Annotated in this window: 52 protein-coding genes and 1 pseudogene (1 of these 53 cut by a window edge); 15 read left to right on the forward strand and 38 right to left on the reverse strand. The window is 67.8% G+C overall.

What is annotated here, in order from left to right; translation table 11 throughout:
* The 15 genes and pseudogenes from QPR87_RS15140 to QPR87_RS15210 all read right to left on the reverse strand — a co-directional run.
* Positions 1–596: pseudogene (locus QPR87_RS15140) on the reverse strand (ABC transporter permease); the annotation flags it as partial.
* Between the two features lie 74 nt (positions 597–670).
* Positions 671–1750 carry an ABC transporter substrate-binding protein gene (locus QPR87_RS15145; RefSeq protein ID WP_011748438.1) on the reverse strand — a complete coding sequence of 360 codons (1080 nt, stop codon included), beginning with the start codon at positions 1748–1750 and terminating at the stop codon, positions 671–673.
* Positions 1751–1848: 98 nt separating this feature from the next.
* On the reverse strand, positions 1849–2928 hold the full coding sequence (locus QPR87_RS15150) for an ABC transporter substrate-binding protein (protein ID WP_041530241.1): 1080 nt from the start codon (positions 2926–2928) through the stop codon (positions 1849–1851).
* 32 nt (positions 2929–2960) lie between these two features.
* On the reverse strand, positions 2961–4064 hold the full coding sequence (locus QPR87_RS15155; RefSeq protein WP_011748440.1) for an ABC transporter ATP-binding protein: 1104 nt from the start codon (positions 4062–4064) through the stop codon (positions 2961–2963).
* Between the two features lie 204 nt (positions 4065–4268).
* Complete coding sequence (locus QPR87_RS15160; protein WP_011748441.1) at positions 4269–4835, reverse strand: DUF421 domain-containing protein; 567 nt, start codon at positions 4833–4835, stop codon at positions 4269–4271.
* A gap of 102 nt (positions 4836–4937) precedes the next feature.
* Entirely contained in the window at positions 4938–5663 is a 726-nt protein-coding gene (locus QPR87_RS15165) for an SDR family oxidoreductase (RefSeq protein ID WP_285050114.1), read from the reverse strand.
* Positions 5664–5677: 14 nt separating this feature from the next.
* Positions 5678–7300 (reverse strand): FGGY-family carbohydrate kinase, encoded by a 1623-nt coding sequence (locus QPR87_RS15170; RefSeq protein WP_285050116.1) that lies wholly within the window; start codon positions 7298–7300, stop codon positions 5678–5680.
* Positions 7301–7328: 28 nt separating this feature from the next.
* Positions 7329–8060 (reverse strand): SDR family oxidoreductase, encoded by a 732-nt coding sequence (locus QPR87_RS15175; RefSeq protein ID WP_230999295.1) that lies wholly within the window; start codon positions 8058–8060, stop codon positions 7329–7331.
* Positions 8061–8096: 36 nt separating this feature from the next.
* Positions 8097–9074: an ABC transporter permease gene (locus QPR87_RS15180; protein ID WP_011748445.1), complete on the reverse strand. Its 978-nt coding sequence runs from the start codon at positions 9072–9074 to the stop codon at positions 8097–8099.
* Positions 9064–10566, reverse strand: a complete 1503-nt coding sequence (locus QPR87_RS15185) for a sugar ABC transporter ATP-binding protein (RefSeq protein ID WP_285050118.1) — start codon at positions 10564–10566, stop codon at positions 9064–9066. Before QPR87_RS15185 ends, QPR87_RS15180 begins: the two co-directional genes overlap by 11 nt.
* 70 nt (positions 10567–10636) lie before the next feature.
* Entirely contained in the window at positions 10637–11542 is a 906-nt protein-coding gene (locus QPR87_RS15190) for an ABC transporter substrate-binding protein (protein ID WP_230999296.1), read from the reverse strand.
* 99 nt (positions 11543–11641) lie between these two features.
* Positions 11642–12526: an AraC family transcriptional regulator gene (locus QPR87_RS15195; protein ID WP_011748448.1), complete on the reverse strand. Its 885-nt coding sequence runs from the start codon at positions 12524–12526 to the stop codon at positions 11642–11644.
* Positions 12527–12776: 250 nt separating this feature from the next.
* Entirely contained in the window at positions 12777–14234 is a 1458-nt protein-coding gene (gene xylB, locus QPR87_RS15200) for a xylulokinase (RefSeq protein ID WP_230999297.1), read from the reverse strand.
* Between the two features lie 4 nt (positions 14235–14238).
* Positions 14239–15276, reverse strand: a complete 1038-nt coding sequence (locus QPR87_RS15205; protein ID WP_011748450.1) for an NAD(P)-dependent alcohol dehydrogenase — start codon at positions 15274–15276, stop codon at positions 14239–14241.
* 203 nt (positions 15277–15479) lie between these two features.
* On the reverse strand, positions 15480–15944 hold the full coding sequence (locus QPR87_RS15210; RefSeq protein WP_011748451.1) for a GatB/YqeY domain-containing protein: 465 nt from the start codon (positions 15942–15944) through the stop codon (positions 15480–15482).
* Between the two features lie 168 nt (positions 15945–16112).
* On the opposite strand from QPR87_RS15210, the gene carA reads away from it, so the two are divergent.
* Both carA and QPR87_RS15220 read left to right on the forward strand, forming a co-directional pair.
* A complete protein-coding gene (carA, locus tag QPR87_RS15215; RefSeq protein ID WP_285050119.1) occupies positions 16113–17261 on the forward strand; it encodes a glutamine-hydrolyzing carbamoyl-phosphate synthase small subunit in 1149 nt (382 codons plus the stop codon).
* An 87-nt stretch (positions 17262–17348) separates the two neighbouring features.
* Positions 17349–19445, forward strand: coding sequence for a glycosyltransferase family 2 protein (locus tag QPR87_RS15220; protein ID WP_285050120.1), 2097 nt, complete (start codon positions 17349–17351; stop codon positions 19443–19445).
* 136 nt (positions 19446–19581) lie between these two features.
* Here QPR87_RS15220 and QPR87_RS15225 read toward each other — a convergent pair whose 3' ends face one another.
* Entirely contained in the window at positions 19582–22383 is a 2802-nt protein-coding gene (locus QPR87_RS15225; RefSeq protein ID WP_285050122.1) for a [protein-PII] uridylyltransferase family protein, read from the reverse strand.
* 225 nt (positions 22384–22608) lie between these two features.
* Here QPR87_RS15225 and QPR87_RS15230 point away from each other — a divergent pair, with 225 nt between their 5' ends.
* The 3 genes from QPR87_RS15230 to ilvN all read left to right on the forward strand — a co-directional run bounded on the left by QPR87_RS15230 (position 22609) and on the right by ilvN (position 25949).
* Entirely contained in the window at positions 22609–23454 is an 846-nt protein-coding gene (locus QPR87_RS15230; RefSeq protein ID WP_011748455.1) for an arginyltransferase, read from the forward strand.
* A gap of 165 nt (positions 23455–23619) precedes the next feature.
* Positions 23620–25374: an acetolactate synthase 3 large subunit gene (locus QPR87_RS15235; RefSeq protein ID WP_104491855.1), complete on the forward strand. Its 1755-nt coding sequence runs from the start codon at positions 23620–23622 to the stop codon at positions 25372–25374.
* Positions 25375–25388: 14 nt separating this feature from the next.
* Positions 25389–25949, forward strand: a complete 561-nt coding sequence (gene ilvN, locus QPR87_RS15240) for an acetolactate synthase small subunit (RefSeq protein WP_011748457.1) — start codon at positions 25389–25391, stop codon at positions 25947–25949.
* Between the two features lie 5 nt (positions 25950–25954).
* On the opposite strand, the gene QPR87_RS15245 is transcribed toward ilvN, so the two are convergent.
* Positions 25955–26296: a hypothetical protein gene (locus QPR87_RS15245; RefSeq protein WP_011748458.1), complete on the reverse strand. Its 342-nt coding sequence runs from the start codon at positions 26294–26296 to the stop codon at positions 25955–25957.
* A 251-nt stretch (positions 26297–26547) separates the two neighbouring features.
* Positions 26548–27300: a M48 family metalloprotease gene (locus QPR87_RS15250; RefSeq protein ID WP_285050126.1), complete on the reverse strand. Its 753-nt coding sequence runs from the start codon at positions 27298–27300 to the stop codon at positions 26548–26550.
* Positions 27301–27423: 123 nt separating this feature from the next.
* On the opposite strand from QPR87_RS15250, the gene QPR87_RS15255 reads away from it, so the two are divergent.
* Positions 27424–27675, forward strand: coding sequence for a DUF8831 family protein (locus tag QPR87_RS15255; RefSeq protein ID WP_011748460.1), 252 nt, complete (start codon positions 27424–27426; stop codon positions 27673–27675).
* Here the strand turns inward: QPR87_RS15255 and QPR87_RS15260 are convergent.
* The gene (locus QPR87_RS15260) at positions 27672–27920 is read right to left on the reverse strand and encodes a DUF167 domain-containing protein (protein ID WP_011748461.1); all 249 of its coding nucleotides are present in this window, start codon (positions 27918–27920) and stop codon (positions 27672–27674) included. The genes QPR87_RS15255 and QPR87_RS15260 overlap by 4 nt on opposite strands.
* Positions 27921–28025: 105 nt before the next feature.
* Between QPR87_RS15260 and QPR87_RS15265 the strand changes: the two genes are divergently transcribed.
* On the forward strand, positions 28026–28592 hold the full coding sequence (locus QPR87_RS15265) for a nitroreductase family protein (RefSeq protein ID WP_285050129.1): 567 nt from the start codon (positions 28026–28028) through the stop codon (positions 28590–28592).
* Positions 28592–29293: an EI24 domain-containing protein gene (locus QPR87_RS15270; protein WP_285050258.1), complete on the forward strand. Its 702-nt coding sequence runs from the start codon at positions 28592–28594 to the stop codon at positions 29291–29293. The genes QPR87_RS15265 and QPR87_RS15270 overlap by 1 nt, the downstream gene beginning before the upstream one ends.
* Here QPR87_RS15270 and QPR87_RS15275 read toward each other — a convergent pair.
* Complete coding sequence (locus tag QPR87_RS15275) at positions 29259–29519, reverse strand: DUF1467 family protein (RefSeq protein ID WP_011748464.1); 261 nt, start codon at positions 29517–29519, stop codon at positions 29259–29261. The two genes, QPR87_RS15270 and QPR87_RS15275, sit on opposite strands and share 35 nt — an antisense overlap.
* Entirely contained in the window at positions 29519–29923 is a 405-nt protein-coding gene (gene mce / locus QPR87_RS15280; RefSeq protein WP_011748465.1) for a methylmalonyl-CoA epimerase, read from the reverse strand. The genes QPR87_RS15275 and mce overlap by 1 nt, the downstream gene beginning before the upstream one ends.
* A 136-nt stretch (positions 29924–30059) precedes the next feature.
* On the opposite strand from mce, the gene QPR87_RS15285 reads away from it, so the two are divergent.
* Positions 30060–30788 carry a response regulator gene (locus QPR87_RS15285; RefSeq protein WP_285050132.1) on the forward strand — a complete coding sequence of 243 codons (729 nt, stop codon included), beginning with the start codon at positions 30060–30062 and terminating at the stop codon, positions 30786–30788.
* Positions 30789–30792: 4 nt separating this feature from the next.
* Here QPR87_RS15285 and QPR87_RS15290 read toward each other — a convergent pair whose 3' ends face one another.
* From QPR87_RS15290 to QPR87_RS15330, 9 genes are all read right to left on the reverse strand, one after another.
* On the reverse strand, positions 30793–31533 hold the full coding sequence (locus QPR87_RS15290) for a GNAT family N-acetyltransferase (RefSeq protein ID WP_285050133.1): 741 nt from the start codon (positions 31531–31533) through the stop codon (positions 30793–30795).
* A gap of 20 nt (positions 31534–31553) precedes the next feature.
* Complete coding sequence (locus QPR87_RS15295; protein ID WP_285050134.1) at positions 31554–32735, reverse strand: DUF1501 domain-containing protein; 1182 nt, start codon at positions 32733–32735, stop codon at positions 31554–31556.
* Positions 32736–32744: 9 nt separating this feature from the next.
* The gene (locus QPR87_RS15300; protein WP_285050136.1) at positions 32745–34112 is read right to left on the reverse strand and encodes a DUF1800 domain-containing protein; all 1368 of its coding nucleotides are present in this window, start codon (positions 34110–34112) and stop codon (positions 32745–32747) included.
* 126 nt (positions 34113–34238) lie between these two features.
* Positions 34239–36014 (reverse strand): aspartate--tRNA ligase, encoded by a 1776-nt coding sequence (gene aspS, locus QPR87_RS15305; RefSeq protein ID WP_285050138.1) that lies wholly within the window; start codon positions 36012–36014, stop codon positions 34239–34241.
* 60 nt (positions 36015–36074) lie between these two features.
* Positions 36075–36731: a CPBP family glutamic-type intramembrane protease gene (locus QPR87_RS15310; protein ID WP_104491791.1), complete on the reverse strand. Its 657-nt coding sequence runs from the start codon at positions 36729–36731 to the stop codon at positions 36075–36077.
* Positions 36707–37489 (reverse strand): glycoside hydrolase family 25 protein, encoded by a 783-nt coding sequence (locus tag QPR87_RS15315; RefSeq protein ID WP_011748472.1) that lies wholly within the window; start codon positions 37487–37489, stop codon positions 36707–36709. The genes QPR87_RS15310 and QPR87_RS15315 overlap by 25 nt, the downstream gene beginning before the upstream one ends.
* 216 nt (positions 37490–37705) lie before the next feature.
* On the reverse strand, positions 37706–38065 hold the full coding sequence (locus QPR87_RS15320) for a hypothetical protein (protein WP_158659268.1): 360 nt from the start codon (positions 38063–38065) through the stop codon (positions 37706–37708).
* 57 nt (positions 38066–38122) lie between these two features.
* Positions 38123–39502, reverse strand: a complete 1380-nt coding sequence (locus QPR87_RS15325; RefSeq protein ID WP_285050140.1) for an FAD-binding oxidoreductase — start codon at positions 39500–39502, stop codon at positions 38123–38125.
* Positions 39503–39567: 65 nt separating this feature from the next.
* Entirely contained in the window at positions 39568–40536 is a 969-nt protein-coding gene (locus QPR87_RS15330) for a DUF808 domain-containing protein (RefSeq protein ID WP_285050141.1), read from the reverse strand.
* Between the two features lie 155 nt (positions 40537–40691).
* Here QPR87_RS15330 and cobS point away from each other — a divergent pair, with 155 nt between their 5' ends.
* The 5 genes from cobS to QPR87_RS15355 all read left to right on the forward strand — a co-directional run bounded on the left by cobS (position 40692) and on the right by QPR87_RS15355 (position 47290).
* On the forward strand, positions 40692–41666 hold the full coding sequence (cobS, locus tag QPR87_RS15335; RefSeq protein ID WP_011748476.1) for a cobaltochelatase subunit CobS: 975 nt from the start codon (positions 40692–40694) through the stop codon (positions 41664–41666).
* 1 nt (position 41667) lies between these two features.
* Complete coding sequence (locus QPR87_RS15340; RefSeq protein ID WP_158659267.1) at positions 41668–42234, forward strand: hypothetical protein; 567 nt, start codon at positions 41668–41670, stop codon at positions 42232–42234.
* Complete coding sequence (gene cobT, locus QPR87_RS15345; RefSeq protein WP_011748478.1) at positions 42231–44093, forward strand: cobaltochelatase subunit CobT; 1863 nt, start codon at positions 42231–42233, stop codon at positions 44091–44093. Before QPR87_RS15340 ends, cobT begins: the two co-directional genes overlap by 4 nt.
* Before the next feature lie 98 nt (positions 44094–44191).
* Positions 44192–45445: an exopolysaccharide biosynthesis GT4 family glycosyltransferase EpsE gene (epsE, locus tag QPR87_RS15350; protein ID WP_285050144.1), complete on the forward strand. Its 1254-nt coding sequence runs from the start codon at positions 44192–44194 to the stop codon at positions 45443–45445.
* 27 nt (positions 45446–45472) lie between these two features.
* Positions 45473–47290, forward strand: coding sequence for an aminopeptidase P family protein (locus QPR87_RS15355; protein WP_285050146.1), 1818 nt, complete (start codon positions 45473–45475; stop codon positions 47288–47290).
* Positions 47291–47480: 190 nt separating this feature from the next.
* Here QPR87_RS15355 and QPR87_RS15360 read toward each other — a convergent pair whose 3' ends face one another.
* From QPR87_RS15360 to QPR87_RS15385, 6 genes are all read right to left on the reverse strand, one after another.
* Positions 47481–48527: a DUF475 domain-containing protein gene (locus tag QPR87_RS15360; protein WP_011748481.1), complete on the reverse strand. Its 1047-nt coding sequence runs from the start codon at positions 48525–48527 to the stop codon at positions 47481–47483.
* A gap of 115 nt (positions 48528–48642) precedes the next feature.
* Positions 48643–49869: a glycerate kinase type-2 family protein gene (locus QPR87_RS15365; protein WP_285050148.1), complete on the reverse strand. Its 1227-nt coding sequence runs from the start codon at positions 49867–49869 to the stop codon at positions 48643–48645.
* Positions 49869–50819, reverse strand: a complete 951-nt coding sequence (locus tag QPR87_RS15370) for a 2-hydroxyacid dehydrogenase (protein ID WP_285050150.1) — start codon at positions 50817–50819, stop codon at positions 49869–49871. The genes QPR87_RS15365 and QPR87_RS15370 overlap by 1 nt, the downstream gene beginning before the upstream one ends.
* Entirely contained in the window at positions 50819–51160 is a 342-nt protein-coding gene (locus tag QPR87_RS15375; protein WP_011748484.1) for a tRNA-binding protein, read from the reverse strand. Before QPR87_RS15375 ends, QPR87_RS15370 begins: the two co-directional genes overlap by 1 nt.
* Complete coding sequence (gene proC / locus QPR87_RS15380) at positions 51157–51960, reverse strand: pyrroline-5-carboxylate reductase (protein ID WP_230999310.1); 804 nt, start codon at positions 51958–51960, stop codon at positions 51157–51159. The genes QPR87_RS15375 and proC overlap by 4 nt, the downstream gene beginning before the upstream one ends.
* A 38-nt stretch (positions 51961–51998) precedes the next feature.
* Complete coding sequence (locus QPR87_RS15385; RefSeq protein ID WP_011748486.1) at positions 51999–52499, reverse strand: type III secretion system chaperone family protein; 501 nt, start codon at positions 52497–52499, stop codon at positions 51999–52001.
* Between the two features lie 225 nt (positions 52500–52724).
* Here QPR87_RS15385 and cobD point away from each other — a divergent pair, with 225 nt between their 5' ends.
* The gene (cobD, locus tag QPR87_RS15390; protein ID WP_285050152.1) at positions 52725–53687 is read left to right on the forward strand and encodes a threonine-phosphate decarboxylase CobD; all 963 of its coding nucleotides are present in this window, start codon (positions 52725–52727) and stop codon (positions 53685–53687) included.
* Here cobD and QPR87_RS15395 read toward each other — a convergent pair.
* Together QPR87_RS15395 and purE are read right to left on the reverse strand one after the other, a co-directional pair.
* Positions 53671–54714 (reverse strand): 5-(carboxyamino)imidazole ribonucleotide synthase, encoded by a 1044-nt coding sequence (locus tag QPR87_RS15395; RefSeq protein ID WP_011748488.1) that lies wholly within the window; start codon positions 54712–54714, stop codon positions 53671–53673. The genes cobD and QPR87_RS15395 overlap by 17 nt on opposite strands.
* Positions 54707–54838 carry the end of a 5-(carboxyamino)imidazole ribonucleotide mutase gene (gene purE / locus QPR87_RS15400; protein ID WP_104491765.1) on the reverse strand. Its footprint extends 366 nt past the window's final position, so 132 of the gene's 498 nt are visible here — the last part of the coding sequence; the start codon falls outside the window, past its right edge; it ends in the stop codon at positions 54707–54709. The genes QPR87_RS15395 and purE overlap by 8 nt, the downstream gene beginning before the upstream one ends.

Below are 54838 nucleotides of genomic sequence, written 5' to 3' on the forward strand. Positions count from 1 at the left end.
ATGTCGCCCTGGTCGTCGCGGGTGCGGTCCACCGCCGCGAGGTAGAAGTTGGCGGTATAGGGCGAGGCGGCCTCGCGCATCACCGACCACAGCCGGGGATTGCCCCACCGGGCGTCCATCTCCAGGATCGCCTCGCGATAGGGCGGCTCGATGCCGCCGCGCGCCTGCCGCCCGGCCGAGGTGAACAGCGACCGCGTGCCCGGCATGTCGTAGTTGATGCGGGTGCCGACCACGCCGATGGAGCGGGCCTGGGCGGCGGCGGTCAGGTCGGCGGCCAGTGCCGCCCAGGCCGCATCGTCGGGCTCGGTGCCGCGGGGGTTGTCGTGGAACCAGGCGCTGAGCTGCGGCATGTTGGCCGAGAAGCCCTCGTTCTTGACCGAGCGCTGCAGCATCTGCCCGATCGGCACCACGAAGGTGATCAGCACGAAAAGCAGAAGCGGAAGCACCAGGAAAAACGCACGACGACGCGCACGACGCGAACTCCGCGCAAGCGCAGATCTCAACGGACGACCGTCGGCGGTTCTCAGCGTTCCGCCTTCGTCGAGGCCGCCGGCCTCGGTCACGATCGCGGCATGGGGGTCAAGGGCTTTGGCCATCTCGGTCCTTTGTCGGGCAAGATCCTTGGTCGAAGCCGCGGCCCGAACCGGCGGGCCGCGGCGCGATGCGGCTGTCAGTTGGCCAGCCAGCCGTTGAAGCGCTCGGCCAGTTCGGCGGAATGGTCGGCCCAGAATTCCGGGTCGTCCATGACCGCGGTCTTCATGTATTCGGGATTGGTCGGCATATGCGGCCCCATCTCGGTCTTGCCGTCCTGATAGAGCCCGACCAGCGCCGCCGAGCTTTGCCGCGACGGGCCATAGGCGATGTATTTCGCCTGATTGGCCAGCTGTTCGGTGGCGGTGGCGAATTTCAGGTATTCCAGCGCCGCCTCGGGGTTGGGCGAGCCCTTGGGAATGGCGAACATGTCCATGTCCATGTATTGCCCGTCCCAGATGATCTCGAAGGGCTTGCCCTCGCCGACCATGGCGTCGAAGAAGCGGCCGTTATAGCCGGTCGCCATCACCACCTCGCCATCGGCCAGCAACTGCACCGGCTGGGCGCCGGCCTCCCACCAGACCACGTCGCGCTTGATGGTGTCGAGCTTGGCAAAGGCGCGGTCGACGCCCTCGGGCGTGCCCAGCACCTCATAGATCTGGTCGGGCGCCACGCCATCGGCGATCAGCGCCAGATACAGGGTGCGCTTGGGATTCTTGGGCAGGCCGCGCTTGCCGGGGAACTTGGCGGTGTCGAAGAAGTCCGCGGCGGTCGAGGGTTTCTCGCCCTCGAACTTCGTGGTGTCGAAGGCGATGACCGTGCCCCAGAAGATGTTCGCCACGGCACATTCATGCAACGCGCCGGGGATGAAGTCGTCGGTGGCGGGCGTGCCATCAGGTGCGGCCGGCAGGATGGCGGGGTCGATCTCGACCAGCGCGCCCTCGTCGCAAAGCCGGATCGCGTCCGAGACCTCGATGTCGAAGACGTCGCCGGTGATGTTGCCCGCCTCGACCTGCGCCTTCAGCGGCGTGGCCGGGTTGTCGGCGGCCAGCATGTTCACCTTGATGCCGGTCTGCTCGGCGAAGGGGATGTTATAGGCCTCGACCTGCGATCTTTCATAGGCTCCGCCCCAGGAGACGACGTTGACCTCCTTGTTCTGGGCATGGGCCGCCAGACCGAGGCTGCACAGGGCCGAGGTCAGGATCAATGTGGTTTTCATGTTCTACTCCCGTTGGTATGCGGCTCTTTGGCCGTTTCTTGGCCCGTCAGGGCTCTGCATGGCCCGCGGCGGGTCTGCCCCGCCGCGGGCCGGGCATGTCAGTTCGCCAGCCAGGCGTTGAAGCGTTCCTGCAACTCGGCGTCGTGATCGACCCAGAAGTCCAGGTTCGAGGCCAGCGCGTTCTCCAGGTTCTCGGCAAAGGTCGGCAGGTTCGGACCCATCGGCACGTCGGTGCCCTCGATATTGCCGACCAGGGCGGCGGCAGAGGTGCGCGGCGGGCCATAGCTGATGAACTCGGCGGCGCGGGCCTGCTGCTCGGGCGCGGTCGAGAAGGCGATGAACTCCTTGGCGGCCTCGGGGTTGGGCGCGCCTTTCGGCATGACCCAGCCCTCCATCTCGTAGATCTGGCCGTCCCAGACGATCTTGAAGGGCTTGCCCTCCTGCTGGGCGGCATTGAAGATCCGGCCGTTGAAGGCAAAGGCCATGCTCACCTCGCCATCGGCCAGAAGCTGCGGCGGCTGCGCGCCGGCTTCCCACCAGATCACGTCGTTCTTGATGGTGTCCAGCTTGGCGAATGCCTGGTCCACGCCCTCGGGCGTGCCCAGCACCTCGTAGACCTGGCCGGGCGCCACGCCATCGGCCATCAGCGCGAATTCCAGGTTGAACTTGGCGCCCTTGCGCATGGTGCGCTTGCCGGGGAACTTGGCCGTGTCGAAGAAATCCGCCGCGCCGGCGGGCTTGGCATCGGGGAACTTGCTGTCGTCATAGGCCAGGATCATCGAATAGACATCCGTGCCGACGAAGCATTCGGTGATCGCGCCCTCGATGAAGTCATCGGCGGCGGCGGTGCCGTCGGCGGCGGGGGTCAGGATCGCGGGGTCGATCTCTTCCAGCAGCCCCTCGTCGCAAAGCCGCACGGCATCGGCATATTCGACCGAAGCCACGTCGATCGAGACGTTGCCGGCCTCGACCTGGGCCTTGACCGGGGTGGCGGGGTTGTCGGCGTCCGAGACCTGGACCTTCATGCCGGTCTTGGCCTCGAAGGGCTTGGCATAGGCCTCGACATGGCTCATGCCATAGGCTCCGCCCCAGGACAGCAGGTTGACCTGCTTGTCCTGCGCCTGGGCGGCGGCCGCGACGGTGACCAGCGCAGAGGTCAGTATCAGCGTGCGTTTCATCATAACTCCCTGGTTCCTTGCTCGATGCACACTCAGACCGGATCGAGGGCGCGGGCGTCCTCGGGATGCCAGCCGATCCGTATCGTCTGGCCGGGCGACAGCTTCACCTGGCCAAGCGTATTGCGGTATTTCATGACGAAATCGTCCTGGCCGGCGACATGCAGCCGCGCCCGCAGGATGTCGCCCATATAGATCACGTCGCGCACCTGCGCCTCGATGGTATGGGCGCCGGCCGGCATCAGCTCGGGCTTGAACTCGACCCGCTCGGGCCGGATCGAGACCGTGGTGACCTGCCCGACTTCGCGGATGTTGACGGCGGTGGCGTCGATCAGCTCGCCATTGCCCAGCCGCACCAGCGTCTTGTCGCCCTGAAGCTGCTCGATGGTGCCGCGCAACGCATTGTTCTCTCCGATGAAGCCGGCAACGAAGCTGTTCTCGGGCTGCTCATAGAGCACCGGCGGCGGCGCAAGCTGCTGGATGCGGCCGTCGTTGAACACGGCGATTCGGTCCGACATGGTCAGCGCCTCGCCCTGGTCGTGGGTCACATAGACCACGGTGATGCCCAGCCGGTCGTGCAGCGCCTTGATCTCGAACTGCATATGCTCGCGCAGCTGCTTGTCGAGCGCGCCCAGCGGCTCATCCATCAGCACCAGTTTGGGGTCGAAGACCAGCGCGCGCGCCAGAGCGATACGCTGCTGCTGGCCGCCCGAAAGCTGGGCCGGGCGGCGATTCTTGAACTGGCCCATCTGCACCATGTCGAGCGCGCGGGTGACGCGCGTCTCGCGCTCGTCCTTGCCCATGCCGCGCACTTCCAGCGGAAAGGACAGGTTCTCGCCCACGCTCATATGCGGGAACAGCGCATAGTTCTGGAACACCATGCCGATGCCGCGCCGGTGGGGCGGCACGTCGTTGATGTTGCGGCCGTCCAGCCGGATCTCGCCATGGGTCGCCGTCTCGAACCCCGCCAGCATCATCAGGCAGGTGGTCTTGCCCGAGCCGGACGGGCCAAGCATGGTCAGAAATTCGCCCTTGCCGATGGTCAGGTTCAGGTCTTTGACGACAAGTGTCTGGCCGTCATAGCTTTTCTGGACATGATCGAAGACAACGAAAGCGTCGTTGCCGGGGTCTGCTGTCACGATGCGGGCTCCCTGTTTCTATTGGTTCTTCGTTCCGCCCGCCAACAGTAATCGGCGCTTGTCGAGGAATGCAACTCACTTGTCGCCGCAGCCGGCAGGACGCAGGCGACGAAGGCGGTGTCGCATTGCGTCACTGCCCTTTCGCCCGGCAGATTCCGGTTTCAGGTGAAGGTTCGTGCAGCCCGTCGTTGCCGAGGCCCGGGCTTACGGTTTGCCCATGCGGGCCAGCTCCCGCTGCGGGACGGCGGGCGGATGGTAAAGCCCGGCCGCGCCCTCCTGACCCCGCCTCAGCACCGAAAGCGAGCCGTTCGCCTCGAGGATGGCGAACTTGACCTCGGAAAGATCGGTCACGCCCCTTTCGCGCAGCTTCAGGTAAAGCTCGTTCATGCCGATGCCCTGCCGGCGCAGGCGGTCGCCATGCACCCGGCCTTCGGTGACGACGATGCGCGGCCGGCCCTCGAAAAGCCGGGTCAGCAGGTCCGAGGACAGAATCGCCTCGTCCACCAGCTTGTTGAAGCCCGCGACCAGGAAGATCGCGAACATGGCGGGCAGCAGCGGCACATCCGGGTAGAACAGCGAATCCCCCACCGCCGAGCCGATGGCGATGACCAGCAGGAACTCGACGATGGAAAGCTGCGCCACCGTGCGCCCGCCCAGCCAGCGCATCAGGGCCAGCGTATAGAAATAGATGATGACAGTGCGGAAAAAGACCTCCCAGGCGAAGCCCAGGTCCTGGTCGCCCAGGAAGATGCGGTGAAGTTCCTCAAGCATGGCGGCTGCCCCCTGCCCGCGCCGGCTTTGCGCCAAGGGACAAGCCGCGATCCGGGGCGCGGGTTCCCCGCCGCCCGGCCGAATCCCGGCGACAGGAAGGCCCTAGACAGCCAGGAAACCGCCATCCACCGGCAGCACCGCGCCCGTGACCATGCGGCTGTCCTCCGAGAGCAGCAGCGCGATGCCCTGCGCGACCTCCTCGGCCTCGGCAAAGCGGTCCAGCGGATGGCGCACCATCATCGGCTGGCTTTTCGCCGGGTCGCTCCAGGCTTCGGCAGCCAGTTCGGTCAGGGTGATGGTGGGCGCCACGGCATTCACGCGGATGCCGTGCGGGCCAAGCTCCTTGGCCAGCACGCGGGTCGCGCCCTCCAGCCCTGCCTTGGAGGCGGCATAGCACAGGTGATCCTGAAAGCCGCGGTGACCGGCGATCGAGGTGATGTTGACGATGGCGCCGCCGCCCCCCGCCGCCACGCGGCCGCGGGCGAATTCCTGGCAGCAGATCAGCGCCGCGCGCAGGTTGATGCCCAAGACCGCCTCATAGCCGGCCTCGGTCATGTCCAGCACGCTTTCCAGCACGTTTATGCCGGCACTGTTGACGAGATAGTCGGCGGTCCCGGCCTCGGCCATGGCGGCGCGGGCAGCAACCGGATCGGCCAGATCGACGCGGATGCCGCGCGCGCCGATCTCGGCCGCGAGGCTGTCGAGGTCGGACTGGGTGCGGCTCAGCGCCACGACCTCGGCGCCGCGGGTGGCCATGAGCCGGGCGCAGGCCCGGCCGATGCCCTTGCCCGCGCCGGTGATGATGACGGTCTTGCCCGAGAATTGCATGGTCCCTCGCATGTTCAGGTGGACGGCAAAGCCGCCATGGTGGCGCGGATCTGCCGCGCCGTGGATTGCAGCGCCAGGAAGGCGGCGTGGCGCGCGTCCTGCCGCGCGCGGGCGGCGGGATCGGGGGCGCAGCGCATCGCGATGCGCGACATGGCGGGCATCGCGGTATGCAGGTCGGGATAGACCCCCGCCGCCACCGCGCCCAGCATGGCCGAGCCAAGCAGCACCGGCTCGGGGCATTCCGTCACCTCGACCGGCAGCCCGGTCGCATCCGCCAGGAGCTGCCGGGTCAGCGGATGCGCGCCGGCGCCGCCGCTGGTGCTGATCGTCTGGACCGGGGCGCCATGGGCGGCTTGGGTCTCGATGATCTGGCGCAGCCCGTAGCCAAGGCCGCAGATCCCCGCGACATAAAGCGCGATCAACGAATCCGGTCCGCTCTCCATCCCCTGCCCCATGACGACGGCGCGGGCATGGGGATCGGCGAAGGGGGCGCGGTTGCCCAGGAACTCGGGCACCACATGCAGCTCGTCGGCCAGCCGCACCGCAGCGCTGGCCTCGCCTGCCAGGTCCAGCGCCCGGTCGGCCAGCCATTGCGGCAGCGATTTGCCCGCCGCCTCGGCCAGAGCGGTGGCCTCGGCCGTGGCGGGATGCAGTTGCACCAGCTGGTCGATGGCGGCACCGGCGGCGGACTGGCCACCCTCGTTCAGCCACATGCCGGGCACCATGGCCGAGTAATAAGGCCCCCAGACGCCGGGCACGAAGGCCGGCTCGCGCGTCGTGGTCATGGTGCAGGACGAGGTGCCGAAGACATAGCCCAGGCATTTCGTCGCATCGCCCCCGGCCGCGACCGTGCCGACGCCGCCGGCATGGGCGTCGATCAGCCCCGCCGCGACCGCGGTGCCGGGGCGCAGCCCCATCGCCTCGGCGGCGGCCGCGGTCAGCCCCGCCCCCAGCGCAGTGCCGGGATCGACGACACGCGAACCGATGCGGGCGAAACCGTTATCGGCCAGGTCGCCCAGTCCGATCTGGCGGAAATAATCCGCATCCCAGCGCCCCTCATGCGCCAGATAGGTCCATTTGCAGGTCACGGTGCAGGCGGAACGCTCCAGCGCGCCGGTCGCCTTCCAGGTCAGGAAATCGGTCAGGTCGAAGAAATGCGCGGCCGCCGCATAGGTCTCGGGCCGGTTCTCGCGCAACCATAGCAGCTTCGGCGTCTCCATCTCGGGCGAGATGCGGCCGCCGACATATTTCAGCACGTCGTGGCCTTGCGCGTTGATGCGCTCGGCCTGTTCCACGGCGCGGTGGTCCATCCAGACGATGATGTCGCGCTCGGGATGGGCGGGATCGCCGACCGGCAGCGTGGCATCCCCCGCCCCGCGCACGACCAGCGAGCAAGTGGCGTCGAAGCCGATGCCCGCGACCTGCGCCGGATCGATCCCGGCGCGGGCCACGCTTTCCCGGACGGAATCGCACACGGCCCGCCAGACCTGCTCGCTGGACTGTTCGGCGACGATGCCGCGTTCGCGGTGCATCTCGATGGGGCACTTGGCGGTGGCAAGCAGCCTGCCTGCGCGGTCGACGACCCCGGCCCGGGCCGAGCCGGTTCCCACGTCGATGCCGATCAGATACTGGTCCATGGCGCTACTCCGTTCCGGGTGCCGGGCGTCAGACGCGGTCGAAATTGGTCGGCAACACCAGCATGTCGCGGATGGTGACGGTGCGCTTGCGGGTCAGCATGTATTCGACCGCATCGGCAACCTCTTCCGCATCGATCAGGCTGCCGGATTCCCTGGCCTTGCGCAAATTCTCCTCGGGCCAGTCGGCCAGCAGCGCCGAGACCACCGGGCCGGGCGAGACCTGCATGACGCGCACGCCATGCGGGATCATCTGCCGGCGCATGCCCTGGACAAAGCTGGTGATCGCCCATTTCGAGCCGGAATAGACCGGCTCCCACCAGGTCGGGAAATGGCCGGCGATCGAGCAGGTGACGACGATGTCGCCGGTTTTCCGCCGGGTCATGTGCGGCACCACGGCGCGGACGTTCTTCATCACCGCGTTGACGTTGAGGTTCAGCATCCGGTCGATGGCCTCGGGCGTCGTCTCGGTCAACTCGCCGCCGATATAGGTGCCGGCATTGCAATAGAGGATGTCGATGTGATCGACCTTGGCCAGGATCTCGGGGATCATCGCATTGCAGCTGTCGACGTCGAGCAGGTTCGTCACCTGCGGGATCGCCCTGTCGCCCAGCTTGCCGGCCAGTTCGGCCAGCGCCGCCTCGTTCCAGTCCACCATGACCACGGTGGCACCGCGATCCAGCAGCCGCCGGGTGGCGGCAAGGCCGATCCCCGAGGCCGCGCCGGTGATGACGGCGATCTTGCCGTCCAGCGATTCAGACATTCCATTCTCCTGTCTTTCTAATGGGTTGGGCGGGGCTCAGCGCCATTCGCGCCCGATGTAGATGGCCAGCAGGATGATCGCGCCCTTGATGACGTCCTGCAGATAGGGGTTGATGCCCATCAGGTTCAGGCCGTTGTTCAGGATGCCCAGCAGGACCGCGCCGATCAGCGTGCCCAGGATCAGTCCGCGCCCGCCCGAGATGGCGGTGCCGCCCAGCACCACGGCGGCGATGGCGTCAAGCTCGAAGCCCTGGCCGGCATTGGGCTGGCCGCTCATCAGCCGCCCGGTCAGGATCACCGCGGCCAAGGCCGAGGTCAGGCCCGAGATGCCATAGACTGCCAGCTTGACCCGCTGGGTCTTGACGCCGGAAAGCCGCGCCGCGGTCTCGTTGCCGCCAAGCGCATAGACATGGCGGCCAAAGGCAGTGCGCTGCAAGAGCACCCAGGCCAGGGCGTAGATCAGCACCATGATGATGACCGGGACCGGCACCACGCCGACGCGGCCCACCCCGAACCACGAGATCCAGCCGGGGATGCCGCTGATCGGATAGCCGCCCGAATAGATCAGGCCCAGCCCGCGCGCCATGCCCATGGTGGCCAGCGTCACGATGATCGCCGGCATCCGGCCCCAGGCGACCAGCACGCCGTTCGCCAGCCCGATGCCCAGGCCGATCAGCAGCCCGGTGAGCAGCGCCACCGGCGCCGGCAGGCCCATGTTGACCATCAGCCCGGCGCTGAGCGTGCCGACCAGCGCCATCACCGCGCCGACCGACAGGTCGATGCCGCCGGTCAGGATGACGAAGGTCATGCCCACCGCGAGGATGCCGACGACCGACACCTGCCGCAGCACGTTCATGATATTGTTCAGGCTGAAGAAATTGTCGCTGGCGAGCCCCATCAGGATCGATACGACGATCAGCCCGATCAGCGGCAGCGCCAGGGGCGAATGCAGCAGGCGGCCAAGCGAGAAGCCGCCGGTTTTCCCGGCCGAGCCGGTGTTTGCGTCATGCGACATGTTCAACTCTCCCGGTCGTGGCATGGGTCATGATGGTTTCGGAATTGATCTCGGCCCCCTCGACCATGGCCACGATCCCGCCCGAGCGGAACACGCAGACCCGGTCGGACATGCCGATCACCTCGGGCAGTTCGGACGAGATCATGATGATCGCCCCGCCCTTGGCGGTGAAGGCGCGCATCAGCGCATAGATTTCCGCCTTGGCGCCGACATCGATGCCGCGCGTCGGCTCGTCGAAGATCAGCACCTGCATGTCGTGGTTCAGCCAGCGGGCGATGACGACCTTTTGCTGGTTGCCGCCCGACAGCGTATCGACGCGGGCATGCGGCCCCTGCGCCTTGACCCGGACCTGCGCCATGGCGGTCTCGGTCGCGGCCAGTTCCTTTTTCAGGTCGATGAACCAGTGGTTCTTGCGATACTTGCCGTAATTGTTCAGCGAGACGTTCTGCAGGATCGAAAAGCTGGTGATCAGCCCCTGCTCCTTGCGGCTTTCGGGCAGCAGACCGATGCCATGCGCCAGCCCCTCGTCCGGGCCGCGAAAGCGTTTCTCGACCCCGTCCACCTTCACCTTGCAGCGTTGGGCCGGATACGCCCCCAGCATCGCCAGCACGGTTTCGGTGCGGCCCGAACCGACCAGCCCGGCAAAGCCCAGGATCTCGCCCTTGCGCAGCGCAAAGCGCGAGACGGGGCCGCCCTTCTTCAGCTGCACCTCCTCGACCTCGACGGCCAGCGGGGCGGCGGGGGCGGCGGCGGGCTTGGGCGGGAAGTTGTTCTCGATCCGGCGGCCGACCATCATCTCGACCAGCCGGTCGTTGTCGACCTCGGAAACCGCGCAGGAACCGACGAACTCACCGTCGCGCAGCACGGTGATGCGGTCGCAGATCTCGAATATCTCTTCCAGGTGATGCGAGATGAAGATGATCGCCACACCCTGCCGGCGCAGCTCGCGCATGACCTTGAACAGGTGCTCGACCTCCGAGGGGGTCAGGGTCGCGGTCGGCTCGTCCAGGACCAGGATGCGGGCGTCGAGCGACAACGCCTTGGCGATCTCGACGAATTGCTGCTCGGCGACGGACAGGCGATGCACCGGCACGTCCAGGGCCACATCGACGGCCAGCTGGCGCATGATCTCGGCAGCGCGCTTGCGCATCGCCTTGCGGTCAAGCATGCCCAGCGGCCCGCGCATCTCGCGCGCCAGGAACATGTTCTCGACCGCGTCGAGATAGGGGATCAGGCTGAATTCCTGGAACACGATGCCGATGCCGGCGGCGATGGCCTGGTCGTAATCGGCGAAATGGCGCTCGGTTCCCTCGATGTGGATCGTGCCCTCGCTGGGCTGGATGATGCCGCACAGGATCTTCATCAGCGTGGACTTGCCGGCGCCGTTCTCGCCCAGAAGCGCATGGACCTCGCCCGCGCGGACCTCCAGATCGACGCCGTGCAGCACCTCGATCTTGCCGAAGCTTTTTCGGATTCCGTTCAGTTCCAGCATCATGCCCTCCTGAATGGCTGGGAAATGTCCCGCCCCCGCGACATGCAGGGGCGGGAGCGGGGAGGAACCCTTACCAGCTGAACTCGGCAGCGTTCTCGGCGTCGACGACCATGACGTCGATCGGCACTTCCTTCGGCACCACGCGGGCGCCCCATTTCTGCGCCAGCGCCATGGCCAGGCCGACGCGGACCTGGTCGCGCGGGAATTGCGCGGTGGTCTCGATGAAGGGGCCGCCCGCGGCGATAGCCTGGACCGCCTCGGGTGCGCCGTCGACCGAGGTCAGCTTGATGTCCTTGCCCGAGCCCTGGATCGCCGCCAGCGCACCCATGGCGCCGCCGTCGTTGACCGAGAAGATGCCGGCCAGATTCGGATGCGACTGGATCATGTTCTCGACCACGCCCAACGCGACCGAACGGTCCTGGCGGCCGTTCTGGGTGGTGGCCAGGGTGATTTCCGGGAACTCTTCCAGCGCGGCCTTGCAGCCCTCGACGCGCTGAAGGATCGGCACGACCGGGATGCCGTCCAGGATCGCGACCTCGCCCTTGCCCTCCAGCGCCTCGCCCAGATACTTGCAGGACATGTAGCCCGCATCGCGGTTCTTCGAGCCGACGAAGGTATCGACCGGGCCGTTCGCGTTCGCATCGACCGCGACCACGGTGACGCCGGCGGCCTTGGCGGCGTGGACGGCGGCCTCGATCCCGGCGCTGTCGGTCGGGTTCAGCAGCAGGATGTCGATGTTCTGCTGCAGCATGTCCTCGACATCCGAGATCTGCTTGGCCACGTCATGGCCGGCATCGGTCACGACGACATCCGCGCCCAGGCTGGCGGCGGCTTCGTTCAGCGCCTCTTGCATGGACACGAAATAGGGGTTGTTGAGCTCCTGGAAGGTCATGCCGATCTTGAGCTTGTCCTGCGCGAGCGCCGGGGCCGCCAGCAGCGCCAGCGCCGCCGAGGCGGTAAGAAGTTTCGATTTCATCGGGGTTCCCTCCCATCTGGATGAAAGCAGGCAAAGCCTGCGCGTCTCCGGGCGGCGCCGCGCCACCCGAATTGGTGAATTCCGCAATGTCGGTTCTTGTCAGTCCGCCATGACCAGCGCCTTCTGGGCCGCGAATGTCGCGCGGAACTGCGAGGGCGACATTCCCTTGAGCTTCAGGAAATGCCGGTTGAAGTTCGACAGGTTCGAAAACCCGACCTCATAGCAGATCTCGGCCACCTTGATGTCGGGATCGGTCAAGAGCATCTGGCAGGCCAGGTCGACGCGCAACTGGTTGCGATAGCGCACCAGCGTGGTGCCGGTATGGCGCTTGAAGGCGCGGGAAAAGGCGCTTTGGCTTTGCCCGACCATCTCGGCCAGCTCGCCCTCTTCGATCTGCTCGGTCAGATGCTCGCGCAGATAGCCCAGCGCGCGGTTGATGCCGCCGTCATGGATGCGCGTCAGGTCCAGCTCGAAGCTGAGGCTGGCCAGCACCTCGTATTCCGGCGCATTGGCCAGCAGGTCCAGGATTTCCCAGAACAGCGCCAGCCGCCGCAGGCCCTGCGCCTCGACCAGCCGCTCCATCAGCGGACGGACGCGGGCGCTGGTCGCGTCGTCGAACAGCAAGCCGCGGCGCGAGCGCTCCAGCAGCGGACCCAGCGCCTGCATCTCGGGCATGGCGGTGCTGGCCTCGTCGATGAAGGCTTCGGGAAACTGGATGACCAGCGAGCGCAGCGGCACCGCCTCGCCGGGCGGGATGTCGCTGATCCAGTTCTGCGGCAGGTTGGGGCCGGTCATGATCAGCTGGCCGGGCCGGAAGCTGCCGACATGGTCGCCGATGTAGAATGTGCCCGAGGTCGCAACGACCAGGTGGATCTCGTATTCGGGATGGTAATGCCAGCGCACCGTGCGGAACGGATAGCCGTGCATCCACGCGGCGAAGGATTCGCCCTTGCGGATGTGGACCAGTTCCAGATCGGGTTGCATTGGCCTTCCTCCCTGCGTGCCGCGAGCCCTGCCGGGCCTGCCGCGAACGTCCAGGAACCATAAGCTTCAAGCCGTGCCGCGATCCACATCAGGGCCAAAAAAATACCGATACTTTTTTGACCGAAATCGCGCAGGAATTGAAGAGCCCTGCCGGAAACGGCGCGGCAGGAATTTGCTGCATGGCAGAAAGCCCATGCCGCATTGCAGCGACACGGGCCTGCTTTTTCTTGAAAACCTGATGTTGGCGCTATCAGGCGTCCGCTGCCGCCAGATCCCGCAGGCGCGGATAGGCGGCATGATAAGCCTCATACTTTTTCGCATAGGCTGCGGCCAGTTCAGGATCGGGCACAACTTCTGCACGAACGGCCGGCTTCGCGAAGACCCGCTCGGAGATGTCGCCGGTGGCGCAGGCGGCCGCCAGCCGGGCCGCCCCGAAGGCCGCGCCGAAATCGCCGTCCTCGGGTTCGAGCAGCGTGAGCCCGGTGGCCGAGGCCATGATTCGCAGCCATGCCCGCGACCGCGCGCCGCCGCCGACCGCATAGGCGGCCTCGATCGGCGTGCCGGCCTTGCGCAGCGCGTGGACGCAATCGGCGAATGCCATGGCCACGCCCTCCATCGCCGCCTGCGCCAGATCGGCCAACCCGGTGGCGCGGCGCAGGCCCAGGAAGGCGCCGGTGGCGTCGGGATCGTTCAGCGGCGTGCGCTCGCCCGAGAGATAGGGCAGGAACAGCACCGGAGAGGGCGCCGTCACATCGCCGACCAGCCCGGCAAGGTCGGGCACGGTTTTCCCGCTGATCTCGGACAGCCAGGTCAGGCTGTCGGTCGCCGACAGGATCACGCCCATCTGGTGCCAGGTGTCCGGCACGGCATGGCAGAAGGTATGCACCGCATCGCCGGTATTCGGCGCGTAAGCCTCGGTTGCGGCGAACAGCACGCCCGAGGTGCCCAGCGACAGGAAGCCGGTGCCCGGGGCCATCACCCCCATGCCGCAGGCCGTGGCGGCATTGTCGCCGCCGCCGCCCGCCACCGGCACGCGCGGGATGCCCCAGCGTTCGGCCAGGTCGGCGCGCAGATGGCCCGAAACGTCGCTGCCCTCGACCAGCGCCGGCATATGGGCGCGCGTCAGCCCGGTCGCCTGCAACAGCGCATCCGACCAATCGCGCCGGCGCACGTCCAGCCACAGCGTCCCGGCCGCGTCCGACATCTCGGCGACATGCTCGCCGGTCAGCCACAGCCGCAGGTAATCCTTGGGCAGCAGCACCTTGGCTGTCCGCTCAAAGATACCGGGTTCGTTCTGCGCCGCCCACAGCAGTTTCGGCGCGGTGAAGCCCGCCATCACCAGATTGCCGGCGATGCCATGGAAATCGGCGCGCGCGGTCAGTTCGGCGCATTGCGGGCCCGAGCGGCCGTCGTTCCACAGGATGCAGGGCCGCAGCACCTGGTCCGAGCCGTCCAGCAGCACCGCCCCATGCATGTGGCCGGACAGGCCGATGGCCTGCAACCGCGCCATTTCCTGCGGATGATCGCGCAGCAACGTGGCAATGGCAGCCTCTGTGCCGGCGATCCAGTCGGCGGGCGCCTGTTCGGACCAGCCGGGATGCGGGCGGCTGACGGTCAGCGCCGCATGGGCCACGCCGACGGTCGCGAAGGTTTCGTCCACCAGCATCGCCTTGATGCCCGAGGTGCCCAGGTCGATCCCCAGATACATGGCCTTACTCCGGCATGACGATCTGCAATTTCACGTCGGTCTCGCGCGCCAGGGCGGCACGGTCGAAACCGGCGATGCTCTCCTCGAAGGGGATCGAGGCCGAGATCAGCGGCTTGAGATCCACCTTGCCCGAGGCGATCAGCGCGATGGCGCGGTCATAGACATTGGCATAGCGGAACACCGTCTCGACCCGCAGTTCCTTGGCCTGCAGCCCGACGATATCGACCGGCACCGGATCGACCGGCATGCCGACCAGCACGATGGCGCCGCCCGGACGCGCAAGCTGGTGCATGGACAGGATCGCGGGCGCGGCGCCCGAGCATTCGAAGACGATGTCGGCGCCCCAGCCCCCGGTCGCCCCGGACACCGCCTCGGCCAGCGGGCGGTTGCGGATGTTCACCGTCTCGACGCCGTCATAGGCGCCGATGATGTCCAGCTTGGGCTGGGCAAGGTCGGCCACGATCACCCGCGCGCAACCGCCGGCCAGTGCGGCCAGCGCCACCATCATGCCGATGGGGCCCGCGCCCGTCACCACCGCCACGTCGCCCGGCTGGATGCGCGCCCGCAGCGCCGCCTGCATGCCGATGGCAAAGGGCTCGACCATCGCGCCCTCGGCAAAGCTCACGTTGTCGGGCAGCTTGTAGGTGAAGGCGGCCGGATGGATCACCTCGGGCGTCAGGCAGCCATGCACCGGCGGCGTCGCCCAGAAGGTCACGGCGGGATCGACATTGTAGATGCCCAGCTTGGCGGCGCGCGAGGTCGGGTCGGGAACCCCCGGCTCCATGCAGACCCGGTCGCCGGGCCTCAGGTGCGAAACCTCGGCCCCCACCTCGATCACCGTGCCCGCGGCCTCATGGCCCAGCACCATCGGCGCTTCGACGACGAAATGGCCGATCTTCCCATGCGTATAGTAATGCACGTCCGAGCCGCAGATCCCCACCGTATGGGTCTTGATCCGCACGTCCCTGGGGCCGAGCGTGCCGGGAATGTCGAAATCCCGCAGCGACAGCTTGCCCTTTTCTTCCAGCACCAGTGCCTTCATCGCCCGTCCTCCTGATGGCCGCGCCGCCTCCCGGCGCCCTCGACTCGCGTCTTTGGCGGCGAGTCGGGGCCACTGTAAACAGAAACCCGCATCACACGCGAGCTTTTGCCCATCAGAAGAATAAATGTATCAGTCTTTGATTGCGAAAACCATGCGCCGCAGGGCGGCAGCGACGCACGGCGCGCCAGAACCCGAGAATCGGGTCATTTCATCAGCCGGTCCTTGACCACCGGACCGACGGCGCCGAAATCCATCTGCCCGGCATGGCGCGTGCGCAGCTCGGCCATGACCCGGCCCATGTCGCGGATCGACTCGGCGCCCAGATCGGCGATGGCCTTGTCGATGGCGGCGCGGGTTTCCTCTGCGTCGAGCTGGCGCGGCAGATAGGACTGGATCACCTTGATCTCGTCCTGCTCGCGCTCGGCCAGTTCCAGCCGGCCGCCTTCCTCATAGGCTTTCGCCGATTCCTGGCGCTGCTTGACCATCTTGGACAGGATGGCGGTCAGGTCGGCATCGCTCAGCCCGGCCTCCTCGCCGCCTTCGGTGCGTGCGGCGATCTCGCGGTCCTTGATCGCGGCCGAGATCAGCCGCAGCGTCGAAAGCCGTGCTGCCTCCTTGGCTTTCATCGCCTCCTTGGTATCGGCCAGAATGCGTTCGCGCAGTCCCATGTGATCCTCGCTGAATGAATTGAGCCGGGTCGTGCCCGGCTTCGCCCCCGCCGTCAAGCCGTGCCCTCAACCCGGGCCGGGCTTCAAAGTTCCGCGCAAGGCCGGTTCCCGCCTTGACGCCCGCCCGCCCTTTACCTAGGTTCCCGCCGATTTACCCGGAGAGTGACGATGCCCCAGAAACCGACCGCATGTCTTGCGCTTGCCGACGGCACCGTGTTCCACGGCCAGGGCTTCGGCGCGGTCGGGGAAGTGGTGGCCGAACTGGTCTTCAACACCGCGATGACCGGCTATCAGGAGATCATGACCGATCCCTCCTATGCCAGCCAGATCGTGACCTTCACATTTCCCCATATCGGCAATACCGGCGTGACCGAGCAGGACGACGAGGCGCCCGAGCCCGTCGCCCCGGGCATCGTGGTGAAATGGGATCCGACCGAGCCCTCGAACTGGCGGGCCAGCGCCGATCTGGTCGACTGGATGGCCCGGCGCGGCCGCATCGGCATCGGCGGCGTCGACACCCGCCGCCTGACCCGCGCGATCCGCCAGCAGGGCTCGCCGCATGTCGTGCTGGCCCATGACCCCGAGGGGAATTTCGACATCGCCGCCATGGTCGCCAAGGCGCGCGACTGGCAGGGCATCGTCGGATTGGACCTCGCCAGGGAGGTCAGCTGCCGGCAAAGCTATCGCTGGGACGAGGGGCTGTGGTCCTGGCCCGGAACCTTTGGCCAGTCGGACGAGAAAAAGCCCTTCCGGGTCGTCGCCGTCGATTATGGCGCAAAGCACAACATCCTGCGCTCGCTGGCGCAAAGCGGTGCCGAGGTGACGGTCCTGCCGGCCACCGCCACCGCCGAGGAGGTGCTGGCCCACGACCCCGAGGGCGTGTTCCTGTCGAACGGCCCGGGCGATCCGGCCGCGACCGGCGAATATGCCGTGCCGATGATCCGCGAACTGCTGGGCAAGGACCTGCCGATCTTCGGGATCTGCCTTGGCCATCAGATGCTTGCACTGGCGCTTGGCGCCAGCACGATCAAGATGAACCACGGCCATCACGGCGCCAACCACCCCGTCAAGGACGTGGAAACCGGCAAGGTCGAGATCACCTCGATGAACCACGGCTTCGCGGTGGATGCGCAGACCCTACCCGAAGGCGTGATCGAGACCCATGTCAGCCTGTTCGACGGCTCGAATTGCGGGCTGCGGGTGGCCGACAGGCCGGTCTTCTCGGTGCAATATCACCCCGAGGCCAGCCCCGGCCCGCAGGACAGCGCCTATCTGTTCGACCGCTTTACCGAGGCGATGCGCAGCCGCCGCGGCTGATCGTTCCCGAAAAGGCCGCGATTAACCCGTTCTTAACCCTCTGGATGCCAGAGAGGGGGTCGGAATGACCCAGACCGGGAATCGCGCATGGCCCGCATCGTCCCTATCAGGCCCTTCGAAGGCATACCTGTCCTGGCGGCCTTGCCGGACCCCGCCGAGACGGTCGTGTCGGCCCGCGACCTGCGGCCGCTCGGCCAGATCCTGATCGAGGACGGCGCGGTCGACCCGCGCAACCTGTTCAAGGCGCTGGTCATGCGCCAGCGCCAGTCGGCACGGCTGGGCGAGATCCTGCTGGCGAACGGCTGGGTGCGGGAAGAGGCGCTGATCCGCGCCCTGTCCCGGCAATGGCGCGCCAGCGTGCTGGACCTGAAGGCGCTGCCGCCCGATCCGCGCCTGGTCGATGCGATGGGGGCGCAGCTTTGCCTGGCCGAAGGGGTGGTGCCCTGGCGGCGCGTCGGCGGGGTGACCTTCATCGCCACCGCCCGGCCAGAAGGATTCCAGGCGTTGCAGGACCGCCTGCCCCAGGATTTCGGCGCGGTGCGCATGTTGCTGTGTTCGGAAAACGCCGCGCGCGAGGCGATCCTGGCCCTGCGCCGCACCGCGCTGATCCGCCAGGCTGAAACCCGCGTTCCCGCCCATGAAAGCTGCCGCACCCGCAACGAGCGCCGCTTCGGCCGAATCGCCGTGATCCTGATCGCGGCAACGGTGCTGGGGTTGCTGCTGGCACCGATCGCGGTGATCGCCTTGCTGACGGGTTGGACGGTGCTGACGCTGATCGCCTCGGCCGCGTTGAAGCTGCTCTCCTTTGCCGCCATCCTGCGCCGGCACCGCCTGGACCGCGCCAAGGCCGAGGCCATGGCGCGCGATGCGATCCCGCCGCCCGAGATGACGGCACCGCTGCCGGTGATCTCGGTCATGGTGCCGCTGTTCGCCGAGGCCGATATCGCCGAAAAGCTGATCGGCCGGCTGTCGCGGCTGGACTACCCGCGCGAGTTGATGGACATCCTGATCGTGGTCGAGGAAACCGACAGCGTCACCTGCGCGGCGCTGGAGGACGCCCGTCTGCCCCGCTGGCTGCGGGTCGTGAAGGTGCCGGACGGGCCGGTGCGCACCAAGCCGCGGGCGCTGAACTATGCGCTGAACTTCTGCCGCGGCTCGATCATCGGGGTCTGGGATGCCGAGGACCGGCCCGAGCCCGGCCAGTTGCTCAAGGTCGCACGCGGCTTTCATTTCGCGCCGCCCGAGGTGGTCTGCCTGCAAGGCGTGCTGGACTATTACAACCCGCGCACCAACTGGCTGGCGCGCGCCTTTACCATCGAATACGCCTCGTGGTTCCGCGGCACGCTGGCCGGGGCGGCGGCGCTGGATCTGGTGGTGCCGCTGGGGGGAACCACGCTGTTCTTCCGCAGCGAGGCACTGGAAGAGGTCGGCGCCTGGGACGCCTGGAACGTGACCGAGGATGCCGACCTGGGCGTGCGCCTGACCCGGCGCGGCTATCGCACGCGGATGCTGGATACAGTGACGCATGAAGAGGCGAATTGCCGCCTGATCCCCTGGGTCAAGCAGCGGTCGCGCTGGCTCAAGGGCTTTGCCATGACCTGGGGTGTGCATATGCGCGACCCGGTGGCGCTGTGGCGCGATCTGGGCGCACGGCGCTTCATCGGCTTGCAGGTGCAGCTTTTCGCCTCGGTCTCGCAATATCTGCTGGCGCCGGTGCTGTGGAGCTTTTGGCTGCTCAGCCTCGGCCTGCCGCATCCGATGCGCGGGATGCTGTCAGGCATGCTGGGCGGCAATGCCATCGCCATCCTGTTCACGCTGTTCGTGGCCTCGGAACTGCTGAACATCGCCATCGGGCTTTGGGCGGTGCGCGGGCGGGGGCATCGCCACCTGCTGCCCTGGGTGCCGACGCTGCACCTGTATTTCCCGCTCGGCTGCCTGGCGGCCTGGAAGGCGATCTACGAGGTGGTGGCCAAGCCCTTCTACTGGGACAAGACGCAGCACGGCATCTTCGAGGCCGGCCAGGAAGAGGCGCCCGAGCCCGCACCCATCGCGCCGGGCAGGCTGATCCCGCTGCGCAAGGCGGCCGATCTGCATCCCTTGGCGCTGATTGCCGACCCGGCCATGCCTGCTCCGCGCTCGAAGCGCAACTGGGCCTTCCTGCGCGGCAAGCGCCTGACCGCATGAGGTTTCATAGGCACTTCGGACGGCGCGAAAGCAAGCAGCTCATCGGCCCCCACGGCAGTCGGCCGGGAAAGGCGGGAACCGGCCCGCATCGCCGGCGCCCACGCCGGGCAGGATCGCCCGGAGCGGCGCGATATTCCTATTCCGCCCGCACCTCGACCCCCGCCAGCACGCCGTCGATGACGGCGCCCGCCGTCGCGACGGTCTCGGCCAGCCGCTTGGCCAGATCCTCCAGCGAGGCCGTGCCGGTTTCGCGCAGCAGGAAGGCCTGCCCGCCCTTGCCCAGATTGTCCATGTCCAGCGGTTTTTCGGTCAGCAGCCGGCCGGCACATTGCAGATTCCACAGGAAGCGCCGGGCCGAGGCCAGCCTCTCGCCATCCTCGCGCCCGATCAGCCCGGTCCGCGGCCCGGTGCGCAATTGCGCCTGCACCGCGCGCGCGGACGAGCCGGCACGCAGCGCGAAACATTGCGCCAGCAATTCGATGTCCTGCAACCGGCCGCGGCCGATCTTGGCCTCCCAGGCGCCATCGGGTGCCTTGGCGGCAAAGATGCGGGCGCGCATCCCGGCCAGGTCCGGCATGACCCGAGGGTCCGAGCCGCGGTTTTGCAACACATCGACACGCAGCGCCTCGACCTCGCCGGCCAGCGCCGCGGCATCGGTGCCGCAGGTGCCGATCACCCGGGCACGGGTCAGGGCCAGATGCTCCCAGGTCCAGGCCTCGGTCATCTGGTAGTCGCGAAAGCTCTGCACCGAGGTCGCCACCGGCCCCTGCCGCCCCGAAGGACGCAGCCGCATGTCCACCTCGTAAAGCCGCCCGGCCGAGGTCGGCGCCGACAGCGCCGTGATCATCGCCTGGGTCAGCCGCGCATAATAGGCCCGCGTCGCCAGGGGCTTCGACCCCTCGGACACCTCTTGCCCGGCGGCGTCGTAAATGACGATGAGGTCCAGGTCGGACGAGGCATTGAGCTGTCGCGCCCCCAGCGAGCCCATGCCCAGCACCACCGCCCCCCGGCCCGGCGCCGGACCGTGCCTGCGGGCGAATTCCGCGGCCACCACCGGGAACAGCGCGGCGACCGCGGCATCGGCGACATCGGCATATTGCCCCCCTGCCTCCTCGGCACCGATCAGGCTGCGCAGGTGGTGGACGCCGATGCGGAACTGCCATTCATGCGCCCAGCGCCGTGCCGCATCCAGCGCCTGTTCATAGCCGCCATTGGGCCCCGTCAGCGCCGAATCCAGCAACTGGTCGATCTGACGGCGCAACTCGGCCATGCCCGGCCAGGCCGAGAAGAAGCTGCCGGCCAGCACCGCGTCCAGCACCTCGGCATGGCGCGCAAGATAGGCCGCAAGCCCGGGCGCGGTGCCGCAGATATCGACGATCAGTTCGATCAGTTGCGGATTGGCCTCGAAAAGCGAGAAAAGCTGCACCCCGGCGGGCAGCCCGGCCAGAAAGGCGTCGAACCGCGCCAGCGCCTCCTCGGCATGAGCGGCGGCGGTCAGGCGGGTCAGCAGATCGGGCTCGATCCGGGCAAAGACCTCGCGGCCGCGCGCCGAACGCAGGGCGGGATAGCTGCGCCAGCGTTCCACCATCGCCTCGGCCTCGGGGGAAAGCGTCGGCCGGGCGCGGCGCTCGCCGGGGGCAAAGAAATCGCCGGTCAGCGCCTCGACCCGGACCAGGCGTGCGGCCAGGCGCTCCGACCAGGCGGCGGTATCGGCATCGCCCATCATCCGGGCGATGGTCTCGACCCCCTCGGCCGAGTTCGGCAGCGTATGGGTCTGGGCGTCGTTCACCATCTGGATGCGGTGCTCGATCTCGCGATGCTCGCGGTAATGCGCGGTCAGTTCGCGGGCCACGTCGGGCGGCACCCAGCCCTTTTCGGCCAACCGCGCCAGCCCCTCGACCGTGCCGCGCACGCGCAGGTCGGGATCGCGGCCGCCGGCGATCAGCTGGCGGGTCTGGGTGAAGAATTCGATCTCGCGGATGCCGCCCTGGCCCAGCTTCATGTTGTGACCCGGCACCTCGATGCGGCCGGAGAGACCCTTGTGCTCGCGGATGCGCAGCCGCATGTCATGCGCGTCCTGGATGGTGGCGAAATCCAGGTGGCGCCGCCAGACGAAGGGGCGCAGCTCGCGCAGGAAACGCGCGCCCGCCGCCAGATCGCCCGCGCAGGCGCGTGCCTTGATATAGGCGCTGCGTTCCCAGGTGCGGCCCTCGGCCTCGTAATAGGCCAGCGCCGCCGAGATCGAGATGCAGACCGGCGTCACCGCGGCATCGGGTCGCAGCCGAAGGTCGGTGCGGAAGACATAGCCCTGATCGGTATTGTCCGAGATCGTCGCCGCCGCCTTGCGGGTGGCGCGGATCAGGCTGGCACGGGCCTCGTACTGGTCGTCCGGGGCATAGGCGCTGTCGTCGTAAAGCACGATCAGGTCGATGTCCGAGGAATAGTTCAGCTCTCCCGCGCCCATCTTGCCCATGGCCAGCGCCACGATGCCGCCGGCCTCGGCCCCGGTCGGGGGCAGCTTGCCGCGCGCCTGCTCGGCCGCGACATGGGCACGCAGCGCCAGGTCAGTGGCGCGGTCGGCCAGGTCGGTCAGCGCGCCGGTCACCTGCTCCAGCGTCCAGACGCCGCCCAGATCGGCCAGCGCCGCCCACAGCGCCACCCGCCGCTTGGCGCGGCGCAGCGCGGGGCCAAGGGCATCGGCGGAAAGCGTCTCGAACCCCGCCGTCTCGCGCGCGACGACATCCTCATGCGCCAGCGCCTCGGGCAGCCAGTCGGCTTCGCGCTCGATCAGCCCGGCCAGATAGGGGCTGCACCCGGCGGCCCCCCGGATCAGGTCGCCCAAGCGGGGATCGGCGATCCCGGTCGCCTGCAGCGCGGAAAGGCCGCGGGCGGGATCGGCAGGAATGGGCAGGCGGGTGATGCGGGCGGCGAAATCCATGGCCGCAGCCTAGCCGCAGCCCGCGCCGCGTCAATGCCGCGCGGATGGACCGGAACGTTCAAATCTTACGGTTTTCCATGCTTGGCGGCAGGGACAACTATTGCTAGGCTCAGCCCCAGAGCAATTGACCCCAGACACGCCGCAGCCGAAACGCGCAGACATGAGAATGACCCGACCGCATGCGCCCGCAAGCATGCTGCACCCCAGAAGCCGGGGGTGCGGCTGATGCGGCACACCCTGCCTCATGCGCCGCAATTCTATGTGACGGCTCCGCAGCCCTGCCCTTACCTGCACGGGCGGGCCGAGCGCAAGCTGTTCACCGCGCTGGCAGGCGATTCGGCCAATGAACTGAACAACGCCCTGTCGCGCCAGGGCTTTCGCCGCTCGCAGAATGTGCTTTACCGGCCCAGCTGCGAAAGCTGCGTCGCCTGCATGTCGGCGCGCATCCGGGTCTCGGAGTTCGAGCCCTCGCGCACGCAGCGCCGGATCGCGCGCAGGAACGCGCATCTGCGCCGGCTCGCCACCAGCGCCTGGGCAACCGAAGAGCAATACGAGCTGTTCCGCGCCTATCTGGACGAGCGCCATGCCGACGGCGGCATGGCCGACATGGACATCTTCGAATTCGCCGCGATGATCGAGGAGACGCCGGTGCGCACCCGCGTCATCGAATATCGCGCGCATCAGGGCGACAGCAGCGAAATCCCGCCCCCGCCCGACAGCGACCAACTGGTCGCGGTCTGCCTGACCGACGTGCTGGATGACGGGCTGAGCCTGGTCTACAGCTTCTACGACCCGGCGCTGGAAGGCTTCAGCCTGGGCACGCATATCATCCTGGACCATATCGACCTGGCCCGCAGCGCCGGCCTGCCCTTCGTCTATTTGGGCTATTGGGTGCCGGGCAGCCGCAAGATGGACTACAAGGCGAAATTCTCGGCGCTGGAGATCTACAAGGGCGGCGTCTGGCAGCCGATCGGCGACCCGGCGCAGCACACATCCGACATCCACCCCCTATCCATCGACCCCATCGTCGAGCAGGTGGCGCGCATCAATCTGCCGTCGAATCGGAGATGATTACCGAAAAGCCGGCGTACGGGTAAGAATATTTCAAGAATTTGCGACACCGGGTCATTTTCTTGGACAATCGCCATTGACCGCGCCGCGCCGCGCCCATAGTTTCCCGCGACGCAGCGGGGGCGGCTTCCCCGCCGTGTTTTTGTTCAGAGATGGAGAATGGGCATGTCCCGACAGATGACGGGTGCAAGGATGGTTATCGAAGCTCTGCGCGATCAGGGCGTCGATACGGTATTCGGCTATCCGGGCGGGGCGGTACTTCCCATTTATGACGAGATTTTCCAGCAGAACGACATCCGGCACATCCTGGTGCGCCACGAACAGGGCGCCGTCCACATGGCCGAGGGCTATGCCCGCTCGACCGGCAAGCCGGGGGTCGTCCTGGTCACCTCGGGACCTGGCGCGACCAATGCCGTCACCGGGCTGACCGATGCGCTGATGGATTCGATCCCCATCGTCGTGCTGACCGGGCAGGTTCCGACCTTCCTGATCGGCACCGACGGCTTCCAGGAGGCCGATACCATCGGCATCACCCGCCCCTGCACCAAGCATAACTGGCTGGTGAAAGAGACGGACGAGCTGGCGGCGACGATCCACAAGGCCTTCCACATCGCCACCTCGGGTCGTCCGGGGCCGGTGCTGATCGACATCCCGAAGGACGTGCAATTCGCCACCGGCGAATATGTCGGGCCGAAACAGATCGAGACACCCAGCTATCAGCCGGTGAAGAAAGGCGACCTGGCGACCATCACCCGGCTGGTCGAGCTGATGGAAACCGCCAAGCGGCCGATCTTCTATACCGGCGGCGGGGTGATCAATTCCGGCCCCGGCGCCAGCCAGCTTCTGCGCGAACTGGCCGAGGCGACGGGATTCCCGGTCACATCGACGCTGATGGGGCTGGGCGCCTATCCGGCCTCGGGGTCGAAATGGATCGGCATGCTGGGCATGCATGGCCTTTACGAGGCCAACATGGCCATGCACGACTGCGACCTGATGATCGCGGTCGGCGCGCGCTTCGACGACCGCATCACCGGGCGGGTCGCGGATTTCAGCCCCGGCTCGGTCAAGGCGCAGATCGACATCGACCCCAGCTCGATCAACAAGGTGATCCATGTCGACCTGCCCATCGTCGGCGATGTCGGCCATGTGCTGGAGGACATGCTGAAGGTCTGGAAATCCCGCGGCCGCAAGACCGATACCGAGGGACTGCGGGCATGGTGGGCACAGATCGAACAGTGGAAGGCGCGCAACTGCCTCGCCTATCGCAACTCGGACAAGGTCATCAAGCCGCAGCATGCCTTGCAGCGGCTGCAGGCGCTGACCGCGGGGCGCAGCCCCTATTTCACCACCGAGGTCGGCCAGCACCAGATGTGGGCGGCGCAGTTCCTGCATTTCGAGGATCCGAACCACTGGATGACCTCGGGCGGACTGGGCACGATGGGCTATGGCCTGCCAGCCTCGATCGGGGTGCAGGTCGCCCATCCCGAGGCGCTGGTCGTCAACGTCGCCGGCGAGGCGTCCTGGCTGATGAACATGCAGGAAATGGCGACGGCGGTGCAGTTCCGCGCGCCGGTCAAGCAGTTCATCCTGAATAACGAACGCCTGGGCATGGTGCGGCAATGGCAGCAATTGCTGCATGGCGAGCGCTATAGCCAGAGCTGGTCGGAAAGCCTGCCCGATTTCGTGAAGCTGGCCGAAGCCTTCGGCTGCGGCGGGCGCACGGTTTCGGACCCGGCCGATCTGGACGCCGCGATCCAGGAGATGATCGATTATGACGGTCCGTTCATCCTGGACGTGCTGGTCGAGAAGCACGAGAACTGCTTCCCGATGATCCCCTCGGGCAAGCCGCATAACGAGATGCTGCTGGGCGAGGCCTCGACCGAAGGCGCCATCACCGGCGCCGGCGCGGCCTTGGTCTGATTTAGGAGAAGAACATGGCGGCACTGAACATCCAGAAGGGCGCATCCAGCCATTCGGCCTATGACCTGCGCGACCCGAATGCCCAGGTCATCGAAAGCCATACGCTCGCGGTGCTGGTCGAGAACGAGCCGGGCGTGCTGGCGCGCGTCATCGGCCTGTTTTCCGGGCGCGGCTACAACATCGACAGTCTGACCGTGGCCGAGGTGGACCATCTTGGTCACCGTTCGCGCATCACCATCGTGACTCGCGGCACGCCCGCGGTGATCGAACAGATCAAGGCGCAGCTCGGCCGCATCGTCCCGGTGCACGAGGTCCACGACCTGACCGTCGAAGGCCCCAGCGTCGAGCGCGAGCTGGGCCTGTTCAAGGTCACGAGCAAGGGCGACAAGCGGGTCGAGGCGCTGCGGATCGCCGAGATCTTTCGCGCCAGCGTGGTCGATTCGACGTTGGAAAGCTTCGTCTTCGAAATCACCGGCACGCCCGAGAAACTGGACGCATTCGCCGATCTGATGCGCCCCCTGGGGCTGTCGGACCAGGCCCGCACCGGCGTCGCCGCGCTGGCGCGCGGCGCCTGAACGAATCAGCGGGCGGCCGCCAGTTTCAGCGGCCGCTCCAGCATCTCGCCTTCGGGGTTCGAGATCACCCGCAGCAAGGGGCGGGTCTGGTCGGGCTTCTCGCCCATCTCCCGCAGCAGGCCGGGCAGTTCCGAACGCTGGTTGCCGGCGACAAGGCAGACGAAGCGGGCATGACGCAAGCCGGCCTGCACTTCGAATTCAAGTTCGACCAGATCGCCCGCCTCGGGCCATTCGGTCGTGACGACAAGGTTCTCCTTGCCCTGAAGATAGGCCAGCGCGCCGTGATCCTCGCACCAGATCACAGCTTTTTCCTTGGCCGGACTGCTCCATAAAATAACCCCGATCATGAAAGCTCCTAAAGCAAAGCCGCCCGGACAATAATGGACGCAATCCAACCCTTGCGGGAAATTATCGGCAATTTCTCGCCTATGAAAGCAAATTTTGGCGGAACCGTTCAGTTTGAGCCCGGATTTGCAGGCAAATTGCACATTTACACCGGATTGGCCATCGAAATTCCCTGAGAATTACGGCTTTCCGTGACAAATCATGGATCTGGCGCAAGCAAGGACGCGATGCAGCAATGCAACAGCACCCGGCGTCATCGCACCCGGCCCGCCCGGTAATCGGCCACCGCGCGCGCCACCTGTCCCATGCGGGCGCTTCGGGACGGGTGCGTGCCCAGAATTTTGTCACCCGGATCGGGGATGCGGGCAAAAAACAGCGCACCGTGTTCGGGATCGAAACCGGCATTCAGCGTGATGATCGCCCCCAGGTAATCCGCTTCGAGTTCCCAATCCTTGGAATAATAGCGGGCACCCATCTGGGCACCGAAATCCTGCGCGGTGCGAATCGCCTCGGGATCGCCGCCATAGGCGCTGGCCAGCCCGCCCAGGATCACCGCACCCACGGTCGCGGCGCCGGTCTTGCGGTTGATATGGCCCAGGATGTGATGGCTCGCCTCATGTCCGACGACGAAGGCCAGTTCGTCGGCATTCCGCGCCTCGCCGATCAGCGAAAGGGTGAACCCGATGATCGGCCGGCCGCTGGGATCGACGGTCTGGAAGGCGTTCGGCTCCAATCCCGCTCGGTCATCGACGACGAACTGGAAGTCGCAATTGATCGGCTGGGTGCGGCGTTGCAGGCATTCACGCTCGACCGCCGGTTCCATGCGGCTGATCACCGCGATGAAGGTGCGGGCCGAGGCCGAGGCGTTCGCCGGCGTATCCGGCGCCGGCGTGATGGCGACATCCGGCCCACCGGGCTGCGGCACCCCCGGCTGCGGAACGGGCGCGGCGACACAGCCCGCCAGCACCAGCACGATCGCCGCCACCGCCTGCCATGTCCTGACCATCTGCCGCCCCCGCATATCCCTGGTTCGCGCCACTTTAGCCGGGCCTTTCATCCCGCGCCAAGCCCCGGGCTTGCCCTGGCCGCAATATCACGCGATTGTTGCAAAAAGCACGGAAGGATCGCCATGTTCACCATCGAGCATGATTTCGACGCGACCGTCATCACCCTGATCGACGAACTCCCCGAGGCCGAGGCGGGCTCGCGGCCGCTGAACGAGGATGTCGTGATCCAGAGTTTCGAGGATCGCGTGGTGGTCGAGCAATTCGACCCCGACACCGGCGAGCTGGCGCAGATCGTCCTGACCATCGAGCAGCTGGAGGAATTGCGCGCCGCGCTGAACCTGCCCGAAGGCAATTACCGGCTGCAGCGCGGCTAGTCGATGCGGAACAGCTTGTCGCGGGCGGTGGCGCCGCGCACCAGCACCAGCCGCGACTTGGCGACGCCCAGCGCCTTGGCCAGCAGCTTGACCACGGCGGCATTGGCCTTGCCGTCCTCGGGGACCGTGGTGACGGTGACGCGGATCGCCTCGCCGTCCAGGATCACCGCATTGCGCGAGGCGCGCGGCGTGACGCGCACGGCGATTTCGGCGCCGGGCCGGGCAAGATGGCTCAGATCGGTCATGCCCCTTTGAAGCCGCGCGCGGCGAAAAAGGCAATGCCGGCTGGCATAGGCCGGCCCGCACCGCTATCTGGAAGGCAGGACACGCGCGAACCCGACGAGGACCGAATGGAACATGCCGATCCCGCCACCCTTGCCTTCCTGCGCCGCCGCCGCTCGCATCCGCCGAAGCTGCTGACCGGCCCCGCCCCCTCGCGCGAGGCGCTGGCGGACCTGCTGGAACTGGCCGCCCGCGTGCCCGACCATGGCAAGCTGGAGCCCTGGCGCTTCGTGGTGCTGGGGCGCGATGCGCTGGACCGGCTGGCCCCGGTGCTGGCCGAGCATGTCCTGGCCAGAGGCGGGGACGAGGCCGCGGCGGAAAAGGCGCGCTCGGCCTTTGGCTCGCCGGTGATCGTGGCCGTGGTCTCGGCCCCCGTCGCAAGCCCGAAGGTGCCGGAATGGGAACAGTTCCTGTCGGCCGGGGCGGTCTGTCTGGAACTGGTGAACGCGGCGCTGGCGGCAGGCTATGGCGCGGCCTGGCTGACCGGCCCCGCGGCCGAGCCGGAATTCGCCCGCCCGCATCTGGGCATCGGCGAGGGCGAGCGCATCGTGGGGCTGGTCCATATCGGCCAGCGCGGCCCGACCCCGCCCGAGCGTCCGCGGCCGGATGTTGCGGCCAAGACCACCTTCCTGTGATGGTGCTGCGCGCGGTGATCCTCGCTTGGGGAGACCTGCTGCGGCCGCGTATCTTCGGCGTGGTCGCGCTTGGCGTGGCGCTGACGCTGTTGCTGTTCGTGGCGCTGCAAGCCGGCGCCTTCTGGGCGATCCGCGCCTTTGCGCCCGAGACGCTGACCCTGCCCTGGATCGGCCCCGTGCCGCTGGCACCCGCGCTGTCCTGGAGCTCGCTGCTGCTCTTTCCGCTGATGAGCATCTTCCTGATGATCCCGGTCGCGGCCGGCTTTTCGGGACTGTTCGCCGAGCGCGTCTCGGAAGCGGTCGAAGAGGTGCACTACCCCGCCCGCAAGGGCCTGCCGGTCGATTTCTGGGACGGGCTCTGGGAATCGCTGGCCGTGATGGGCGCGGTCATCCTGGTCACGCTGGTGACGCTGGTGCTGACGCCCTTCCTGGGCCCGCTGGCCTCGGTGCTGTTCTATGGCGGCAACGGCTGGCTTCTGGGGCGCGAGTTCTTCCAGATGGCGGCCCGGCGCCACCTACACGAACCGCAGGCGACCGCGCTGCGCCGCAGCCTGACGACGCAAGCCACGGCGCTGGGGGTGCTGATCGCGCTGCTGCTGACCGTGCCGGTGCTGAACGTGGTCATTCCGGTGCTGGCGGCGGCGGGGTTCACCCACCTTTTCCATATCAGCGCGTCCAGGCCTCAAGGTCTGCGCGGGTGATGACGCCGGCGACGATGACATAGGCGATCACGCCCCAGATCAGCGCAGCGATCAGCGTCGCCCACAGCACCTTCTTCTTCAGCTTCGGCTCATGCGGCGCACCGGCGGGCGTGCCGGGCGTGACCTGCCCGACATCGGCCTGGCTTTGCTGGCCGATCGGCAGCAGCACGAACAGCACCAGAAACCACAGCACGGCATAAAGGACGATGCCTCCGGTCAGGCTCATCAGACCTGCTCCAGCTCGATCAGGCAGCCGTTGAAGTCCTTGGGATGCAGGAACAGCACCGGCTTGCCATGCGCCCCGATCTTGGGCTCGCCATTGCCCAGCACGCGCGCACCCTCGGCCTTCAGCTTGTCGCGGGCGGCCAGGATATCCTCGACCTCGAAGCACATGTGATGGATGCCGCCCGAGGGATTCTTTTCCAGGAACCCCTTGATCGGGCTTGCGTCGCCCAGCGGATAGAGCAGTTCGATCTTGGTGTTCGGCAGTTCGATGAAGACGACGGTGACGCCGTGGTCGGGCTCGTCCTGCGGCGCACCGACCTTGGCGCCAAGGCTGTTTTCATATTGCGCGGCCGCGGCCTTCAGGTCGGGCACGGCGATGGCGACATGGTTCAGGCGTCCGATCATCACTTCCTCCGTCGTTTGCGCCCTTCTAGGGCGACAAGGCGGCGGGGGGAAGGAAAAGAAAGCGCCGTTAACCGCTTCTTAGGGGAATCGCGCGATCCTTGGGGCAGATGGAGATTCCCAGTTAGGATTTTACGAGATGGAACAGGAAAGGATCGGTGCGGACGCATTCCCCACCTGGCGGGTCACCCTGCCCAACCGGCCCCTGACCGGCCTGACGGTGCTGGTGATCGAGGATTCGCGCGTCGCCAGCGAGGCGGTGCGCCTGCTCTGCCTGCGCTCGGGCGCACGCATCCGCCGGGCCGACAGCATCCGCGCGGCCCTGCGGCATCTGCAGACCTATCGCCCGGGCGCGGTGATGGTGGATATGGGCCTGCCAGACGGCGACGGCGCCGACATGATCGCCACCATGGCCAAGGCGATGCCGCGGGTGCCGGTGATCCTGGGCATCTCGGGCGATCCGGCCAATCGCGACGCGGCGCTGAGGGCGGGGGCCGACGGCTTCCTGGCAAAGCCCATCGAAAGCCTGGCACTGTTTCAAGAGGCGATCCTGGCGGTCCTGCCGCCCGAGGCGCGGCCCCGGGGGTTGCGTGCGCTGCCCGACGACATGATCACCGCCGATCCCGAGGCGCTGCGCGACGATCTGGCGCATGTCGCCGATGTGCTGGCGCAGGCCGACGACACCGGCGCCATCGACTATATCGCGCGCTTCCTGGCCGGGGTGGCACGCTCGGCGCATGACCGGATGCTGGAGGATGCGGCGACAACGCTGGCGCAGGACCATGCCGACGGCCGGGCGCTGGCCATGGACGTGGCCCGGATCAGCGGGCTGGTGCAGGACCGGCTGGCGGCGGTCCGCATTTCGTGACGGTTCAGGCCACCGTCAACGCCGACAGGCTTTGCCGCTGGCGCCCCTGGGCATCGAAATTCCCGGGCGCGAGCCATGCGCGGTGCGCCGCGGCAAGGCGGGGCCAGTCCCGGTCGACGATGGCATACCAGGCCGTGTCGCGGTTGCGGCCCTTGTAGATCATGTGCTGGCGAAAGATGCCCTCGAAGGCGAAGCCATAGCGCAGCGCGGCCCGGCGCGAGGGGGCGTTCAGCGCGTCGCATTTCCACTCGACGCGGCGATAGCCCGCATCGAAGGCCCAGCCGATCATCAACGAGATCGCCTCGGTCGCCGCGGGGGTGCGCTGCATCGGGGGTGCGATCTCGATATGGCCGATCTCGATCACGCCGTTGGCGGGGTCGATGCGCATGAACGAGGCCAGGCCGCCCACCTTGCCGGTCGCACGGTCGCGCAGGGCATAGAAGCAGGGGTCGGATTTCGCAGCCATCTCTGCCTGCCAGCCGCGATAGGCCGGCAGATCGGCAAAGGGGCCATAGCCCAGATAGTCCCAGACCCAGTCCTGCCCCTGATTGGCCGCGAACAGATCCTCGGCATGACGATCCGGGCCCAGCCGCTCCAGCAGCACATGGCGGCCCTCGATCAGATCGGGCCCGGGTGCCGGGGGCGGGGTGAAGCCGGTGACGACAGGGCCGGTGGGACGGTCCTGCGCGGCCGGGGAATCGACGGCGACGGAGGGGCCGGGGCTGGCAGGGGAATCCTCAGGCATGGGCGGAACTCCGATGGGGCTCAGGCCAGCATTGCCGGATCGCCGCCAAGGTCAAGCCCGGGAAAGATCGTGCGCTCCAGCCTGTCCTGCCCGATCCCGAACAGCCCGTGCATGGCCCAGGCGGCATAAGCGCGAATATCGCGCACGGGCATCAGGTCGCGACCGGCGTAAAGCTGGCCCTCGCCCAGTCCCGGCCAGTCGCCGAAAGCGCGGCCACCCCGGATCGCGCCGCCGGCCATCAGCAGCGCCCCTCCGGTGCCGTGATCGGTGCCGCCCGAGCCGTTCTCGCGCACGGTGCGGCCAAATTCGGTCATGGCCAGCACGGCGGTTCGACCCCAGTTCGGCCCCAGCCCCTCGCGCAGCTTCAGGATCGCCGCCGCCAACCGATCCAGCCCCCGGCCAAGGACGGCATGCTGGTTGGCATGGCTGTCCCAGCCGGGGATCGAAAAGGCGGCGATGCGGCTTTCGGCATTCAGCCGGCTGGCCGCAAAGGCCGCCAGCGCCTCGGCATCGGCGGTCGGCCCCGGGTTCCGGCCGATATCCGTGGTCTCACCGCTGATCTGCACCGCGTCCTGCGCTGCCGCGCGGAACAGCGGATCGTCGTGGTAGACATGCTCCAGCAGCATCTGCGCCTGCGGCGACAGCTTCAACGAGGCGCGCGGCGCCCAGCTGAGATGCGCAGCCTTGCCGGCCAGGATCCTCATCTGCTCGACGCCGACGGCATAGGCGGTCTCGGCCGCGGCGCCGGGCGTAGCTTGCAACAGCCGGTTCAGCCAGCCGCCCACCCGCCAATCCACCGGCAAGTCGTTGCCGGTCCCGGCCTCCAGCAGATCCTGGCCGTCGAAATGGCTGCGCTTGTCGCGATAGGGGGTCGAGACGGCATGGGCGAAGGCCAGCTCGCCCCTCTGCCACAGCGGCAGAAGCGGTTCGAGCCGCGGGTGCAGCGCATAGAAGCCGTCGAGGTCCAGCGCCCCGCCTTCCGGCCCCACCGAAAGGCTGCGACGCAGCTTGCCCAGCATCGGGTCGCCATAGGGCTGAATCGCGTCGAGCCCGTCCATGGCACCGCGCAGGATGATGACGACAAGCCGGTTCTCACCCGGAAGCGCGGCGAAGGTCATCGAGTTCATCAGCGGGTGCGCCGCGGCCGAACAGCCGATCAGCGCAGCCCCTTTCAGAAACAGGCGTCGGTCCAGTTTCGGCATCCGTCCCTCCTATCGCCGGTTGAAATCGCCGGAGGCAAGGATCAGCGCCACGCCCTCGGCCGCGCTTTCCGCCTTGGGCACGGCCCAGGCCAGTTCCGCCGATTGCGTGCCGCCGAAGGCCGAGACCAGCATCTCGCGCGGGTCGGGTAGTTCGTCCAGCAGCAGGCGCGGGATGCGCAGCGACCAGTTGATGCGCGCGGCCAGGGTCTGGGGCGCGATCCAGGCATCGGCGCCTTCCGGCCAGCCATCCGGCCCCTTGGGCCGGCCCCAGGGCTGGCCCATGGCCTCGACCGGCCCCCAGGCGGCGCGGCGAAACTCGGGCAGTTCCAGCCGCGCGATCCGTTCGCCGCGAATACCCAGAGCCCTCAGCCCGGCCACGCAGAAATCGAAAGGCTGGCGCACCTTCTGCCGCAGGCCCGAGGCCAGGTCGGGATGGCTGGCCATCACGCGATAGACCTGCGGCAGGTCGCCGCCGCTGTCGCGCCAGATGGCCGCCATGGACTCGACCAGATCCTCGGAAGGGTCGTCCGAGACGAAATGCACCGCCAGCTTGCGCGACAGGTGCCGGGCCGTCTCGGGCCGGCGCGCGATGTCGCGAAAGGCGGCGCCGATGTCGTCGAGCCCGCCGCGCCGACCCCCGCCATAGGCCTGGCCCAGCACGGTTTCCGCCCCCGGCTCGGCCCAGGCGCGCTTGAAGGCGAACCCCTCCTGATGGGAAAAGCTCAGCCCGGTCAGCAGTTCGGCCAGTTCGCGCACGTCCTTCTGATCATAGCCGGCGCCCACCCCCAGCGAATGCAGTTCCAGAGCCTCGCGGGCGAGGTTCTCGTTCAGCCCCAGATGACGCTGGGGCCGGCGCCGGGCAAAAGGCGAGTTCGGCCCCCGGCTGGAGGTCTGGTCCAGATAGACCAGCATCATCGGATGGGTGTCGGCGGCCAGAAACATATCCTCGAAACGGCCATTCACATGCGGGCGGATCGCCTCGTCCACGAAGGCCATCGCCAGGGCGTTGTTCACCTTGTTGATCGCGCGGACGGTGAAGTGATCGCTCCAGAACTGCACCAGCCTCTCGCCGAAGCCGATCGGATCGTCCAGGGCGCGGATCACCCGGCGGCGCAGGTCCTCGAGCGGCAGGGTGCCAAGCAGCCGGCCGGCCTCCTGCGCCTCGGGCGGTTCGGGCCGATCCTCGCGCAGGGCCTGCAGGCCCAGGCGGAACCGGGTCGCGATCTCGCGGGCCGTGTCGGTGGTCACCGCCTCGGGGCCCGGACCGGCATTGGCGGCTCCGGCCAGCACCGCCTCGACATCGGCGGGCGGCGGCATCAGCGGCGACAGGCCAAAGCCCAGACGGATCGCCGCCAATTCGGGAAACCCAAAGCTCATGCAATCATCCTTGCAGGGGAAATCGCCCCATGCGCAAGGTTATGGCACGGCCCCGACCCAAGGTCAGATCACGCTTTCCTCAGCATGCGGCGCCGCGGCAAGACCCTGCCGATGCGCCGCAACGGGTCACTCGCGCGGCAGAACGCGCAGGCGCAATTCGCGCAGCTGCTCGTTGGTCGGCTCGCTGGGGGCGCCCATCATCAGGTCCTCGGCGCGCTGGTTCATCGGGAACATGATGACCTCGCGGATATTCACCTCGTCGGCCAGCAGCATGACGATGCGGTCGATGCCCGCCGCGCAGCCGCCATGCGGGGGCGCGCCATAGCGGAACGCCTTGACCATGCCGCCGAACCGCTTTTCCACCTCGTCCCGGCCATAGCCGGCCAATTCGAAGGCGCGGAACATGATTTCGGGGCGGTGGTTTCGGATCGCGCCCGAAACCAGCTCGTAGCCGTTGCAGGCCAGATCGTATTGATAGCCCATGACCGCCAGCGGATCGCCCTCTAGCGCATCGAGTCCGCCCTGCGGCATCGAGAAGGGGTTGTGGCTGAAGTCGATCCGGCCGTCCTCGCCCTTCTCATACATCGGGAAATCGACGATCCAGGCGAATTTGAACTGGTTCTCGTCGATCAGGCCAAGCTCGCGGCCGATCTCGTTGCGGGCGCGGCCGGCGACGGCTTCGAATGTCTCGGGCTTGCCGCCCAGGAAGAAGGCTGCGTCCCCTTCGCCCAGGCCAAGCTGGGTGCGGATCGCCTCGGTCTTTTCGGGGCCGAGCGCCTTGGCGATGGGACCGGCGGCCTCGGTCGTGCCATCCTCGGCCTTGCGCCAGAAGATATAGCCCATGCCGGGCAGGCCCTGGCCTTGCGCGAAGGCGTTCATGCGGTCGGCGAACTTGCGCGAGCCGCCGCCCGGCGCCGGGATGGCGCGGACCTCGGTGCCGTCCTGTTCCAGCAGTTTCGCGAAGATCGCGAAGCCCGAGCCGCGGAAATGGTCCGAAACCACCTGCATTTCGATGGGGTTGCGCAGGTCGGGCTTGTCCGAGCCGTATTTCAGCATCGCCTCGGCATAGGGGATGCGCGGCCAGTCCGTATCGACCCGGCGACCGCCGCCGAATTCCTCGAACAGCCCCTGGATTACCGGCTGAATGGCGCGGAACACATCCTCCTGCTCGACGAAGGACATCTCCAGGTCAAGCTGGTAGAAATCGGTGGGCGAGCGGTCGGCGCGCGGGTCCTCGTCGCGGAAGCAGGGCGCGATCTGGAAATACTTGTCAAAGCCCGCGACCATGATCAGCTGCTTGAACTGCTGCGGCGCCTGCGGCAGGGCATAGAACTTGCCCGGATGCAGGCGCGAGGGCACCAGGAAGTCGCGCGCCCCTTCGGGCGAGCTGGCGGTGATGATCGGGGTCTGGAACTCGGTGAAGCCCTGGTCCCACATCGCATCGCGCAGCCATTTCACCACGCGCGAGCGCAGCATGATGTTGTTGTGCAGGCTTTCGCGGCGCAGGTCGAGGAAGCGATAGGTCAGCCGCGTCTCCTCGGGATAGTCCTGGTCGCCGAAGACCGGCAGCGGCAGGTCGTCCGCGGCGCCCAGAACCTCCATCGCGGTGGCATAGACCTCGATCTCGCCGGTGGGCAGCTTGGGATTGACCAGGCTCGGGTCGCGCAGCTTGACCCGGCCGTCGATGCGGATCACCGTCTCGGCACGCAGCTTTTCCAGCGCCGCGAAGGCGGGCGAGTCGCTGTCGGCGATTACCTGGGTGATGCCGTAATGGTCGCGCAGGTCGATGAACAGCACCCCGCCATGGTCCCGGACCCGGTGGACCCAACCGGACAGGCGGATTTCGGACCCGGCGGCAGCGGCGGTCAGTTCGCCGCAGGTATGGCTGCGATAGGCGCTCATCGTTTTTCCCCTTGCGTATCGGCCCCGCATGAACCGCGCCGCGCGGGCGAAGTCAAGCAATCAGAACGGCCTCACCACGTTGCCGGTGTAGAAATAGGCGCCCATGCCGACCGCGAAGAGCACATTGCCCGCCACCGCATGCAGGACCCAGGCCGAGGGAAAGCCGCGCTCCAGATAGGCGCGGGCAAAGAACCAGCCGCCGACGAAGGTCAGGATCGCCACCACCCAGGACCAATACATCAGGTGGGCAAAGGAAAACACCGCCGCGTTCAGCGCGATCGCCGCCCGCCCCGCCGGCAGAAGCACGGCGTAGCGGTGAAAGAACAGCGGCCGGAAGATCAGCTCCTGCGGCAGGGCCGAGAGGATCGGATAGAACACCCAGATCACCGGCAGGAATTCGGGCCGGTGCCGCACGATCTGGAAGATCGAGTTCGGGCTGCTGAGCGACAGGATCGCCAGCCCCGACAGCAGGGTGGCCAGCGCGATGGCCACGATCTCGCGCCAGGGCAGCCGGCTCCAGCCGCGCACCAGGCTGTGCCAGTGAAAGCCGCCGGTGCGCCACAAGAGCCCCAGCCCGGCAAGGCTGAACACCGCCAGCGCCTCGAACAGCATATGGCCGGGCAGGAACAGCGCGATGACCAGCGGCGCCCCGGCATAGAGCGCCGCGAACTCGGCCCAGAGCAGGCCGCGGCTTACTGGAGGCGCTGGTTCAGCCATACCCGCCACTGCGCCGGCGAGCCGGCAAAGACGTTCAGGTCCACGTTGCCCTTGATCCCGGGAACGATGCCGGTGCCGGTATATTGCCAGAAGCTGTAGCGCTGGCCGGGATAGACGATGCGCGGATGGCCGGCGACCGAGCGCAGCCAGAACTCCTCGGGCCAGGAACCCAGGTTGTTGTCGCGATAGAAGTCCACCGTGGTGTAGATGATCGGGCGCTGGCCGTAATGCCGGTGCAGGATGTCCTTGAAGATCTTGGCCTCGCGCAGCACCTCATGGCTTGGCGGACGATGCGGGCAGGTCTTGGAGGCTGTCCATTCCAGGTCCAGGACCGGCGGCATCGCACCGCGCTCCCGGGGCACGTTGGCGATGAACCAGGCCGCCTGCTCCGAACCCGAGCGGCAGAAGTAGAAGTAGTGATAGGCGCCGCGCGGAATGCGCGCCTGCGCCGCCTCGCGCCAGTAGCGGCGGAAGTTCGGGTCGGAATGGTCGCCGCCCTCGGTCGCCTTGATGAAGGCGAAGCTGATGCCCGAGCTGCGCACGCGGTTCCAGTCGATGTCGCCCTGCCAGCGCGAGATGTCGATGCCATGCACCGGATGGTCATAGGGATGCCCGCCCACCCACGGATGCGGCGCGCTGTCGCCGAATTGCGGGCCGCGGCCCTGCCCCGCCATCACTGCCGGCCCGCTGGAGGGCCCCCCGCACGAGGCCAGCACAACCAGCGCCAGCACCGCCATAATCTTGCCCAGGAATGTCATCTCTGCCCTCTGCCCGCACCTTTCGGCGCCTTTGCCCCCGCGCCTGTGTTCGGCGCCTGTCCGTCCTTATCGCAAAGCTGCGGCGCTCTGTCACGATGGCGTGACAGTCACGAGTTTGTCAGCGCCGGACTCTCGACGCTGCGCCGGGTGCGGGGCGACAGGGATCGGGGGCCTTGAGCCCTTTTTGCGGGCAGACGCCACCCCATGCCCGGCGGATCATCGAGCCGTGATTTCGCCAGGAACAGCAATTTCGGCAAGGTCCGGGTAAAGCTCGATCAACTCGGGCATGAGCGTATCGTCGCTGAGAGGTGTGATGAACAACTGCCCGTCATCCATGCTTGCCAGCGCAAGATATGTCAGCTCGAACGTCTCGCCGTTTCCCTTGAAGGTCCGGCTATAGGGAAGCAGGGCATAATCGCGGCCCGCGGATGTTTTTCCGAACCGGGCTGCATCAAGGTCGCTGGGCAAGCCGATCTGATCGCGTGGCTGCGCGTTGACCGGAGACAGCAGAACCAGCATGGCCAGAATTGCTGCGACCTTTCCCGTGTTCTGAAAAAGGGCTGAAACCCGTTTCATTTTTCATTTCCGATTGGCGATGGCGAAAGCCATATCATCGCCATTTCCGCCGCTGCTTCAGTCCGCCTCGGGCACCAGCTTGCCGGGGTTCAGCACGCCCTCGGGGTCCAGCGCCTGCTTGACCGCCGCCATCACGCCGATGGCCGCACCGTGCTGGGCGGGCATCAGGGGCTTCTTGCCGATGCCCACGCCATGCTCGCCGGTAATGGTGCCGCCCACCGCGATCGCACGCTCCGCCATGCGCAGCGCCACGCGCTTGGCGGCGGCAAGCTCGGCCTCGTCGCCGGGCATCACCAGGATCTGGGCGTGGAAGTTGCCGTCGCCGACATGGCCGACGATGGGGCCCAGCAGGCCCTCGGCGCGGATGTCCTCGGCCGCCGCGGCCACTGCGGCGGGCAGGTGCGACATCGGCACGCAGACATCCGTCACCACCGCCGTCGCCCCCGGCCGCAGGGCCAGGCACGAGCGATAGGCGTTGTGCCGCATCTTCCACAGCGCCGCACGCGCCTCGGGCGTGGTCGCCCAGTCGAAGCCGGTGCCGCCGAACTCGCCCGCCAGCGCGCCGAAGCTTTCGGCATCGCCCTTGACCGAGGCGGGCGCGCCGTGGAACTCGACCATCAGGTGCGGACCCTCGTGCATCTGCGTGCCCGAGGCATGGTTGAAGGCGCGCACCACATCGGCGTCGATGAACTCGATCCGCGCCATGGGGATGCCCGACTGGATCGTCGCGGTGACGCATTCCACCGCCTGCTCCAGCGTCGGAAAGCCGCAGACGGCCGAGGCGACCTCCTCGGGCTGGCCGTGCAGGCGCAGCGTCAGTTCGGTGATGATGCCCAGCGTGCCCTCGGAGCCGACGAACAGCGCCGTCAGATCATAGCCGGCGCTGGATTTCGCCGCCCGCGTGCCGGTGCGGATCACCTGCCCGTCGGCCAGCACCACCTCCAGCGCCAACACGTTGTCGCGCATGGTGCCGTAGCGGACGGCCGTGGTCCCCGAGGCGCGCGTCGCCGCCATGCCGCCCAGCGACGCATTGGCGCCGGGATCGACCGGGAAGAACAGCCCGGTCGCGCGCAATTCGGTATTCAGTGCCTCGCGCGTGCAGCCGGGCTGGACGCTGACCTGCATGTCCTCGGCCCGGATCTCCACCACGCGGTCCATCTTCGTCAGGTCGATCACCAGTCCGCCCTGCGGCGCCAGCGCCTGCCCCTCCAGCGAGGTGCCGGTGCCCCAGCCGATCATCGGCACGCGATGCGCGTGGCAGATGGCGGCGATGCGCGAGACCTCGTCGGTCGAGACGGGCCAGGCCACGGCATCGGGCGGCGGCGCGCGGTGAAAGGTCTCGGACTGGGCGTGCAGCTCGCGGTCGGCGCCGCTGGTGGAAAGGCGCGCGCCCAGAAGCGCGGCAAGCGCGTCGAGCGCCGGGGCGGGAATCGGCATGGGAGACCTCCTGCTGCTGTCACGGCAGTTGATAGTCCCGGCGCCGGTGCAAGGGCAAGCCGGGCTCAGGCCCTTGCGCCCAGCGCGCCCTTGACCGCCTCAATGGCGGGGGTGACGGCGTAATGCGCGACCGGGATCAGGATCATGCCCCAGATCACCCCGAAGATGCCGTCGAAGAAGGCGGTGGTGATCCAGGCGGCAAGCCCCGGCGCGGCGGGCAGGGCATGGGCCGCCGCTTCGGCCACGCCATGGATCCATTCATAGGGCTGGTGCTGGCCCAGCTCGTGCAGCCCGTGGATGACGATCTGGCCGCCGACCCAGATCATCGCCGCGGTGCCGACGACGGTCAGCGCCTTCATGAAACCCGGCATGACATGCACGATGCCGCGCCCCAGCCACGCCAGGGGTCCGCCGCGTTCGTGCAGGTGCAGGCCGAAATCGTCGGCCTTCACGATCAGCGCGACGAAGCCGTAGACCGCGACGGTGATGCCCACCGCCACCACGGCCAGGATCAGCGCCTTCATCCAGATCGCGTCGCCGTTCGGGATCGTGGCCAGGGCGATGGTCATGATCTCGGCCGAGAGGATGAAATCGGTCTTGATCGCGCCGCGCACCCGTTCCTCTTCCAGCCCGGCGGCGCCTTCCTCGGTGACCTTCAGATGCGGCTCGTTCACCTTGTGGTGGCTGAGCGCGTGCACGAGCTTCTCGGCCCCCTCGAAGCACAGGTAGGACCCGCCGAGCATCAGCAGGGGCGTGATCGCCCAGGGTGCAAAGGCCGACAGGATCAGCGCGACGGGCAGCAGGATCACCAGCTTGTTGTAAAGCGAGCCGCGCGCGATCTTCATCACGATCGGCACCTCGCGCGCGGCGGAAAAGCCGTGGACGTATTTCGGCGTCACCGCCGCGTCGTCGATCACCGCGCCGGCGGCCTTGGCGCCCGCCTTGGCCGCCTGCCCCGCCACATCGTCGACCGAAGCCGCCGCGATCTTGGCGATCCCCGCCACGTCGTCCAGCAGCGCCAGCAATCCGCTCATGCCCGTTTCCCGTCCCCAAGGTTCCGACGCGCCACCTTACGGGGCGCCCCATGCTTGCGCAATTCGCAGCCGCGGCAATGGTTCCGCGCCCCGGCCCGGCTTGCACCCGCGCGGGGAATCATTCATCAAGCATGGGACAATCGAAAGGGCCGCCCATGCTGGATCAGAACGCGAAACCGACCGAAGAGATCGACCTGCGCGAGGTCTTTGGTCTAGACAGCGACATGAAGGTCAAGGGCTTTGCCGAACGCTCGGACCGCGTGCCCGACATCGATTCGACCTACAAGTTCGACCCCGACACCACCTTGGCGATCCTGGCGGGCTTTGCCTATAACCGCCGGGTGATGATCCAGGGCTATCACGGCACCGGGAAATCGACGCATATCGAGCAGGTGGCGGCACGGCTGAACTGGCCCTGCGTGCGGGTGAACCTGGACAGCCACGTCTCGCGCATCGACCTGATCGGCAAGGACGCGATCAAGCTGGTGGACGGCAAGCAGGTCACGGTGTTCCACGAGGGCATCCTGCCCTGGGCGCTGCGCAACCCGACCGCCATCGTCTTCGACGAATACGACGCCGGCCGCGCCGACGTGATGTTCGTGATCCAGCGCGTGCTGGAGGCGGACGGCAAGCTGACGCTTCTGGACCAGAACGAGGTCATCACGCCGAACCCCTATTTCCGCCTGTTCGCCACCGCGAACACGGTGGGCCTGGGCGACACGACCGGCCTTTACCACGGCACGCAGCAGATCAACCAGGGCCAGATGGACCGCTGGTCGCTGGTCTCGACGCTGAACTACCTGAGCCACGACGCCGAGGCTGCCATCGTGCTGGCCAAGAACCCGACCTACAACACCGAGAAGGGCCGCAAGATCATCAACCAGATGGTGACGCTGGCCGACCTGACGCGGACCGCCTTCATGCAGGGCGACCTGTCGACGGTGATGAGTCCGCGCACGGTGATCGCCTGGGCGCAGAACGCCCGCATCTTCGGCGACAACGTGGGCTATGCGTTCCGGCTGACCTTCCTGAACAAATGCGACGAGTTGGAACGGCAGACCGTGGCCGAGTTCTATCAGCGCCTGTTCGACGAGGAACTGCCGGAAAGCGCGGCGGTCAAGGCGGGGTGATATGGCAGAAGGCGGTTATAACGATCCTCGAACTATAACCGCCGTTATTGCGGCAGCAATCTCGTTTATTGCTGCAGCATTATCAGCCTACTTCAACTACTTATCGCGACGAACCTCCCATACCTCGATCAAAATTGCGCGCTTCAATGCGCAGCAATCTGAGAGGGCGAGGATCCTCTCGTGGGGACAGGAAGCGATGGATGCCATCTCTGCCGTGTATATCCTTCTTCTTATGCCCTCGACGGAGAGCTTTCTTGATAAGAGAAAGGATTGTTTGTCGAAATTGACATCATTAATTGATCGTGGGCGCTGGTTGCTTCCCAATCTTCAGCACACGTCATACGGGAAAAACAAGGAGAGTGCCTATACTGGGTTTCGGCAGGCTCCGCTCGACGATCTTGTTGATGTTTATGACATTCTCTTTGCCGCAGATAGCATTCAAGAGTGTCCAAGAATCGTCGCAAAAGTGATGAAGTCCAAGAGGCGATTTGCATCAGCCATCCAAGAAAAGCTGGAGCCCCGCGCAGTTGAAGCCGACCTCAAAAAACTAGGCGACGGCATAAAATGAAAAAATCCGACAACCCCGCCGATCCGTTCAAGAAGGCCCTGACCGAGGCCACGCGCGCGCTGGCCGAGGATCACGAGCTGAACGTGACCTTCTCCGCCGATCCCTCGGGCGTGGCGGGCGATACCATGCGCCTGCCGCAGGTCAGCCGCCGCATGACCCGCGACGAGGTGCTGCTGGCGCGCGGCACCGCCGATGCCCTGGCGATGAAGCTGCGCCACCACGACGCCGGAACCCATGCGAAATACGCCCCCGCTGGCCCGATGGCGCGCGACCTCTACGAGGCGATGGAGACCGCGCGCTGCGAGGCGCTGGGGGCCCGCGACATGCCCGGGGCGCTGTCGAACATCGACGCCAAGCTGGGACAGGAGGCCGAGCGCAAGGGCTACGGCCAGATCAAGGCCCCGGCCGACGCGCCGCTGGCGGTGGCGGCGGGCTATATCGTGCGGCAGGCGGCGACGGGCCGCGCCCTGCCCTCGGCCGCGCAGCATGTCGCGGACCTGTGGCGCCCGTTCATCGAGGAACAGGCCGGCGCCGATCTCGATCATGTGGGCGAGGTGCTGGCCGACCAGGCCGCCTTCGCCCGGCTCGCCCGCAAGGTGATCGCCGACCTGGGCTATGGCGACCAGTTGGGCGAAGACCCCGACGAGCCGCAGGAGGACGAGGCCGACGAGAACGCCGAGCAAGACGAAGAGGCCGGCGACAACCAGTCCCGCGACCAGAACCAGGACGAAGACGCCGAGGCCAGCCCCGAGCGCACGCAGGACCAGACGCAGGACGAACGCCAGGCTCAGGTCAGCATGGACGACCAGTCCGACGAGGAGCTGGTGGACGAGGCCGAGATGTCCGAGGCCGAGACGCCCCCCGACCTGCCGCCGCAGGTCAGCGAGGCAAGCCCGGAATACCGCGTCTATACCCAGGAATTCGACGAGGAGATCCGCGCCGAGGATCTGGCAGACCCCGCGGAGCTGGAGCGGCTGCGCGCCTATCTGGACAAGCAGCTGGAGCCCTTGCGCGGCGCCGTCTCGCGGCTGGCGAACAAGCTGCAACGGCGCCTGCAGGCGCAGCAGAACCGCAGCTGGGAATTCGACAAGGAAGAGGGCGTTCTGGATGCCGGGCGCCTGGCCCGCGTGGTGGCGAACCCGACGACGCCGCTGAGTTTCAAGGTCGAGAAGGATACCGAATTCCGCGACACGGTGGTCACGCTGCTTCTGGATAATTCCGGCTCGATGCGCGGCCGGCCGATCTCCATCGCCGCGATCTGCGCCGACGTGCTGGCCCGCACGCTGGAACGCAGCCAGGTCAAGGTCGAGATCCTGGGCTTTACCACCCGCGCCTGGAAGGGCGGACAGAGCCGCGAGAAATGGCTGGCCGCCGGCCGGCCGGCGCAGCCGGGGCGGCTCAATGACCTGCGCCATATCATCTACAAGGCCGCCGATGCGCCCTGGCGGCGGGTGCGCCCGAACCTGGGCCTGATGATGAAAGAGGGGCTGCTCAAGGAAAACATCGACGGCGAGGCGCTGGAATGGGCGCATCGGCGGCTGGCGCGGCGACCCGAGGCGCGGCGGATCCTGATGGTGATCTCGGACGGGGCGCCCGTGGATGACAGCACGCTTTCGGTGAACCCGGCGAATTTCCTGGAGAAGCACCTGCGCGACGTGATCGCGATGATCGAGCGCAAGAAGCAGGTCGAACTGCTGGCCATCGGCATCGGCCATGACGTGACCCGCTATTACGAGCGCGCGGTGACGATCACCGATGCCGAGCAGCTTGCCGGCGCCATCACCGAGCAGCTTGCCGCGCTGTTCGAAGCCGATCCCAGAAAGCGCGCCCGCGCCATGAACCAGCGCCGGGCGGGCTGAACCTGTTCTTTCGGGCTGCTTGATCTGCCCCGCGTCCCATGCGACCAATTTCGCCGGACCGGGGCCGCTTTCCGCCTCGCAGGCCAAGGGGCTTCGACGTGTTGAAGATCGGTTTTTTCATTCCCGAATTTCCGGGCCAGACCCATATCTTCCTGTGGCGCGAACGACAGGCGCTGGCGGAACTGGGGATCGAGGCCGAGCTGATCTCGACCCGCCCGCCGCCGCGCGCCATCGCCTCGCACAGCTGGGCCGCCGAGGCGCAGGCCCGGACCCGCTACCTGATACCGCTGGGCAGCGGGGGCCTGGGCATCGTCGCGGAATTCCTGCGCTCAGGGCCGGCCGGCTGGACTCGTGGGCTGGGTGCGGTGCTGACCGCCGAAGCGCAAGGGCTCAAGGGGCGGCTGCGGATGCTGGCGCTGCTGGCCATGGGCGCGCGGCTCAAGCGCATCGCCCGCCAGCAGGGCTGGGGTCATGTCCATGTCCACAGCTGTGCCGACAGCGCCAATATCGCCATGTTCGCCGAGCGGCTGGGCGGGCCGAGCTACAGCCTGACCCTGCACGGGCCGACGCTGGAGGGCTACGGCCCGAACCAGCGGCAGAAATGGCGCCATGCGCGTTTCGCCACCATCATCTCGCAATTGCTGGCGCGGGTGGCCGAGCGCGAGATCGGCGCCGACCGCCCCGCCGTGATCAACGTGGCGCCGATGGGCGTGGATCTCGACCAGATCCGGCGCCAGGCGCCGTGGCAGCCCCCTGCCCCCGGCGAGCCGCTGCGCATCTTCGCTTGCGGCAGGCTGAACGCGGTCAAGGGCCATGACCACCTGGTCCGAACGATCGAAATCCTGCGTGCCCGCGGCATCGACGCCCGGCTGGAGATCGCCGGAGAGGACGAGCAGGGCGGCTCGGGCTATCGCCGCCAGCTCGACGCATTGATCGCCGAAAAGGGCTTGGGCGATGTCGTCACGCTCTTGGGCGCGGTCAGCGAGGAACGGGTGCGCGAGGGGCTGGAGCGCGCGCATGTCTTTGCCCTGGCCAGCCTGAACGAGGGCATCGCGGTCGCGATCATGGAGGCGATGGCGATGGAGATGCCGGTGGTCGTCACCGATGTCGGCGGCAATCACGAATTGATCACCTCGGGCCGCGACGCGATCCTGGTGCCGCCCGAGCGGCCCGAGATCATGGCGGACGAGATCGCCCGCCTTCGCGCCGACCCCCAGGAGGCGCAGCGGCTGGCGCAGGCATCCCGCGCCCGCGTCGCCGCCGCGTTCCACCACCGCCGCAGCGCCGAGGCGGTGGCCGACGGGCTGGCCCGTACCCTGCCCGGCGCACGCGAGGCGCTGGCCCGCGCCTGACACCCAGAACAAGATCCAGAGGCAAGCATGTTCCAGAATTACGACAGCCATTCCGACCCCGCAGCGCATCCACCCCGGCTGGCCGCACTGCGGCGCGAACTGGCGGCGCGCGAGCTCGACGGCGTCCTGGTGCCGCGCGCCGATGCGCATCAGGGGGAATATGTCGCCGCCCACGATGCGCGGCTGGCCTGGCTCACCGGATTCACCGGCAGCGCCGGCTTCTGCATCGTGACGCCGGACCGCGCCGGAGTGTTCATCGACGGCCGCTATCGCGTGCAGGTCAAGGCCGAGGTGGACCCGGCGCATTTCACCCCGGTGCCCTGGCCGGAAACCAAGCCCGCCGAATGGCTGCGCGAAGCCCTGCCCGAAGGCGGGCGCATCGGCTACGACCCCTGGCTGCACACGCGGCGCGAGATCCGCGAGATGGAAAAGGGGCTGGCCGGCGCGGGCATCGCGCTGATCGCGCTCGAGTCGAACCCTGTCGATGCGATCTGGACCGACCAGCCGGATGCGCCGGTGGGCGCGGTGCGGCTCTGGCCCGACGAGGCCGCCGGCGAAACGGCGGCCGACAAGCGCACCCGCATCGCCCGCGCACTGCGCGAGGCCGGGCAGCAGGCGGCGGTGCTGACCCTGCCCGATTCGGTCTCGTGGCTTCTGAACATCCGCGGCGCCGACGTGCCGAAAAACCCGGTGGTGCAAAGCTTTGCCATCATCGAGGAAAACGGCCATGTCGCCGTCTTCACCAACCCGGCCAAGTTCGGCCCCGAGGTCCGGGCCGCGCTTGGCAACGAGGTCTCGGTGCTGCCGCTGGATGCGCTGACCCCGGCGCTGACCAATCTCGCCGGCCCGGTGCGGGTCGACCCTGCCAGCGCGCCGGACCGGGTGTTTTCGCTGATCGAAAGCATGAAGACCCCCATCGCCGAGGCGCCGGACCCGGTGATCCTGCCCAAGGCATGCAAGAACGCCGCCGAGATCGCCGGCATGCGCGCCGCCCATCTGCAGGACGGCGCCGCGGTGACGGAACTGCTGTGCTGGCTGGACGCCCGTGCGCCGCATCTCGACGCCGAGCCGCTGACCGAGATCGACGTGGCGCAAAAGCTGGAGGCGTTGCGCGTGGCGCGCGGCATCCTCGACATCAGCTTCGACACCATTTCGGCCACCGGCCCGCATGCCGCGATCCCGCATTACCATGTCGACCGGGCGAGCGACCTGCGCATCCTGCCCGGCCATGTCCTGCTGGTCGATTCCGGCGGGCAATACGCCAACGGCACCACCGACATCACCCGCACCCTGCCGATGGGCCCGGTCGATCCGGCCGTGCGCCGGCCCTATACGCGTGTGCTTCAGGGCATGATCGCAATCTCGCAGGTGCAGTTCCCAAAAGGCGTCGCCGGCTGCCATATCGACGCATTGGCGCGGGCACCGCTGTGGTCCGAGGGCATGGATTACGACCACGGCACCGGGCACGGCGTCGGCGCCGGGCTGTCGGTGCACGAGGGGCCGGTCAGGATCTCGCGCATTTCGGACATTCCCTTGCAGCCCGGGATGATCCTGTCGAACGAGCCGGGCTATTACCGCGAGGGCGCATTCGGCATCCGCATCGAGAACCTGATCGTGGTCGAGGAAAAGGGCAGCCCGGACGGGCGCGAGATGCTGGGCTTCGGCACGCTGACGCTGGCCCCGATCGACCGCAGGCTGATCGAGCCGGGCCTGCTGGCACCGGCCGAGGTCGAATGGCTCGACGCCTATCATGCGCGGGTGTGGGAGGAAATCTCGCCCCTGGTCGAAGGCCAGGTGCGCGACTGGCTCCATCGCGCGACGCGGCCGCTTGGCGGCAGCGCCTGAAGACCGGCGCCTTCACCGTTTCCCAAATTACTCACCGGACGATGCAGCCAGCACGGCCTCGCCCGGTGGGCCACCCTCCGGCTTCTCTGTTCCCCAAATACTCATACGGCCGTGCCCGGAGGCGCGGTTGCATGAGTATTTGGGGAACAGAGAAGACAGGACTCGCCGCGCCCGACCGGCTGCGGTTGGATCAGCCGTGCGGGTGGCGGCGACGCCAGGCCAGCGAACTGAGAAAGGCCATGCCGATGAAACAGGCACCCAGAAGGCCGGTGACCACCTCGGGGATCGGCCGCAGGGTCTGGACGAACATCAGGATCGACAGCACGAAGATCGACCAGAAGGCGCCGTGCTCCAGATAGCGGAAGGCGGCAAGCGTGCCGCGCTCGACCAGCATCACCGTCATCGAGCGCACATACATCGCGCCGATGCCCAGGCCGATGGCGATCAGGAACAGGTTCTGCGTCAGCGCGAAGGCGCCGATCACCCCGTCGAAGCTGAAGGACGCGTCCAGCACCTCGAGATAGAGGAAGGCGCCGAAGCCGCCGCGCGCCATGTCGGCGGGCTGCGGTGCGCCGCCCCAACGGTCGAGCACATGGCCAAGCATGTCCACCAGCAGATAGGTGATCACCCCCCAGATCGCGGCGATGATGAAGGCATGCTCCTTTTCCGCCGGCAATTGGCCGACGATCACCAGCATGCAGACCAGCACGAAGCCGACCTCCATGCCGCGAATCTCGCCCAGCTTGCGCAGCGCGGCCTCGACGCCCTTGATCCAGTCGACGTCCTTGGCCTCGTCGAAGAAGTAGTTCAGCGCCACCAGCATCAGGAACGAGCCGCCGAAAGCCGCGATGGGCAGGTGCGCCTCGTGGATGATGCGGGAATATTCCTGCGGCTGGGTGGCGGCCAGGCGAATGGCCTCCCATGGCGCCAGATGGGCGGCGATGACCACCACCAGCAGCGGAAAGATCACCCGCATGCCGAAGACCGCGATCAGGATGCCCCAGGTCAGGAAGCGGCGCTGCCACTTCGGGGTCATCTGCTTGAGCTTGTTGGCATTGACGATGGCGTTGTCGAAGGAAAGCGAGATTTCCAGCACCGCGAGGATGCCGGCGATCAGGAAGAAGGCCAGCGCCCCCGAGCCGGTGCCGTGATATTCCCAGCCCAGAAAGGCGGCGAGCGCCAGGCCCGCGCCGGTAACGATGAAGGGCCAGGTCATGTAGCTGAGGGTGGATCTCATGGGCTTCCCCTTCCTGCGGCTCGTGCCTTTCGGTCTTAGGCGCTGCCCGGGGGGCGGGCAAGGCGGGTGGGCGCAGGGCTGCCTTGCACGCAGCCCGCGATATGGCTACCGATCTTCAGGCGCGGACCAGCACCGCCAGGTCGGCGACATTGGTGCCGGTGGCGCCGGTCACCACCAGCGCATCGCCGGCCGCCAGCGCCGGAGTCGAATCGTTCCTGGCCAGCGCCGCTGCGGGATCGATGCCGCCCGCCCGGATCGCCGCCGGCGTGCCGGGACCGACCAGCCCGCCCGCCGCCTCGCCCGGGCCGTCGCGCCCGTCGCTGCCGACCGAGGCAAAAGCCCAGTCGAAATCCACCGGCTGCGCCTCGGCCAGCAGCGCCAGGCGCAAGGCGAGTTCCTGGTTGCGCCCGCCCATGCCGTCGCCGACCAGCTTCACCGTCGTCTCGCCGCCAAAGGCCAGCGCCTGGCCGGACCGCAACCCCGACGCCAGCGCCCAGATCGCCCGCGCGCAATCCTGCACGTCGCCCTCAAGCGGGATCGGCGCGGGATCGGCCCCCGCCTCGACCATGGCCGCGACCGAAAGCGCGTTCGAGCCGACGAGGATGTTCCTGGCCCGCGGCAAGGCGCGGCGATCCTCGGGGCGAAGCAGCGCTGCCCGCGCCGCCTCGGGCATCCGCTCCCAGATGCGCAGCGATTGCGCCAGATCGGCAGCCTGCGCGCGCGTGCCGACCGGCGCCACCGTCGGCCCCGAAGCGATGACCCGCAGGTCGTCCCCCGGCACGTCCGACAGGATCAACGCCGTCAGCGGCGCCCGCGACAGCCGCAGCCAGCCGCCGCCCTTGAGCCGCGACAGGCCCTGGCGGATCAGGTTCACCTGCGCAATATCCGCCCCCGAGGCCAGAAGCAGCCGGTTCACCGCCTGCTTGTCGGCCAGCGTCATGCCCTCGGCCGGCGCCGGCAGCATCGCCGAGCCGCCGCCCGAGATCAGCGCCAGCACCCGGTCCTGCGGCCCGCTGGCCGAGAGCATGGCGATCACCGCCTCGGCGGCTGCCGCGCCATCCGCGTCGGGTTGCGGATGGCCGGCACGCATGACCCGCGCACCCGCCAGCGCCGCGTCGTTGCCGGCATTGGTCACCACCAGTGCCTCGGCCCCCGGCAGCGCCTCCAGCGCCGCCCCGGCCATCGCCCGGGCGGCCTTGCCCAGCGCGATCACCAGCCAGCGCCCGCCCGGCCCCGGCGGATCGGCCAGCACTTCGCCCATGCCGCGCACCACCGCCGCCCCCGGATCGGCTGCAGCGATGCCGGCGCGGATCAACGCCATCGCACGGTCGCGCGGCGCCATCAGTTCACCCGGTCGGGCAGCGCCTGCCCCTCGGCAAAGGCGACGAGATTGTTCATCGCCCGCATCGCCATGGCGGTGCGCACCTCTTCGGCGGCAGTGCCCAGATGCGGCAGCAGCGTCACGTTCTCCATGGCGCAGAGCGCAGGCGACACCCTCGGCTCGAACTCATAGACGTCCAGCCCCGCCCCGGCGATACGGCCTTGGGCCAGCGCCTCGGCCAGCGCCGCCTCCTCGACCACGTCACCGCGGGCGATGTTGATGAGGTAGGAGCGCGGCCCCAGCCGCTCCAGCTCATGCGCGCCGATCATGTGCCGGGTCTCGGCCCCGCCAGGAACGGCGATGATGGCGAAATCCGACTGAACCAGCAACTCGTCCAGGTCGGCCACCTGCCGGGCCGGGAAGTTCAGAGACGAGACCACCGAGCGGTTGTGGAACAGCACCTCCATGCCGAAGCCGAAATGGCAGCGCCGTGCAATGGCCTTGCCGATGCGGCCCATGCCGATGATGCCGACCGTGCAGCCGGTGACATGGCGGCCCAGCAGTTGCGTCGGCTCCCAGCCGGTCCATTCGCCGCGGCGCAACAGCCGCTCACCCTCGCCCGCCCGGCGCGCGGTCATCAGGATCAGGGTCAGGGCGATGTCGGCGGTGGCCTCGGTCACGGCATCGGGCGTGTTGGTCACGGCGATGCCGGCCGCCGCGGCCGCCGCCACGTCGATGTGGTTGTAGCCGGCGCCGAAATTGGCCAGCAGCCTGCAGCGCGGCTGGCCCTGGAATGCCTCGGCGGTAAAGCGGTCGCCCAGCGTCGGCATGATCGCGTCGTAATCGGCCAGCGCCTTCGCCGCCTCATCGACGCCGAGCCCGTCCTTGCGATCCAGGATCTCGGTTTCGAACCGGGCCGACAGCGCATGTTCCGCCGCCTGCGTCATGCGGCGCGTCACCAGAAGTTTCATCAATACATCCTCCCCCCGACGGGCACCTCGCGGTCGGGGCCGATCAGCACGACCTCGCCATCTTCGTCCGGCAGGCCCAGAACCAGAACCTCGGACATGAAGGGGCCGATCTGGCGCGGCGGGAAGTTCACCACCGCCAGCACCTGCCGGCCGACCAGCCCGTCCGGCGCATAATGCCGGGTGATCTGGGCCGAGCTTTTCCGCTCGCCGATCCCGGGCCCGAAATCCAGCCACAGCTTGAAGGCCGGGCGCCGCGCCTCGGGAAAGGGCTCGGCGCGGGTGATGCGGCCGACGCGGATCTCGACCTTCTCGAAATCCGCCCAGGCGATGGGATCGCTCATTTTCCCAACTCCCGTCCCCGCGCGGCGGCTGCCGCGATGGTGCGGCGCATCAGGGACGGCAGGCCGGTCCCGGGGTCCATCAGCTCCTTCAGGCCCGCAGCCGTGGTGCCGCCGGGCGAGGTCACGGCCTCGCGCAGCTTTGCGGGGTCCTCGTCTTCATGCACGGCCAGCGCGCCCGCCCCGGCAACGGTCGCCCGCGCCAGTTCCAGCGCCAAGGCCGCAGGCAGCCCCTCGGCCTCGCCCGCCGCCGCCATGGCCTCGATCATGTGAAAGACATAGGCCGGACCCGAACCGGAAAGCGCCGTCACCGCATCCATCTGCGCCTCGCCCTCCAGCCGCACGACGCGGCCGACGGCGGACAGCAGCGCCTCTGCCAGCGCCATCTCGGCATCGCCGGCCCTGGCATTGCCGACGATGGCGGTGATGCCCTGGCCGATGGCGGCCGGCGTGTTCGGCATGGCCCGCACGATGGGCGCGGCCGGAAAGGCCGCCTCATAGGCGCCAAGCGTCACCCCCGCCGCGACCGAGACCACCAGCGTTCCCGCCCCGACCGAAAGCCGGGGCAGCACATCCGCCATCATCTGCGGCTTGACGGCGATCACCAGCACGGCGGGCTCCTCGGGCAGCTTTCCGTTTACCCAAATACCCAAATCCGACAGTTCCGCCCGGGGATGCGGGTCGACCACATGCACCGCCCCCGCAGCCAAGCCGTTCTTCAGCCAGCCGTCCAGAAGCGCGCCGCCCATCCGCCCGCAGCCGACCAGCACCAGCCCGCGCGCATTCAGAACCGAAAAATCCATGCCCTGCCCCCTGCCTTGGCCCGCGCGAAGGCGGGAATTCAGGCGCGACCGTAGGCCTCGGACATGGCGATGTCCATGGCCGCCTCGGGCGTGGCATCGCCCCAGCAGGCCAGTTGGAAACAGGGATAGAACCGTTCGCAGGCCAGGATGGCATTGCCGATCATCTGGTCGATCTGCTCCGGGCTGGCGATGGCCTCGCCCGACAGCACCAGGCCGTAGCGCCAGACCATCAGCTTCTGCGGTGCCCAGAAGGTGAAGCCGCCGTCCCAGACCTGGTCGTTGGCAAGGTTCAGGACCTCGTAGAGCGCCGGCAGCGTCTCGGCCGGAGGGTCCATGTCGAAGGTGCAGATCAGCCGCAGCACCTCGTCGCGCTGCGACCAGGCCAGCGTGATCGAATAGGTGCGCCATTGGCCCTCGACCGCCATCGCGATCTGGTCCTCGGCCAGTCGGTCGAAATCCCATTCGTGATGCGTCGCGACGGTTTCCACGATATCGATGGGATGGATGTCATCGCTATGGATGAAGTCCAGCTGTGCCATATCCTGTCCCCCTGCCTGTCTGAGAGCGGGGCAAGGTCAAAACCCCAACCCTTGGTGGCCCAGACTACACCCGGCGTAGCCCCCGGGATGTGCCTACAACATATCGTGTGCCGGTTCCACGAGGGTGTAAAGCGAAAATTCCGTTACCGGATCGCGACAGCCAACCTCCGCCGCTTGACCGCCGGCTTCCGTGCAGGTTCAAGGACGCGCAAGGAGGACTTTGGCATGCGCGACCACGGCGGCGACATCGACAAGGCGGCCGGCCGCTTCGGGCGGGCGGACTGGATCGACCTGTCCACGGGAATCAACCGCCGGCCCTGGCAGGCCGGGCCGCTTTCAGCCCATGCCCTGACCGCGCTGCCGACGGCCGCGGACACCGCCCGGCTCGGCGCCGTTGCCGCGGCCCGATTCGGCTGTCCGCAGGATCAGGTCCTGCCGCTGGCGGGCGCCTCGGCGGCGATCCAGCTTCTGCCGCATGTGAGCGGGGGGCGGCGCGCGGCGGTGCTGTCGCCGACCTATAACGAACATGCCGCCAGCCTGCGCGCTGCCGGCTGGGAGGTGGCCGAGCCTGCCGATCCCACCGCGCTGGCCGGCGCCGATCTGGCGGTGATCGTGAACCCGAACAACCCGGACGGGCGCGAGTTCACGCCCGCACGGGTCGCCGCCCTCGCCGCCACGGTGGGGCATCTCATCGTGGACGAAAGCTTTGCCGATCCGCGTCCCGACCTGTCGGTGGCCGGCACGCGGCCAGAGAACGTCACCGTGCTGCGCAGCTTTGGCAAGTTCTGGGGACTGGCCGGGCTGCGGCTGGGCTTTGCCATCGCCGCCCCGGGGCTGCTGGCCCGGCTGGCCGAGCGCGCAGGCCCCTGGGCGGTCGGCGGCCCGGCGCTGGAGATCGGCACGCAGGCACTGGCTGACGCGCAATGGATCGACGACACGGTGGTCTGGCTCTCCGAGGCGGCGCTGCATCTGGACCAGATCGTCACCCTGCATTGGCCGCTGGTCGGCGGCACGCATCTGTTCCGCCTCTACGATACGCCCGACGCGCAGGCCGCGCATGAGTTGCTGGCCCGCGCCGGCATCTGGAGCCGCATCTTTCCCTGGCATCCGCGCTGGATTCGCCTGGGCATCCCCGGCTCGCGCGAAGAGTTCGACCGCGTGGCGGGCGCCTTTACAGCACCCGGTTGACATGGCCCATCTTGCGGCCGGGGCGTGCCTCGCCCTTGCCGTAAAGATGGACCTGGCAGCGCGACTGCTTCAGCAATTCCGGCAGGCGCAGCACGTCGTCGCCGATCAGGTTCTCCATCTCGACATCGGCGTAGCGCTGGCCGTCGCCCAGGGGCAGGCCGGCCACAGCGCGGATATGCTGCTCGAACTGGTCCACGGCGCAGCCCGCCTGCGTCCAATGGCCGGAATTGTGGACGCGCGGCGCGATCTCGTTCACCACCAGCCCGTCGCGAGTCACGAACAGCTCGACCCCCATGACGCCGATATAGTCCAGCGCATTGACGATACGCGCGGCAATCAGCACCGCATCGGTCAGCAGGCCCGCCGTCAGCCCGCAGGGCACCGTGGTGGTGCGCAGGATGCCCTCGCGATGAACGTTCAGGCCCGGATCATAGGCCGCGACCTGCCCATCCGCGCCGCGCGCGACGATGACGCTGATCTCGGCCGAGAACTCGACGAACCCCTCCAGCACAGATGGCGCACCGGTCCAGTCCCGCTGCCCGGCATCGGAAAAGCGGATCTGTCCCTTGCCGTCATAGCCCAGCCGCCGGGTCTTGAGGATCGAGGGCGCCCCCAGCGCCGCCAGTGCCCCGGGCAGGTCGGATTCAGTCTCGACATTGCGATAGGGCGCGGTGCGCAGGCCGATGCCGGTCAGGAAATCCTTTTCGCTCAGCCGGTCCTGCGACACGGCCAGCGCGCGGCGGTTCGGACGGATCGGACGGATCGATTCCAGCAAGTCCAGCGCCGCCGTCGGCACGTTCTCGAATTCATAGGTGATGACATCGACCGATTCGGCGAAGGCGCGCAGCGCCGCCTGGTCCTCATAGGGCGCGGTGGTCAGCCGATGCGCCACGTCGCCCGCCGGCGCCGCGCCCGGCTCATAGACATGGCAGCGATAACCCAGCCGGCTGGCCGCGACCGAGAGCATGCGCCCCAGCTGCCCGCCGCCCAGGATGCCGATGGTGGCGCCGGGTTCCAGTTCACTCATCCTTCGGCTCCTCGGGGATGGAATCGCTGAGCGCCTGCCGCCAGGCGTCCAGCCGCGCGGCCAGTTCGGGGTCCGAGATCGCCAGGATCCCCGCCGCCATCAGCCCGGCATTGGCGGCACCCGC

This window comes from Paracoccus sp. SSJ (genome assembly GCF_030234105.1).
In the GTDB taxonomy this organism is placed as follows: domain Bacteria; phylum Pseudomonadota; class Alphaproteobacteria; order Rhodobacterales; family Rhodobacteraceae; genus Paracoccus; species Paracoccus denitrificans.

Excerpts from the sequence above, each read along its gene's own strand:
- QPR87_RS15145 (WP_011748438.1), bottom strand. The coding sequence starts at position 1,750 with ATGAAAACCACATTGATCCTGACCTCGGCCCTGTGCAGCCTCGGTCTG.
- QPR87_RS15150 (WP_041530241.1), bottom strand. The coding sequence starts at position 2,928 with ATGAAACGCACGCTGATACTGACCTCTGCGCTGGTCACCGTCGCGGCC.
- QPR87_RS15160 (WP_011748441.1), bottom strand. The coding sequence starts at position 4,835 with ATGCTTGAGGAACTTCACCGCATCTTCCTGGGCGACCAGGACCTGGGC.
- QPR87_RS15165 (WP_285050114.1), bottom strand. The coding sequence starts at position 5,663 with ATGCAATTCTCGGGCAAGACCGTCATCATCACCGGCGCGGGCAAGGGC.
- QPR87_RS15170 (WP_285050116.1), bottom strand. The coding sequence starts at position 7,300 with ATGGACCAGTATCTGATCGGCATCGACGTGGGAACCGGCTCGGCCCGG.
- QPR87_RS15175 (WP_230999295.1), bottom strand. The coding sequence starts at position 8,060 with ATGTCTGAATCGCTGGACGGCAAGATCGCCGTCATCACCGGCGCGGCC.
- QPR87_RS15180 (WP_011748445.1), bottom strand. The coding sequence starts at position 9,074 with ATGTCGCATGACGCAAACACCGGCTCGGCCGGGAAAACCGGCGGCTTC.
- QPR87_RS15185 (WP_285050118.1), bottom strand. The coding sequence starts at position 10,566 with ATGCTGGAACTGAACGGAATCCGAAAAAGCTTCGGCAAGATCGAGGTG.
- QPR87_RS15190 (WP_230999296.1), bottom strand. The coding sequence starts at position 11,542 with ATGAAATCGAAACTTCTTACCGCCTCGGCGGCGCTGGCGCTGCTGGCG.
- QPR87_RS15195 (WP_011748448.1), bottom strand. The coding sequence starts at position 12,526 with ATGCAACCCGATCTGGAACTGGTCCACATCCGCAAGGGCGAATCCTTC.
- xylB (WP_230999297.1), bottom strand. The coding sequence starts at position 14,234 with ATGTATCTGGGGATCGACCTGGGCACCTCGGGCATCAAGGCGATGCTG.
- QPR87_RS15205 (WP_011748450.1), bottom strand. The coding sequence starts at position 15,276 with ATGAAGGCACTGGTGCTGGAAGAAAAGGGCAAGCTGTCGCTGCGGGAT.
- QPR87_RS15210 (WP_011748451.1), bottom strand. The coding sequence starts at position 15,944 with ATGGGACTGCGCGAACGCATTCTGGCCGATACCAAGGAGGCGATGAAA.
- carA (WP_285050119.1), top strand. The coding sequence starts at position 16,113 with ATGCCCCAGAAACCGACCGCATGTCTTGCGCTTGCCGACGGCACCGTG.
- QPR87_RS15220 (WP_285050120.1), top strand. The coding sequence starts at position 17,349 with ATGGCCCGCATCGTCCCTATCAGGCCCTTCGAAGGCATACCTGTCCTG.
- QPR87_RS15225 (WP_285050122.1), bottom strand. The coding sequence starts at position 22,383 with ATGGATTTCGCCGCCCGCATCACCCGCCTGCCCATTCCTGCCGATCCC.
- QPR87_RS15230 (WP_011748455.1), top strand. The coding sequence starts at position 22,609 with ATGCGGCACACCCTGCCTCATGCGCCGCAATTCTATGTGACGGCTCCG.
- QPR87_RS15235 (WP_104491855.1), top strand. The coding sequence starts at position 23,620 with ATGTCCCGACAGATGACGGGTGCAAGGATGGTTATCGAAGCTCTGCGC.
- ilvN (WP_011748457.1), top strand. The coding sequence starts at position 25,389 with ATGGCGGCACTGAACATCCAGAAGGGCGCATCCAGCCATTCGGCCTAT.
- QPR87_RS15245 (WP_011748458.1), bottom strand. The coding sequence starts at position 26,296 with ATGATCGGGGTTATTTTATGGAGCAGTCCGGCCAAGGAAAAAGCTGTG.
- QPR87_RS15250 (WP_285050126.1), bottom strand. The coding sequence starts at position 27,300 with ATGGTCAGGACATGGCAGGCGGTGGCGGCGATCGTGCTGGTGCTGGCG.
- QPR87_RS15255 (WP_011748460.1), top strand. The coding sequence starts at position 27,424 with ATGTTCACCATCGAGCATGATTTCGACGCGACCGTCATCACCCTGATC.
- QPR87_RS15260 (WP_011748461.1), bottom strand. The coding sequence starts at position 27,920 with ATGACCGATCTGAGCCATCTTGCCCGGCCCGGCGCCGAAATCGCCGTG.
- QPR87_RS15265 (WP_285050129.1), top strand. The coding sequence starts at position 28,026 with ATGGAACATGCCGATCCCGCCACCCTTGCCTTCCTGCGCCGCCGCCGC.
- QPR87_RS15270 (WP_285050258.1), top strand. The coding sequence starts at position 28,592 with ATGGTGCTGCGCGCGGTGATCCTCGCTTGGGGAGACCTGCTGCGGCCG.
- QPR87_RS15275 (WP_011748464.1), bottom strand. The coding sequence starts at position 29,519 with ATGAGCCTGACCGGAGGCATCGTCCTTTATGCCGTGCTGTGGTTTCTG.
- mce (WP_011748465.1), bottom strand. The coding sequence starts at position 29,923 with ATGATCGGACGCCTGAACCATGTCGCCATCGCCGTGCCCGACCTGAAG.
- QPR87_RS15285 (WP_285050132.1), top strand. The coding sequence starts at position 30,060 with ATGGAACAGGAAAGGATCGGTGCGGACGCATTCCCCACCTGGCGGGTC.
- QPR87_RS15290 (WP_285050133.1), bottom strand. The coding sequence starts at position 31,533 with ATGCCTGAGGATTCCCCTGCCAGCCCCGGCCCCTCCGTCGCCGTCGAT.
- QPR87_RS15295 (WP_285050134.1), bottom strand. The coding sequence starts at position 32,735 with ATGCCGAAACTGGACCGACGCCTGTTTCTGAAAGGGGCTGCGCTGATC.
- QPR87_RS15300 (WP_285050136.1), bottom strand. The coding sequence starts at position 34,112 with ATGAGCTTTGGGTTTCCCGAATTGGCGGCGATCCGTCTGGGCTTTGGC.
- aspS (WP_285050138.1), bottom strand. The coding sequence starts at position 36,014 with ATGAGCGCCTATCGCAGCCATACCTGCGGCGAACTGACCGCCGCTGCC.
- QPR87_RS15310 (WP_104491791.1), bottom strand. The coding sequence starts at position 36,731 with ATGGCTGAACCAGCGCCTCCAGTAAGCCGCGGCCTGCTCTGGGCCGAG.
- QPR87_RS15315 (WP_011748472.1), bottom strand. The coding sequence starts at position 37,489 with ATGACATTCCTGGGCAAGATTATGGCGGTGCTGGCGCTGGTTGTGCTG.
- QPR87_RS15320 (WP_158659268.1), bottom strand. The coding sequence starts at position 38,065 with ATGAAACGGGTTTCAGCCCTTTTTCAGAACACGGGAAAGGTCGCAGCA.
- QPR87_RS15325 (WP_285050140.1), bottom strand. The coding sequence starts at position 39,502 with ATGCCGATTCCCGCCCCGGCGCTCGACGCGCTTGCCGCGCTTCTGGGC.
- QPR87_RS15330 (WP_285050141.1), bottom strand. The coding sequence starts at position 40,536 with ATGAGCGGATTGCTGGCGCTGCTGGACGACGTGGCGGGGATCGCCAAG.
- cobS (WP_011748476.1), top strand. The coding sequence starts at position 40,692 with ATGCTGGATCAGAACGCGAAACCGACCGAAGAGATCGACCTGCGCGAG.
- QPR87_RS15340 (WP_158659267.1), top strand. The coding sequence starts at position 41,668 with ATGGCAGAAGGCGGTTATAACGATCCTCGAACTATAACCGCCGTTATT.
- cobT (WP_011748478.1), top strand. The coding sequence starts at position 42,231 with ATGAAAAAATCCGACAACCCCGCCGATCCGTTCAAGAAGGCCCTGACC.
- QPR87_RS15355 (WP_285050146.1), top strand. The coding sequence starts at position 45,473 with ATGTTCCAGAATTACGACAGCCATTCCGACCCCGCAGCGCATCCACCC.
- QPR87_RS15360 (WP_011748481.1), bottom strand. The coding sequence starts at position 48,527 with ATGAGATCCACCCTCAGCTACATGACCTGGCCCTTCATCGTTACCGGC.
- QPR87_RS15365 (WP_285050148.1), bottom strand. The coding sequence starts at position 49,869 with ATGGCGCCGCGCGACCGTGCGATGGCGTTGATCCGCGCCGGCATCGCT.
- QPR87_RS15370 (WP_285050150.1), bottom strand. The coding sequence starts at position 50,819 with ATGAAACTTCTGGTGACGCGCCGCATGACGCAGGCGGCGGAACATGCG.
- QPR87_RS15375 (WP_011748484.1), bottom strand. The coding sequence starts at position 51,160 with ATGAGCGATCCCATCGCCTGGGCGGATTTCGAGAAGGTCGAGATCCGC.
- proC (WP_230999310.1), bottom strand. The coding sequence starts at position 51,960 with ATGGATTTTTCGGTTCTGAATGCGCGCGGGCTGGTGCTGGTCGGCTGC.
- QPR87_RS15385 (WP_011748486.1), bottom strand. The coding sequence starts at position 52,499 with ATGGCACAGCTGGACTTCATCCATAGCGATGACATCCATCCCATCGAT.
- cobD (WP_285050152.1), top strand. The coding sequence starts at position 52,725 with ATGCGCGACCACGGCGGCGACATCGACAAGGCGGCCGGCCGCTTCGGG.
- QPR87_RS15395 (WP_011748488.1), bottom strand. The coding sequence starts at position 54,714 with ATGAGTGAACTGGAACCCGGCGCCACCATCGGCATCCTGGGCGGCGGG.